We start from the raw sequence: 48,634 nt of genomic DNA, 5'->3' as shown, positions 1-48,634 counted from the left end.
CCAAGGTCAACAGCAACTTCAGGCTGGCGGGCTATTACGTGTCCGACTTGAACATGGATGGCACGACCTTGTATTCCGGCCCCAGCAATGACATCAACTTGTTGATGGGCAATGTGCTGTTGCATCCGGGTAATGCCACCTTCGCGGCTAACTATGTCGCGCAGGGTAAGTTGTATAAAAGTGCTGATGAAGATATAGACGACTAAACCAGTGGGTTAAAAACAGGGGGCGGACACCATGCCGCCCCTTTTTCATGCGCCGATAATCTGCTTTTTGTTGCCACTCACGCCCATTTACAGCGATGATTCCGTTGTTGAAAATCTGCCATGGTTACGCGAAAAATCCGGCAACCAGAATACTAATAATAATTTAGGGGAAGCTTCGCATGAAGGGTTCAAATTTCCTATTGCCACATAAACTCATCATTTACTTCACCGCAGCAATGCTGGCCTTACTAAGCGGCACTGCCTTTGCCGAAGGTACGAAACAGTGGACACCCGCAGCAAGCAACCACTCAGCACTTGCCATAGGAAATGCGGGGTACATATTTGCAGCACCCGGAGTCGCCGCAGATAACCGCCTATACATCCACATCGAAAAGCCAGACAGTGAAATTGTATACATAGGCTTATCAACGTTAGTTGATCCCACGGGCACGGATTCTGCCGGTACTTATACCTTTGAAATCAAATCACCCACGGATGCTAGTGTGCACGGCCCTTATTCGGTGGGTGGCGCTAACATCAATATATCCAGCCACGCACAAGCCGTTGCAGGCCCTGCTGCGATTGCTCCCGGTGGGTATCCTGTCTCAAACGCACAATGGGTATTTGACCCAACTGGGCTAGCAGCAGGCGATTATTATATTGAATTTACCAATGGTGCTCTCATTAAATGGTTCGATATTACAGTTGCCAATAAGGTAGCATCACCTACCGCCATTGATGGTCGGGTATGGTCGAAGGCGTGGGCAGTACGTGCCGCCAATCCGGCAACCTACAATGCTGGAAACTACTACGCAGAACCTTTTGCCGGGGCGCTATATGCCTATGACGATAAGAACTTTACCACCAAGATTGACTTTCAGGATTCTGGTTTGCGCCCCTTGCAAGGCCAGTTCTCATTCAACAATAGCGGGACAGGAACATCAGGTGACAAGGCAGCAGACCGCAAATCCGTAAATGCCGCCAACCAGACCAATCCTCAGCACAAAATATTCCTGAATCCACCCGATCCTGCCGCCTACCCGATGGGAGCGGAAGGGAAACTACAGAACCTGCCCCTTAGCATTCCAGACATCGCCGATACCAAGATTGCCGTTGATGTCACCCAGCCGGGCAATGCGGAAATCGTACTGGACTTTGGTGGGGATGGCAGCTACACCGCAGGCACTGACCGCCGCCTGTTTGCAACACTGGTGGCAGGCGTAAACAAAGTCGCTTGGGACGGCAAGGATGGGGCGGGAAAAACCGTCACGGAAAGCCAATTCCCAATCAAGACGATGGTTTCCTACACCCAAGGTGAGACCCATTTCACCGCTTATGACGTGGAAGGGCTGGATACCGGCTTCAATGTATTTACCCAAACAGCGAGTGGTACAACTGGCCCTAACCTGTTGTTCTGGGACGACTCCAACATCCCCGATCTTTCCGGCTTTGCCACCACCACTAAAGTCAACACCGACTTGGGAGCAATAATCCGTCAACCGTGGAGCAACATCAGTTACGGCGACACCAACACCATTAACACATGGTGGTTTGCATACCGTGACTACCAGACCTCATTGGTCAAGTTGGGGAACGCAACCCCAGTTATCACCAGCGATGGTGGCGGCGATACAGCTACGGTAAAAGTCAGCACCGGCAAAACTGCTGTGACCACTGTTACTGCAACCGACGCGGACAGCGATACCCTGACCTACAGCCTCAGTGGTGGCGCGGATGCTGCACTGTTCACCATTGATCTATCAACTGGCAAGCTGGACTTTAAAGCCGCATCAGTATCGGGTACTTATCAGGTAATTGTCCAAGTAGATGACGGCAAAGGCCGATCAGATACCCAAACCTTGACCGTGGTCGCAGATAAAGACACTGACGGTGACGGCATCTTCGACCTCACTGACCAAGACGATGACAACGACGGCATCCCCGACCTTGGCGAATGTAAGTTTGGTAAGCCAGTAGGTGGATTGCCCATTTCCCTTACCAATGAAAGTTTTGAGTTGCCCAAGCAACCGTCCGGGGTGTCATTCCCCATGAATGGTCAAGTACCCGGATGGATAACGTCTGCCACAGACAATTACTTTGAATATTGGGCGGACGGGGCGCTGGGTGTTTCTGCTTACCAAGGCCGACAATTTGCAGAATTGAATGCGTATCAGGTTTCCACACTGTTCCAGAAAATTGCCACCAAACCGGGCGATGTCCTGCAATGGTCGTTTGCCCATCGGGGACGGGCAGGCAATGACACCATTGCTCTGTTCATTGGTTCACCAACAGACCCGCTGGATGCGACTACCAAACAAGGGGAATACACCACAGGCAATACGGCGTGGAAGGTTTACACCGCCACTTACACCGTACCCGCTGGACAAACTATTACCCAATTTGCCTACAAATCGGTATCAGCCGCTGGGGGAGCAACAGTCGGCAACTTCCTTGATGCCATTTCCTTCTCATTACTGCCACCTTGTACCAGCGCAGACATGGATGAAGACGGCATCGCCAACATGGATGACCTCGACTCCGACAATGACGGTATCCCCGACAACATCGAAGCGCAAACCACTGCGGGCTATAAAGCACCGACAGGCACGGTCGCGGCTAACGGCATTGATACGGCTTACAGCACAGGGCTGACACCTGTTGATACTGACGGCGACTTAACCCCTGACTACGTGGACACCAATACTGAAAACAATGGTGGGGATGACGTAGCCGAAACTGGCCTGACATTAGCAAACACAGACAGTGACAATGACGGGCTGGATGATGCCGTAGACGCCAACAACGGCCTCTTTGGCCCAGCCAATGCTGACATCACTGATGTACTGAAAACTTACCCCGGCAATGGGGCGGAAGTCTTCTGGCGGGCAGTAAACATAGCGCCAATAATCACCAGCAACGGTGGCGGCGATAACGCGGCAATCACCATCGCAGAAAAAACGACAGCACTCACAACCGTGACCGCAACGGATGCGGACAAGGATACGCTGACTTACAGCGTCAGTGGTGGTGCAGATGCTGCCCTTTTCGAGCTTGACCCGACAACAAACACACTGGCCTTTAAGTCGGCGGCGGTGATTGGCACTTACACGGTCATCGTGCAGGCTGATGACGGCAAAGGCGAAGTTGATACCCAAACGTTAACTATTACCGTAGAGAAAGATACTGATGCTGACCGTATCGGCGACAGCGTTGACCTGGATCGTGACAATGATGGCATTCCGAACACCACCGAAGGTACAACCGACACCGATGGCGACGGCATCCAGAACCAGTACGACCTTGATTCCGACAACGACGGCATCCCCGATAACATCGAAGCACAAACTACCGCAGGCTATAAAGCACCTTCCGGGGTGGATGCGGACAAGAACGGCATTGATGACATTTACGGTGCGGGCTTAGTGCCAGTGAACACCGATGGCGCTGATACTGCCGATTACTTGGATACCGACTCCGATAACAGCGGTGCAAATGATACGCTGGAAGCAGGCTTGGCCTTGCGTGCCAACGATGCCGACAAGGATGGGCTGGATGATCAGGTGGATACAGATGATGCGGCCTTTGGCTCACCCAACGCTGGCATCACCAATGTGCTGACGGCTTATCCGGGCAATGGCACGAACGTTTACTGGCGCGTGGTCAATGCAGCACCTGCGATCCCGAATGCGGCTGCTATTGACTACGTGGAGAAAAGCACCACTCCTGCGGCTGATATTGCCGCGACCGATGACACCAACAGCGAAGGCAGCGGCCTGACCTATAGCCTCACGGGTGGGGCGGATGCCGCCAAGTTTGCGCTTGACCCGTTAACCGGGGTGCTGTCTTTCAAAACAGCGCCGAGCTTTGCTGCCCCAACCGATGCGGATACCAACAACACTTACTTGGTGGAAGTGGCAGTGGCGGACATTGAGGGGGTCATGACCAAGAAACTGCTGACCATTACGGTATTGAAAGACACTGACCGTGATGGCGTGGCTGACAAGAATGATGCGGACTTGGACGGTGATGGCATCCCGAATGCCACTGAAGGCACTGCCGACCCGGATGCGGATGGCATCCCTAACCAGCTTGACCTTGACTCCGACGCTGACGGCATCCCTGACAATATCGAAGCGCAAACCACCGCTGCATTCAAAGCCCCAACGGGTGTGGATGCGGACAAGAATGGTGTGGATGATGTTTACGGGGCGGGCTTGGTTCCGGTCAATACGGAAAGTACGGATAACCCGGACTACCTCGACACCAACAGCGATGGCACAGGTGAAACTGATACCAAGGAAGCAGGCTTGACCCTTGCTGGTGCGGATGCGGATAAAGATGGTTTGGATGATGCGGTAGATACCGATGACACCAACTTTGGCCCTGCCAATGCGGGCATTACCGATGTGCTGGCGGCTTACCCGAAACTTACGGCGGAGGTGAACTGGCGTATCCCTAACATGCCTCCTGTGTTTACCTCCCCGGCGGCGGCGACGTTCAGTGAGAACGGTACGGCAGCGGCATTGGATGTGCAGACTACCGACGACAAGGATGATGAGGTAAGCGGCATTGCGTATACCTTCTCCGGTGGGGTGGATGCGGCATTGTTCACTATCGACGGCAAAACCGGGGCTATCACTTTTAAAGCCAGCCCAGATTATGAGAAACCCACCGATAGCAACAAGGACAATGCTTACGTGCTGCAAGTGCAGGCGTGTGACTCGGAAACGGCTTGTACTACACAGGACGTGATCATCAATGTGATTGACGTGGATGAGGACAATGACGGGGATGGCTTGCTGGATTCGTTCGAGAAAAATGCGGGTGTGCCTAAGGACACGGATGGGGATGGCAAGCCGGATTGGTTGGATACCGATGACGATGGCGATGGCATCCTGACCAAGTACGAAGCGGCGGATGCCAATAAGGATGGCAAGCCGGATGATGCCTTGGATACCGATGGCGACAGTAAGCCCAACTATTTGGACACTGACGATGACGGCGACAAGAAGCTGACCAAGGATGAGAATGCCGACAAGAACAAGGATGGCAACCCACTGGATGCGCATGACATGGATGCGGATGGTATCCCGGATTATCTGGATGACAAGGAAGTGCCAACCGTGGTGCTGCATGTGCGTGGTTTCCTGCAAGGTTCTTATGATCCGGCAGAAAACCTGATGCAGGATGATTTGCGCCAATTGGGGCTGATCCCACTGGCACAGCCGTATTCCGACCGCATGACGGCATTCAAGTACCGGGGTAAGGAAACCACCACCCCTGCCGAACTGGCAATCACGGGCAAGGATGCGCCGGTGGATTGGGTGCTGGTGGAACTGCGTGATGCCAAGAACCCGCGTAACCGCATTACCGCACAGGCGGCTTTGCTCCAGCGCGATGGGGATGTGGTTAACCCGTTGACCAACGAGGCCAAGTTGCTCGTGCCGAATGTGCCGGAGGGCAACTATTACGTGGGCTTACGCCACCGTAACCACCTTGGTGTCATGACCAAAGACCCGATTGCCTTGTCCCCTACCCTGACGGCGACGGATTTCACCCTGCCCAGCTTTGCGGTTTACGGTGACTATGCACGCTTGGAAGCCGGTGATGTGGCAGTGATGTGGGCGGGTGAGGCCAACAACAACAATAGCCTGATCGCCAGCGGCCCCGGCAATGACACCAATGTGGTGTTGGGCACGGTGCTGATGCACCACAGCAACACCAAGGTCAACAGCAACTTCAGGCTGGCGGGCTATTACGTGTCCGACTTGAACATGGATGGCACGACCTTGTATTCCGGCCCCAGCAATGACATCAACTTGTTGATGGGCAATGTGCTGTTGCATCCCGGCAATGCTACGTTTGCGGCTAACTATGTCGCGCAAGGCAAGTTGGATAAAAGCGGGGATGAGGACTCAGACGACTAAATTCAAAAAATAATGGCAGGGGTACACCGCGTACCCTGCCATTCGTCAATATAATATTCCCATCAATCGAAAAACATTTATTATACCCATATCAATAAAACTGGGCTAAACCAACAACTAGGAGACAAGTAATGAAAATCAATAAGTCTTTCCGCCGCGCCGCGACTCTGGCAGGTGTAATCGCTCTTGCAATGGCTGCAAATGGGGCTGTAGCCAAAGAAAAAGCGGCTGACAAAGCTGCCGTAGCGGTATCTGCTGCACAAGTACTCGAATACAAACTGGCGCTGGCAGAAGACGGCAAAACCTATCAACTTGTGATGAAACCTTCCGCAGCACCAAAGCCAGACATCAGCCTGACCGGGCAAGTTACCTTGAAAGTCCCACATGACAGCGGTTTCAAAGTTACTGCCCTGAATAGCGCCGTTGAAGGTTCCAACTGGGTAGAAGCATCCCGCGTTGACGCACCGAAAGAAGATGCCAAACACGATTACATTTCGTTCTCTTTCGTTGGCCTGCAAGGCAGCAGCGCCCGCAACTATGGCTGGGAAGCCGGTAAAGAACAGGTGATTTTCAGCTTCCAAAATGAAGGCGGCTGTTTGGATGGCGTTGCCCTGATGGCAAACGATGACCCATTCAATGCCGCACCGAACTCCAGCAACACCAACCCCGGTAACCAATTCACCAACTTGGGTTGGGGTGCTGTTAGCGAAAACAATTACAAAGGCAACTACGGCGACCCGGTTGCTTGCCCTAAATAATAACAGTCTGCAAAGTAGCCAGCACCTTTACGCATGGGCTGGCTGCTCTAGCACTATTGCCTAATTATAAAAATGATTAAGAGAGTCCAACCATGCAATCCAGAAAACTTCGCAAATACCTCGGTCTGAGTGCATCGACACTGTTGCTGGTAGGCAATAGTGCGTGGGCAGCCCAGACGCTGGAATATACGATCCGGTGGAGCACCGTTGACGACAGGTATCATGTTTTCATGAAACCAAACGCAACGCCCAGCAAAGACATGAGCATGACGGGGCAGGTCACAATCCGCGTACCTCACGCTGCCGTCAGCGCTGAAAAATTTGTGGTGGATGACCCGCAAAACAGCATTTCCAACACCGTATGGTCGAACGATTCACGCGCCGATGCCCCATCAGAGGACGTGAAGGTAGATTACCTGTCCTTCACCCTGACCCCGATTAAAACCAATGCATTCGCTTGGGCAGCAGGCGTGGAAAAGGAAGTTTTCAACTTCCGTAACAGTGGCAAATGCTTAGGCCCGGTTGAGTTGATGAACAACGACACCGACCCTTTCAACAAACTGCCCAACTCAGTCAATACCAACCCCGGCAACCAATTCACCAACTTGGGTTGGGGAACGTCTTCCGACAACAACTACCTCGACAACTACGGCACATCAGCCGACTGTAGCGACAGTGTTGACACTGACGGTGACGGCCTGAAAGACGGTGTGGAAAAAACCCTCGGTACAGACCCGCTTAACACCGACACCGACGGCGACGGCATCAGTGACGGCGTGGAAGCCGCCGGTGGGGTTGCAACCGATACAGATGGCGACGGCAAAATCAATGCCCTTGACCCGGACGACGACAACGACGGCGTGCTGACCAAAAATGAAAACTACAATCTTGGCACACCCGTAGACGACGACTCCGACGGCGACAAAATTCCCGACTATTTGGATACTGACGATGATGGCGACGGCAAACTGTCGGCAGCAGAAGGCAATGACCCGAATAAAGACGGCTCACCCGCCGATGCGGTTGACACCGATGGCGACAGCAAACCGGACTATTTGGATGCCGTTGACGACCGCCCCGATGGCGATAAAGATGGTGTGAAAGATGCCGATGACCTCGACGACGACAACGATGGCATTTTGGATACTGACGAAGGTGCAGGCGTAACTGATACTGACGGCGACAAGATTCCAGACAGCTTGGACACCGACAGCGACGGTGATGGCGTACTCGACAGCATTGAAGGTAACGATGCCAACGGTGACGGTAAAGCCGACGTAGCACCGCTGGGCACTGATACCGACAAAGACGGCCTTGATGACGCTTTCGACGCCGATAACGGTGGCAAACCTGTCGTCAAACAAGACTTGGACAAAGACGGCAAGCCTGACTTCCAAGATGTTGACGATGACGGCGACGGCATCGTCACCAAAAACGAAGACCTCAACGCCGATGGCAACCTTGCCAACGACGATACCGATGCGGATGGTAAACCTAACTATCTGGACAACGATGATGACGGCGACGGCATCTTGTCCTCTGCGGAAGGTGACGACCCCAACAAAGACGGTTCACCTGCCGATGCCATTGACTCCGACGGCGACAAAATCCCTGACTACTTGGACAAGGACAACACCGACGGCCCATTAGGCGACGCCGATAAAGACGGCCTGACCAATGCGGACGAAGCGAAAATCGGTACAGACCCTAAAAACCCTGATACCGACGGCGACGGCATCTTCGACAATATCGAAGTCGGCCCAACCCCAGCAACGCCTATTGATTCCGACAAAGACGGTAAAATCGACGCTCTCGACACCGACGATGACAACGATGGCGTCCTGACCAAAAATGAAAACTATAACGCTGGCACACCACTGGATGACGACACCGATGGTGACAAGATTCCAGACTATCTGGACACCGATGATGACGGCGACGGCAAACTTTCCGCCGCAGAAAGCAATGACCCGAACAAAGACGGCTCACCGGCTGATGCAGTGGATACTGACGGCGACAAAATCCCTGACTACTTGGACAAGGACGACACTGACGGCCCATTGGCTGACCCGGACAAAGACGGCCTGACCAACGAAGAAGAAACCAAACTCGGTACAGACCCGAAAAACCCTGACACTGATGGCGATGGCATCAAAGACGGGGATGAAGTCAAACTCGGCACTGATCCGAAAAACCCAGATACTGACGGTGACGGCCTCAAAGACGGTGATGAAGTCACCAAAGGGACTGACCCGAAAAATCCAGATACTGACGGTGACGGCCTCAAAGACGGTGATGAAATTACCAAAGGGACTGATCCAAAAAATCCAGATACCGACGGTGACGGCCTCAAAGACGGTGATGAAATCAAAGCGGGTACTAACCCGTTGAACAAAGACACCGATGGTGACGGTGTGGATGACAAAACCGAAGTCGGAGCCTCCCCTGCCGCCCCCATCGACACCGATAAGGACGGCAAAATTGATGCACTGGATACTGACGATGACAACGACGGTGTTTTAACCGCAAACGAAAACTACAATGCTGGCTCACCGACCGATGACGACACTGACAAAGACGGCAAACCAGACTATCTGGACACCGACGATGACGGTGACGGCAAACTGTCTGCCGCTGAAAATAACGATCCTAATAAAGATGGCTCACCTGCCGATGCAGTTGACACTGATGGTGACGGCAAGCCGGACTATCTGGATTTGAGTGACAGTGATGGCCCCAAAGGCGATCCAGACGGTGACGGCCTGACCAATGAAGAAGAAGGTAAACTCGGCACTGACCCGAAAAACCCTGACTCCGATGGCGACGGCTTGTTGGACGGCGTGGAAAAAACCGCTGGCACTAACCCGCTGAATCCTGACTCTGACGGTGACGGCATCGGTGACAAAGTGGAAGTCGGCGCAGACCCTGCCAAGCCAGTTGACACCGATGGTGATGGTAAGGCGAACGCTGTTGACACTGACGACGACAATGACGGCGTTCTGACTAAGAACGAAAACTACAACGCTGGCACACCGCTGGATGACGACAGCGACAAAGACGGCAAACCAGACTATCTGGACACCGACGATGACGGTGACGGCATCCTGTCCGCTGCGGAAGGCAATGACCCGAACAAAGACGGTGCTCCGGCTGACGCTATCGACTCCGACTTGGATGGCATCCCAGACTACTTGGATACCAGCGTCAATGCGGTCAGGCTGCAAGTCAAAGTCATGCTGCAAGGTGCTTACAACAGCGTCAGCAAACTGATGCAAGACGACCTACGTACCAAAAACCTGTTGCCAACCAAACAGCCTTACAACATTGGTAGCATCAAGTATGCGGGTACAGAAGTGGCGACGGCTTCCCTGCTCACCGCCACTGGCAACAATGCACCTGTAGACTGGGTACTGGTTGAAGTACGTGACTCTGCTGTCTCAACCACCGTCAAAGCACGTGTTGCCGCCTTGGTACAACGTGACGGTGATGTGATGGATGCTGCAACAGGTGATGCATCACTGATGCTCACAGGTCTGCTGCCGGGTAACTACTATGTGTCTGTACGCCACCGTAACCACTTGGGTGTGATGACTGCGGCTCCTGTCAGCATTACCGCAACAGCTCCGGGTACATTGGTTGATTTCACCAATACCAGCACAGCCCTGTACGGTAAGGACTCACGCATCACCTACGGTACAACTGCGTTACTGTGGGCGGGTAATGCCAACACCGACTTGCGTGCCATTGCCAACGGCCCATCCAACGATACTGGCGTCATCCTCGGTGATGTCTTGTTGGCGGCTGGGAACACGTCAGTCAGTACCAACTTCCGCTTTAATGGTTATCAGCCAACCGACATCAATATGGATGGCGTCACCATTTTCGCAGGCCCATCCAACGATGTGAACCTGCTGTTGGGTAACGTACTGCTGCATCCGAGCAACAGCACGATCAGTGCAAACTACATCATCAACCAGCAATTGCCTTGATGATTAGTCTGGTTCAGGTTACAGGCAGTTAGCTGCCTGTAACCTGCCAGCACGGTGGGCTTACTAAGCTGACAATATAAAATTTAAAGAATCGGTATAAAAAAATGAGCAAATCGATCACTCGAACTGTTTCCCAAGGGCTTTTATTGCTGGCTGCCATGCAGGTTGGGCAATCTGCTTTCGCCGCAACAGATGGCGTCTCATACAAAATCGCATGGAGTCCCACCGATAGCCGTTACCATGTCTATCTACTCCCTGCCACTACCCCTTCCAAAGATTTAAGCACCACGGCGCAGGTAACAGTACGTGTTCCCCATGTGGCTGGTGCAGGCCAATTTACGGTCAACAAAATTTATCCCAAAACCGGGACGAACTGGACACAAAGTTCCACAGCTATCGCCGAGGAAGCGGATGGAAGTTGTTCCACCGATGGCTGCCAAACGGACGACAAAAGTGTGGACTACCTGTCCTTCACGTTCTCTCCGATTAACGTCGCAGCATTTGGTTTCAAAGCCGATACCGAAGTGGAAGCGTTCAGTTTCACCACCAACGCCGGTTCGTGCGTCGCTGGCATTGAATTGATGGATAACGCCAACGACCCGTTCAACCAGCTTCCTAACTCCGTTGGCACTAACCCCGGCAACCAGTTCACCAACTTGGGCTGGGTTTCTGCTGATGACAATAACTACCTTGGTAACTACGGTGGTGCTGTCACGTGCTCGGATACTCCGCCACCAAAACCCACTGCTGCGGTTGACAGCGCCACCACGACTTCTGATACCGCCATCAGCATTGATGTGCTGGCAAACGACACCATCCCGAGTGGCGAGACAGCGACGTTGACTGTTCCAGACACGGGTACGGGCGCGGCACAACACGGCACGACCAAAGTTGAATCCGGTAAAGTCACTTACACGCCGACAGCCAGTTACGTTGGCGCTGACAGCTTCACCTACCGTGTTACCTTGGGTAATGGGGAATACAGCGAAGCCACCGTCAGCCTTACCGTTGACAGCTCCGATACCAATACAGGCACTACGGATACCGACAAAGATGGCTTGACCGACAAGCAAGAAGCCGCCATAGGAACAGACCCGAAGCTTGCCGATACTGACGGTGATGGCATCGGCGACAAAGAAGAAGTCGGTAGCGATGTCCTAAATCCTCGGGATACCGACACTGACGGCAAAATTGACGCAAAAGACAATGATGACGACAACGATGGCATCCCAACCGCTGACGAACCGGGTGACAAAAATAACAACGGTGTAGCCGATTATTTGGAAAAAGCCAGCACCCCAGAAGCATCACGGGTAGCCGTCCCCACCCTAAGCGAGTGGGCACAAATACTGCTATCATTGCTGTTGGGTGCAGTAGGGTTGCGGCGCTATTGGCAGGCGAAGTAAATCAAGTTGGTTTATCTTTTTGTAGACAATTTAAGCGCACCAGTTTTGACTTTTATCAGGTAAATGTGCGGTATTTGTCGTAAAAAAACAACTTGCATTGAATTTTAGCGGGGCATAGGCTTATGCTCTAGCTTGAGTGAACCGCAATCTATCTTAAAGTGCGCCAGCGGAACGCATCAATTGCTGGGGTTTGCGACCCCGCAGTTGATTGTCGGACTGGACGGTTAAGAAGATACTTTACAATAAAAATACCCGTTCCGAGACGTGATTGCTGGCATTTTGTTGTGTGTATAGGGCCAACCAAAGTTGAGGGTTAATGATGAAACTGTTTAAACGGGCAATTACGCTGTCTGTCTTTCTTCTCGCGTCCATGACGTCAGTCGTTTCTGCCAATCAGGCTCCTAATTTTTCGTTCAAGGATGTTGATGGGCAACACCATCAGTTCTCCGAATACCGTGGGAAATGGGTGATTGTCAACTATTGGGCAACTTACTGCGGCCCATGCGTAGCAGAGTTGCCAGCATTAAATAGCGTTGCCAAACGCTTCAAGGACAAGGTTGTTGTACTCGGCATGGAAGCGGGTGAAACCCCTGCCAGTGAACTGAAACAGTTTGCTGAGCAGCGTAATCTTGCCTATCCCATCGTGCCAACACAGGACAGCACCATGTTCGCACTGGGTTTGATCTACGGTGTACCAACCACCTATATCATCAATCCACAAGGCCGGGTTGTTGACACCCACATGGGTGCTATTTCTGCTGCCCAATTGCAGAATTATATCCGTTCTAACAAACGTCCTTCCGTTGCTGACAAGAACGAAAACTGCTTGACTGGCGTCTGCTGATACCATCCGCCTGAAGCAAAAAAACCCGCGTGCTAGGCGGGTTTTTTTGTTTGTAGCATTTGCCGAAATTATTTCAGCCGCAAGGTTTGACCCGGTTTGATGGTGTAATCAGGCGCTTGCAGATTATTCAGACGGATAATGTCTTTCCAATAAACCCCGGTGTTACGCATGACCTGAAACACGGTGTCGCGCTGCTGGACGACATAGGTATCACCGCCTGCGTATGTGCCACCTGTACTGGCAGGTGCGGTCGTGGATGTTGTGCCACCTGTTGAACCCGTGTACCCGTAATCGTAATACGTGCCAGTGTTGCTGCCAGTTGCCGCCGTACTACCTGTCGCATTGCTGCCTGAACCGCTGTAGTCGTAGTAGTAACTGCTGCCCGTATTGGTTGCAGGTTTCGGTGTGCTGTAGCTGGAATAATCCCCGGCTGAGGTGCTGCCTGTGTAAGGGTTATTATTCGCAGGTGGGTTGTAAGCGTAGGTATTGGCGGGTGGTTGGTTGTTAACTGGCGGGGGATTGCCCGCAGCACCTGCCATACAGCCATCACCGTGATGGTGTGCCAAACCTTGCGGTGGCAATACATGCGTATGTACTTTGCCGCAATGGTTATGAGCCACTCCGCCCGCTTGTGGGGCGCTTCTTGCAACGGTAGTGCCACGATTGTAGTTATTGGCTCCGGGGTACTGCCAATAAGGGTTAGGGGCGCAAGCTGCCGTCGTCAGGCCAACCAACGCGATAGCTGTTGCCAGTTTGATTTTTCTGTCCATGATTTCACCTTATCACTGATAAATCCAAGGGGGGTGTAAAGACACTCACAATTTTTGTGCGTAAACAATTTGTTACTAACTGTAAGAAAAAGTTTCCCAATTAGCAAATATCATTCACTTGCTTTTACTGGCGATCACTCACTAAGGGCACAAACAGCACGGGTTCGTGCGCTACTGTTTCATAACTGGATTCGCCGGTACGGGTAATCACGTTCAAGACCTGCGCCTGCATCTGTTTGCCCGTGGGGATGACTAAGCGCCCACCGATTGCCAATTGTTCCAGCAAGGCGGGGGGAATGGTTTCCGGCGCGGCGGTGGCAATAATGGCATCGAAAGGGGCTTCCCGTTCCAGGCCCCAACTGCCATCGCTCAGGAAGGTGCGGATGTTGCGGTATCCCAGATCGTAAAGCAAGGCGCGGGTAGCACGGTACAGCGGCTCAATACGTTCCACCGTAAACACGTCCTTCACCAGTGCTGCCAATACGGCGGCTTGATAGCCGGAACCTGTACCCACTTCCAGTACTTTGTTTGGTGGAGGATCGCCTGCCAGCAGCAATTCCGTCATGCGGGCAACGATGTAGGGCTGGGAAATGGTTTGCCCATGCCCAATTGGCAAGGCGGTGTCTTCATAGGAACGGGTTGCCAGCGCTTCATCGACAAACAGGTGGCGCGGAATCTTGCCCATCACCGCCAGCACCGCTTCGTTTTTGATGCCCCTTTCGCGCAAACGCCCTACCAGCCGGTCACGGGTGCGCTGGGAAGTCATGCCGATGCCTTGAATATCCAACTCACGCTTTGCCATCACATCCCTCCAACCAGCGGGCGGTTTCTGCCAATGCCCGGTGGCGGGTCATGTCGGAATGGATCGGGGTAATGGAAACGTAACCCGCTGCGACCGCATGGTAATCCGTGCCCTCCCCCGCATCCGCCGCTGCACCCGGTGGGCCAATCCAGAAAATGTCGCGTCCTCGTGGGTCAACTTCACGGATTACCGCTTCCGAACGGTGACGGCTACCCAAACGGGTCACACGGAAACCTTGTATCTGTTCCCACGGTATATCCGGCACATTCACATTCAGGATCATGCTGCCCCGGTCAGGATAGGCTTGCAGGTGCGGTAATAAATGCAACACCGCCTGCACCGCACTGGCGTAATGTGTGACAGGCAAATGGGTCGAATGAAATGCTGTGAGTGAAACTGCCAACGACGGGTAGCCTAAGAAACGCCCTTCCATCGCCGCCGCGACGGTTCCCGAATACAGCACATCATCGCCCAAATTAGCCCCAGCATTGATGCCAGAAATCACAATGTCCGGGTCTTGCGCGTACAATCCTAAGCCCAGATGGACGCAATCCGTCGGTGTGCCATTGACGCTGTAAAAATTTTCCGCACGCTGGGTCATGCGCAAGGGATTGCGCAACGTCAGGGAATTGCTCGCCCCACTGCAATCCTGATCGGGTGCGACTGTGGTAACATTGGACACTTCCATCAACGCTTCGCGCAACCGATTGATACCGGGGGCAAGAAAGCCATCGTCGTTACTGAGCAATATGTTCATGAGTATTGAAGACCGTGCATTATTCCGCGAATCTTTGCAGGACGTGACGCCGTTACGCCCCATCAACCACGTTGTGCATGATACCCCAAAACCGCCCGCGATTCCGCTCAAGACATTGGCAGACGAGCAACAAGTTATCCACGACATGCTTTCTGACGAATATGACCCGACCGAATTGCAACCGGGGGATATGCTCAGTTATTGCCGCCCCGGCATCCAATACAAAGTATTTCGTAAATTGCGCAGCGGGCAATACCGCGTTGCCAGCGAGTTGGACTTGCATGGGCTGAATGCGCGGCAGGCCAAGCAGATGTTGCTGCAATTCCTGCACGGGGCGCACATCGGAATTGGCGAATGTGTGCGCATTATCCACGGCAAGGGCAACCGTTCCGACCATCGCGGCCCGGTGATTAAAACCAAGACCGACCATTGGCTAAGGCAGCATGATCGGGTGCTGGCGTTCCACTCCGCACGGGTGGTGGATGGGGGGACAGGGGCGGTTTATGTGTTGTTGCGGCGGTAAGCTGGCAAACGCTTTCGCGCCCCCAGCAACAAGGCCAACATCAAACCGAATAGGGTGAAAAGGTCGGCGCTACCGCCGCCACCACCACCGCCGCCCCCACTACTTCCACCGCCGCCACCGCTGGAAACAGGGACAGCTACAGCTACTGGGTCAACAATGGTGCCATTGGCAACACCATCAGAATCGCCAGCACCGCCATCCGTAAGTGTCAGCGTGACTTGGTTTCCTAAAATCTGTGCCCCAAGAAATTCAACATAGCCACCACCACTCGTTATTTTATAGACTTTGCTGTTGGCAGGAATAGCAGAAGGGAATGTAAGAGTGACCGTAATGGTTGCACCAAAAGGAGCCACACTCACTCTGTATTGAATCACCCCATCAGGAAACGTATAGCTCGTACTGGCAGGTTTGCCAGTGCTAGGCAAACTAGAATCCGAGTCTGGCAAAACCGTAACACCCATCAGATTACTCGGTGCAGTAATGGTTATCTTCCCTCCCTGTAAGTCAGCAGGTGTTGCCACTTTGGGATCATTGCCGGGATCATCGTTAATATCAGCTACTCCGTCACCATCTGCATCGCTGATAGGAACGGAACCTGACAGGAAATATTGCCCAATGCTTCCGTAATCGGAATATGGCGACGTTGCGTTACCAACACCTTCCACGAACAGGTAATACCTACCCGCCGCCAAAGTTGTAGCGATTTCCGCGTGAGTATCATCAGTTGGATCGACTGTACTGACCACATTGCCCAACGAATTCTTCAGGGTCAACTGAACATCCAAATTACCACCCCGCATGTTTGCACTTTCACGCAACGGGGTTGCCTTCAATGTTGTACTGCCACCGATAGTATCGAAATAAAATACATCGACATCAGTTCGAGACTGAATAATTCCCTTGTTAGATGCTTGAGAATTGCCCGCATCTGTTTCTGGCGTAGTAGAAACAATATTTCCAACATCTGTAAATGTGATCATACTTGCCCCAGAAGCGGCATCACTATGATCATCACTCCGTACCGTTAAACGGGCAGTAATATTGGCTATATCATCCTGTGATGAATTATTCGCCCCAGTATACTCCCCCTTACTCCACTGAGAAACATGCCTATCGTACCCTGTCCCCATAATAGGCCCCCAACTAACAAAACCTGATCCATGCCCATCATAATACCCCGAAGAAGACGTACCATGATGCCCTAGCGAAAGGTTATGACCTAACTCGTGGGAAGCCGCCTCTGTCACGTAGTCGCTCCGACCACCACCTAAGTTATTGTAATATACCAGTGCTGGGGAATAAGTGGCATAATTCGCCTTGCCCCATACATCGACATACGCTACTCCACCTGCCGTACTGGCAGGCATTGCCACACCACCGGCATCGGTATTTTTGGTGATGAGTATCCGCCCGGTATTAGTGGTAAAAGATGCTGGTTCTTGAGTAGTGACATCAATATCGAAAGGGGCATAATCCTCTGCCACTCGCCGCCAAATACTGGCGATACTCGCCAATTCAGCCGCGCTAAAGCTTGCCGCATTACCATTGGTGTCATACGCTAATGCGTTATAGGTTATGACTCCAGAACTGGAGTTCCAAGCAGTGCCCGTAATCACATGCCCATTAAAGTCCAAATAGACGACTTTGCTAGAGCCGGGCTTACTGTGCAAAGCGAATGCCTCAGCTTCTGTGATTTGGGCAACTGAAGGCGTTTGGGCAATAGCAGCCTCTTCGTATTGTTCCGGGACGGTAAAATGGTCTTCAATGTAAACCGCACCGGAAGCATCCACATGAAGGAAAGGAATGTCAGCACTGGAGAAAGCGACCCGCCCCAACGTATCCAGTGCCCTTTGTTGAGCTGGCGCAGGCAGCGTTTGAAGTTCAAAATTAAGTGCACTAGCGGGAAAGCTCGCAGCCTGCAAGACATCGCTCCATGCCCATTGGGGTACAAATAGCGACAAGGCAAACCCTGTACTAACTACAAATTTGGTGAGGCAGCGCGAAAACATAAAACCATCTCCTACTGAAACCATTGCTACCGTAGAGACTCTGCCCGTAACAGGGCAGAGAAAAAGAAACCGTATCACCGAAATGATACTCTCAGCAAAAGGCAGGCACAAATTCGACCACGCTAGCAGGCAAAAGTTCTACACTAGCGTCTGCACCCCACCAACTCCCGCCAAAATCAACACATCCGCCGGACGGATCGCAAACAACCCGTTAGTAACAACCCCCGGAATCTGGTTAATCAGGTTTTCCATCTCCACCGGATTCAGGATAGTCAGGTTATGCACGTCAAGAATGATATTGCCGTTGTCGGTGGTAAAACCTTCGCGCAGCACGGGTGTGCCGCCCATTGCCACCATTTTCCGCGCGACCAGTGAACGCGCCATCGGGATCACTTCGATCGGCAGGGGGAATTTGCCCAGCGTGCGTACCAGTTTGGAATCGTCAGCGATGCACACGAACTTGTCGCTTGCACCCGCCACAATTTTCTCACGGGTCAGTGCGCCGCCACCGCCTTTGATCAAATGCAGGAATTCGGTGGATTCATCCGCGCCATCCACGTACAACGACAATTGCCCCGCTTCGTTCAAATCCAGCACACGGATGCCGTGACCGCGCAGGCGATCCGCACTGGCAATGGAACTGGCAACGGTTGCGTCAATTTTGCCTTTGATTCCTGCCAGCAAGTCGATGAAATGGTTGGCGGTGGAACCCGTACCAATCCCCACGACCATGCCCGGTTCAACGAAAGCTAATGCGGCTTCTGCTGCCGCTTTTTTCATAGCATCTTGGCTCATAAATCTTTCCTGTGATGTTGCAAAAATCTTTTTCAAGCCCGAGTTTGCAATATACTAACCGCCACGTAAAGGCACAGCCGCAAAAGTTGGAATTATGAGCAAATCCCTGATCGAACGTATCCTCACCGCCCGCGTCTATGATGTGGCTATCGAAACCGCACTGGATCGGGCGCGTAGCCTGAGCACACGCTTGGGCAATGAAATCTTCCTCAAACGCGAAGATTTACAGCCAGTGTTTTCCTTCAAACTGCGCGGCGCATTCAACCGCATGTTCCTGCTCACCCCCGAAGAACGCACCCGTGGCGTGGTCGCGGCATCGGCAGGCAACCATGCGCAAGGGGTGGCATTGTCCGGTTCCAAACTCGGCATTGCCACCACCATCGTCATGCCCAAAACCACCCCGGAAATCAAAATCCGCGCAGTGGAAGCCTTCGGCGGCAAAGCGGTATTGCACGGCAGCTCCTACGATGAGGCTTACGCCCACGCCCGCGAGTTGGAAAAAGAACAGGGCATGACCTTCGTGCACCCCTTCGACGACCTCGACGTGATCGCCGGGCAAGGCACAATCGGCATGGAAATCGTGCGCCAGCACCCCGACCCAATTGACGCGATTTTCCTGTGCGTGGGCGGCGGCGGCTTGGTCGCGGGGGTTGGTAGTTACCTCAAATACCTCTATCCCGACACTAAGATCATCGGCGTGGAACACGAGGAAGCGCCCACGCTTTACACCTCGCTAGCAGCAGGCGAACGCGTACAACTGGCGCAAGTCGGCACATTCGCCGATGGCGCTGCCGTGAAACTGATTGGCGAAAAGACCTTCGAGATCGCCCGCAACATAGTCGACGAAGTGATCTTAGTCAGCACCGACGAAACCTGCGCGGCAATCAAAGACGTATTTGAAGACACCCGCACCCTGCTGGAACCCGCAGGCGCATTGTCAGTCGCGGGCATGAAAAAATACGTCGCCGAACACCAACTGCAAGGCAAACACCTGATCGCCATTGCCAGCGGCGCGAACATCAACTTCGACCGCTTACGCCACGTCGCCGAACGCGCCGAATTGGGCGAAGGCCGCGAAATGTTGCTGGCGGTAACGATCCCGGAACGCCCCGGCAGTTTCCGCGAATTCTGCCATGCCATCAGCAACCGCCCAATCACCGAGTTCAACTACCGTTACGCCGATGCCCGCGATGCGCAAGTGTTCGCCGGGGTAAAAATTTCCGGCGGACGGCAAGAACGCGAAACTCTGCTGCATAACTTACGAGCCAAAGGCTATTCAGTTACTGATCTAACCGACAATGAAGTGGCGAAAATCCATCTGCGTTACATGGTCGGCGGGCACTCCAACGGAGCACAGGATGAAGTGCTGTACCGTTTCATGTTCCCGGAGCGCCCCGGTGCGTTGCTGCATTTCCTCACTAGCATGAGTGCGGGGTGGAATATCAGCTTATTCCACTACCGTAACCACGGCTCCGATTTTGGGCGGGTATTGGTGGGGATTCAGGTGTCGCCGCAAGAACGCGGCGGGTTTAACTGCTTCCTACGTGACCTTGGGTACGAATATTGGGATGAGACGGAGAATCCGGCGTATCAGCGGTTTTTGGGATAGAACAAAAAATATTCGGCGCGTACAATAAGCCCAGTTAATCAAAAAACGAGGGAGATTGATGTATGAGTGCCATGATCCACAAGCATAAGGTGGGCAGGTCGCTGCTCATCGGTGTTCTCAGTGCGGTACTGTTATCCAGTTCCGTTACCGCTGCCCCCAATGGTCAAGGGTTCCGCCCGAAAGTGTTCAGGAGCGGGAGTGCTTTCCAACTCACCGATTTGCCGGACGGCAATTTCCGCCAACGTTTACACGGATTACCTGCCCAAGCCCAACAACGGGCGATGAACCACTTGCACCGCTTCACGTTTACTGAGCGCGACCTCCCGCATTTGCGCTCAGACAACGCGGGTGACATCTATTACGCCGATACATTCCTCCCTACACCAACACAACAAGGTGCTACCGTAGCTGCTAGCCCAAGCACCCAAGCCATTACTGCCACTGAAGCGTTTGCCCTGCACAGCAAACCCGGCTCCAGCAAAGTGGTGTACCTTGACTTTAACGGGCACGCAATCACCGGAACGGCGTGGAACAGCGGCGCAACAGCAACATTCAACGCGCTGCCTTACGATCTGGACGGGAACAGCGCATCGTTCAGCGCCGCAGAACTTTCCAGCATTGCGGAAGTGTGGCGACGGATTGCAGAAGACTACGCGCCTTTTGACGTTGATATTACTACCCAAGAACCCGTTTCTTTCACCGCCAATACCGGGCGGGTACTCATCACCAAGAACACTGATGCAAACAGTGTCGCTATGCCTGCCAGCACTGCGGGCGGCGTTGCCTATGTCAATGTCTGGGGGGCAAGCTATTACAGCTATTACTCACCCGCATTGGTTTACTACAACAACCTCGGCGGCGGACGCGCCGACTACGTAGCCGAAGCTGCCTCGCACGAATTAGGTCATAACCTTGGTTTATCCCACGATGCCACCAGCACCACTGGCTATTTCGGTGGGATGGGTTCCGGCTACATCAGTTGGGGACCAATTATGGGGACTGGCTATAACCGCAATGTGTCGCAGTGGAGCAAAGGTGAATACACCGATGCCAGTAACACCGAAGACGACGTTACCCTTATTGCCACCAAGTTGACCACCCGCGCAGATGAGCACAGCAATACCAGCAGCGGCGCGACCGCCATTGTCGCCGATGCGGCTGGCACAATTACCTCAACCACACCTGCCACCGACCCAAACAATGCTACCACGGCAAATAAAGGGGTCATCCAATCCAGCACGGATGTGGACACTTTCTATTTCGACACATCGGGTGGCAACGTAACCTTAAAAGCCACCCCTGCATGGCAAGCCAGCAACACCCGTGGGGCAGACCTTGACATTCACACCGCGTTACGCGACAGCAATGGCAGCTTAGTCATTGAAAATGACAAAACTGACGATACGGATGCGGTGATTACAACAAGCCTCTTAGCGGGGCGCTATTACCTGTCCGTGGAAGGCGTCGGCAACTTGACCACCCCTTACTCTGATTACGGTAGCTTGGGGCAATTTTTCCTCTCTGGCTCCATTCCGGTAGCTACTGCCCAAACCCAAACCATCAGTTTTGGTGCACTGGCAAGCAAAACCTTGGGTACGGCAGATTTCGCAGTCAGTGCCACCGCCAGCTCTGGATTACCTGTCAGTTTCAGCAGCCAAACCCCTAGCGTATGCAGTGTGAGCAGCAGTACGGTACATTTGGTGGCAGCGGGAACGTGTACTATCCGCGCCAGCCAAGCGGGGAACAGCACCTATAGCTCCGCGCCTAACGTCGACCAAAGCTTTACTGTCAGCCCAGTCGCTACGCCAGTAAAACTGACTGTCATTAAATCTGGTTCAGGAACCGTCAACAGCACGCCAACAGGCATCACCTGTGGTTCAGACTGCACGGAAAACTATAGCCCAGGCATAGATGTGACATTAAGTGCCACGCCAGCAGCAGGTTATGTTTTCACTGGATGGAGTGGTGCTTGCACAGGTATGAGTTGTACCGTAACAATGGATGCAGCCAAGACCGTGACGGCAAACTTCACCAAAGCTTACACGCTGACAGTCAAGAACGCAGGTAACGGCACTGTCACTAGTTTACCCACTGGAATCAGTTGTGGCTCAGATTGCACCGAAACCTACAACACTGGCACAAGCGTAACACTGACCGCCCAAGCGAACCCGAATGCACGTTTCATAAGCTGGTCGGGATGTACCATCGTTAGCAACAATGTCTGCACCGTCAGCATGACAGCAGCCAAGTCTGTTACCGCCACCTTCAAGCAGCTTTTCACACTCAATGTCAGCAAAACAGGCAATGGCTCCGGTAAAGTGACTGGCACTGGCATCACCTGTGACACGTCAGCAGCACCAGACTGCACAGAGGATTACCTCAGTGGTGCAAGTACCAAACTTACCGCCACACCGGATGCAGGCCATAAGTTTACTGGCTGGACTGGTTGCACCAGTACTACCAGTAGCTGTGCCGTCGTCATGAGTGAAGCCAAAAACGTCACTGCTAATTTCGACTACATCACCTTCAACCTTACCGCCAACAAAGTAGGTAATGGCACAGTCAGCAGCACACCAGCAGGCATCACATGCGGGGCTAACTGCACCACTGCCGCCTACGCTTACCGCACAGGAACACCTGTTACCCTCACGGCAATACCGGATGCAGGTTACAAGTTCACGGGATGGACAGGTTGCAGCAGCGTTAGTAGCAATATTTGTACCGCAAATATGACGGCGACTAAAACCGTTACCGCAACCTTCAAGCCACTGTACACACTCACTGTCAGCAAGGCAGGCAATGGTCTCGGTAAAGTGACTGGCACTGGCATCACCTGTGATACATCAGCAACCCCAGACTGTACCGAAGACTACACCAGTGGAACCACCGTAACACTTTCAGCCAAAGCCAATACGGGTTCAAGGTTTACAGGATGGTCAGGAATTTGTGCGGGAATAACGACTTGCAAAGTATCCATGTCGGCTGCACAAGCCGTAACAGCGAACTTCACTTCCCCATAGTGAATTTTTGCTGAGTTTATTGCTTCCCGACCTACATTGCGCGGTCGGGATGTAGGCGGGAACAGAAGAAGCTCACTCCCCCAATGCAGGCAACAAACGCGGGTCGCCCTTGATGTCGTCGCCTCTGCCCCACACCGTCACCGCTTCCACAAACCACTTGCGCTTGCTCGGGTGCGGCTGCAACACGTCGTATTCGGCAAAGAACGTTTCATCCGCATGGAACAGCAGCATCCCCGTCTTGTAGCCGCTGGTCGGATGCGTCCACACCCCTACCAACGAATCCAGCCCCGAAAAGGTGTCGCGTTGTAGGCTGTATTGCACATGGCTACCCAACGTCACATCGGCGCGTTCCGGCGGGAAACCCAGTTTGAGAATTTGCCGGTTGAGTTCCTGACAGATCACATCGGCTTGTGCCGCATTCTGGAGGATTTTCTCTGCCAAATGATCATTCATGCTTAACCCCAATGCTCGGCTGGCATCAGCAAACTTTCCACTGGCTTGCCACCGACCAGATGTTGCTCAATCACAGTAGAAATATCCGCTTGCGTAATGCCGCGATACATCACCCCTTCCGGGTACACCAGCACGCTGACGCCTTGGTTGCACGGCCCCATGCAGCCAGTGGACGTGACCTGCACCTTGTTGAACAACCCACGCTGATCCAGTTCCATGCTGAACGCAGCGAACACCGAAAAGGCATCCCGATCAGCACCGCATGAACCGCGAGGATGCCCCTGCGGGCGTTGCTGGGTGCAAATGAAAACGTGTTTTTCGGGTTTTGCCATGTGGCTATTCTCCAATTACCTGAGCATCAGCTAGGATTTTATTCCAAAAGCCCCAATTTCCCGGCGAGCCACTTGGTGGTCGTCGCCTGAATCAGGATCGTCATCAGAATGGCAATAAAAGTAACAGAGGCAATGATTTCCGCCCCCGGTGCTTTCATTCCCACCAACATGCCTGCCAATGCGCCCGGAATGACCCCGGTTTCACGAGTCCAGCACATGAACAACAATTCCTTCATGTCCCACTTAGCCCTACGATCAGGCAAAGCACACAAGAAAACAGTCGCAGGGCGAGCGATAAACATGAAAATCACCACCACCAACGCACCGCCAACCAGATACTGGTTCATCAGTGCGAAATCCACTTGCGCCCCCAAGAGGATGAAAATGAACATGCGCATGATCAGCGCAGTGGTCAGGATGTAATCTTCCAGCTTTTCAGCCTCACGCTCTTCCATCTGGAAACCGAAAATATCTTTGTTGCCCAGCATAATACCGAACACAAAAACCGCCATGAAACCGGAGGCATGAGCACCATCCGCCCCCATATACGCCCCGATAACCGCCATTAAACTCACAAGCGGCGCGTATTCTGAGAGGAAATTCATTTTCTCGTGCGCAATCAACAGTGCTGCCAAATAGCCCAGCACCCCGCCAACCACGATCCCCAGCACGGACTGCCACAGCAAATCACCAACTGCATGACTGAGGGAGAATTCACCCTGCCCCATTGCCACACCCAACACCGCGAAGGTCACAATTGCGCCCATCGCATCGTTGAAAGCGGATTCACTCATCACCGTTTGCGCCACCCGATCTTTGATTTTGACCTGACGGAACACCGGAACCAGCGTAGCAGGGTCAGTGGAAGCAACCGTTGCCCCTAGCAGCAAGGCCACAATCGGCGCAAGCCCCAAAATGTAGTACGCCGCCACGCCGGTAATCGCCGCCGTGATCAGTACCCCGACCGTGGCAATCACCACCAGCGTGATCCACACTTCTTTCAATACCTTGAGGCGGATCGAAGCACCACCATCAAACAGGATGTAGCACGAACCGAAAATCAAGATAAGCTGGTTCAGGGTTGAATCGGCCTTGATGTCCACCAGACCCAGCATTGCAGGCCCCATACACATCCCCACCAACAGAAACACGACCACATCAGGCACTTTCAACTTGTTGGCAACAATACTGAAAAATGTCCCAACCCCCAGTATCAAACCAAACGACAACAGGATATGTTTGGCGAGTTCAATCGCCGATGATGATTCCATAATATTTCCACCAAAGTTTAAATCGAGCGGTTACACCAACCGAGCAATACAAAAATATTCACCACATTAATCACTGTCATCTGCCCTGTCCCTCCGTTCCACCGTTTCCGGGTCGGCGGTAATCGCACGATAGATTTCCACCCGGTCGCCCTCTCCCACCTTGGCATCCAGCTTGGTGATCTTGCCAAAAATACCCACTGCCTGATTTTCCAAGTCCACATCCGGGAACTGTTTCAGTAAGCCAGAAAACTCAATGGCTTCCTGCACCGTGCTGCCATCCGGCACTTCCAGTTTCAGCCACGTTTGTTTGAATTTATCGGCGTAAGCGATACCCACGTTCATGCTTTCCTCCTGTCCCATACCCGCTTGCTTGCCAGCAGGAAACCCAGCGCAATAAACCCGCCCGGCGGCAAAATCATCAACAAGAACCCTTTGTAACCGGGGATAATGGTCAGTTCCATGAAGGAAAACGCCTTGCCCAGCAGCAACGAAGCACTGGCAAACAGCGTGCCGCTGCCTAGCACTTCGCGCACCCCGCCAAGGATCACCAAGGCCAGCGTAAACCCCAGCCCCATCATCAACCCGTCAAACATCGACGGCAACGGCGTATTTTTGGAAGCAAACGATTCCGCCCGTCCCAAAATCGCGCAGTTGACCACGATCAGTGCGATGAACAAGCCCAACACCTTGTAAAGCTCATGCACCCACGCATTCAGCGCCATATCCACCAGCGTCACCAGCGTGGCAATCAGAGTGATGTAAACCGGAATCCGCACTGCCGGACTGACGATATTGCGTACCGATGACACCAGCAGGTTGGAAACCACCAAAACGGCAGTGGTTGCCAGCCCCATCCCCAAGCCATTGGTGGCTGTACTGGTAACAGCCAGCGTCGGGCACAGTGCCAGCCCTTGCGCAAACACCACGTTGTTGTCCCACAAGCCATCGCTGGCAAGCCGTTTATAGTCAGTACTCATGGTTTCATCTCCAGCATCTCGGCTTTGTGCGCCGCGAAAAATTGCAGGGCTTCGCGCAAACTCTTCACCACCCCACGCGGGGTAATGGTTGCACCGCTGAACTGATCAAATTGGCCACCATCCTTTTTCACCTTCCACTGGTCTTCGGGCGGATTGCCCAAGGAGAGACCCGTGAATTTGGTAATCCAGTCGGTCTTGGCGGCTTCGATCTTGTCGCCCAAGCCCGGTGTTTCCTTGTGCGACAACACCCGCGTACCAAGGATTTTTCCGTCCGGGTCGAGCGCGATAATGGTGCGGATTTCCCCGGCGTAGCCGAAGCCGACGGTTTCCCACACCAGCGCGGTGACTTTGCCCACCTTCGTACCTTGGTAAACCTTGAGTGGTTTGCCATCCGCGCCTGTCAGCAACAACGGCTTTGCTACCATATTGTTGTCGTGCAGCTCATTCGGTACGACTTGCGCCAGTGACACTTGCAGGTCTTCCATCTTGCGTTGGGCAATTGGTTCGCGGGTGGCATTATCCACCCCCAGCAACAGGCCAGCGGCAATCGCGGCGCATACACCCAGCAGAATGGTCTGATAAGGGACGCGCTCCAGCAATGGCGTTTTGGTTTCAGTCGTCATTATTTGCCCTCCTCGCTGGCGTAGTTGAGCGGTTCGCCCTTGCGGTCACGTCCGTAAATGCGCGGGCGGAAATAGTGGTCAATCAGCGGCGTGAGCGCATTCATCAGCAACACCGCAAACGCCATGCCTTCCGGGTAGCCTGCCCACGTGCGGATCACGTACACCAGCAGCCCGCAGCCCGCGCCGAACACCAGTTGCCCAGTGGGTGAAACGGGTGACGTAACCAGATCGGTAGCGATGAAAAATGCGCCCAGCAAGGTTGCGCCCGCCAGTAGATGTACTTCCATGCCGGGATAAACTTCCGGGCTAATTGCGTGCATGATCCCCGCCAGCAACAGTAACGTGCCAATCATCGAGACCGGGATATGCCAAGTAATGATGTGTTTCCACAGCAGGAACAAACCGCCGAGCAACAGCAATACCGCCGAGGTTTCGCCCATGCTGCCGCCGATCATCCCCAGCCCCATGTCGCTGACACTGGGCAAACTGTCGGCAAGGCTCGACAAGGTATGCCCCTGCCCGGTTTCAGTACGGATATGCCCCAAGGGGGTTGCGCCACTCACACCATCGGCTGTCACCCAAGTAGTCATTTCCAGCGGGAAGGAAATCAGCAACGCCACCCGCGCCACCATTGCCGGGTTGAACAGGTTTTGCCCGATGCCGCCGAACACTTGCTTACCGACAATGATCGCCAGAAACGCACCGAGTACCCCGATCCACCACGGGGCGGACGGCGGCAAACTCATTGCCAGCAACCAGCCAGTGAGGATGGCGGAACCGTCAAACAGGTATTTGCCAATCGGTTTACCCATGATTTTCAGCGCAATGGCTTCCGCCAGCAGGCAGGACAAAACGGTAATTAGGAACAGGCTGATGGCAGGCCAGCCAAACAGGTACAGGCCAAAAACCGTGGCGGGGGCAAGTGCGAGCATCACCCAGAGCATGGTGAGTTGTACGCTCTTGCCGGAATGGGTGTGCGGGCTGCTGATCATGCTCATGCGTTGGCCTCCTGTGCTTGTTTGGCGGCTGCGGCGGCCTTTTTGGCGGCGGCCTCACGTTTACGGCGTTCCATCATTTCCTTTTTCGCCCGTTCGAGTGCTTCCATGCGGGCGGCACGTTGTTCAATCAGGCGTTTGGTTTCGTCCTGCTTGTGCTTGGCGCGTTGGCGGTTAGCAAGTTCGCCCTTGGCGTAGTTGAAATATTGCACCAACGGGATGTGCGCGGGGCAAACGTAGGAACACGAACCGCAAGCGATGCAGTCCATCAACCCCAGCTTCGTTACCGCATCGAGGTTGCCAGCGCGGGCATTGGCTGCCATTTCCAGCGGTAACAACCCGCAGGGGCAGGCTTGCACACAACTGGCGCAGCGGATGCAGGGCGATTCCTGATTTTCGGAAACTTCTTTGGTGGTGAGGGCAAGGATGCCATTGCAACCCTTGACGGTCGGCACGCGGGTATCGGGCAGTACATTGCCCATCATCGGGCCGCCGCTAATCAAACGGGTGGGTTCGACATTGAAACCTTCGCAATAGTCGATCACGTCCTGCACTTTGGTTCCCAGCAGTACCCGCAGGTTGCGCGGTTTGTGGATTGCCCCACCGGAAACCGTCATCACGCGGGATACCAGCGGCTTACCTTCGCGCAAGGCATCGCGCACTGCCAACGCGGTTGCCGGGTTATGCACCACGATGCCGATGTCAGCGGTAAGGCCACGCGCCGGGGTTTCCTTGCCGGTGAGGGTTTGCACCAGATGCTTTTCCGAACCCATCGGGTAGCGCATCGGTAAGCCGACCACTTGGATATTGGGGAAAGCGGTAGCAGCTTCGCGCATCGCGGCTTGCGCTTCGGGCTTGTTGTTTTCGATACCGATGACGATATTTTCCACCCCCAGCGCGTAGGCCATGATGCGGATGCCGTCGATGGTATTCGCGGAATATTCGCGCATCAGGCGGTCATCGCAAGTCAGGTAGGGTTCGCATTCCGCGCCATTGATCACCAGCGTGTGTAGCTTGTAGCGGTTGCGCAGGTTAAGTTTGACGGCGGAGGGGAAGGTTGCGCCGCCTAACCCAACGATGCCAGCGGCGGCTACACGGGTGGCGATTTCGGCAGGGTCGAGGGTGAACGGGTCAGCGGGTGGATTGAGAGCTATCCACTCATCTTTGCCGTCGGGTTGCAGGGTGATGGTGTGTACCGACAGGCCGGAAGCGTGGTGCGCGGGGTAATGCCCTACCCCGACCACGCGCCCGGAAGTCGGGGCATGGACAGGTGCGGAAATCATCCCTTGGCTGTTGGCAAGCAATTGACCTTTGAGGACGTGATCGCCGCGCTGCACCGCCGGTTTCGCTGCCGCACCGATGTGCTGTTGCAGCGGGATGTGCAGCAGTGCAGGCATCGGCAGGTCTTCAATCGCCTGATTCGCGCTCAGGGTCTTGCAATCGTGCGGGTGTACGCCGCCCCGGATACGGAACAGCTTGGTGATCTTGTGGGTGGAGAGGTATCCCATGACATTTTCCCGGAAATGACTATGGGATGGGTAATGCAGGGAATGTGCCAGCTTGCGCACACTTACCTATGTGCATGAATCAGTTGGCTTTTGACAAATTCTCTTATTGGTTTCGTTTGCAACAAAGCAGAGGGCATGTAAGGTTTACTACATATCCCTACCCAACCGTTCAGCGATAAGGCTTTCCCTATTTGTCACTCGTGCTTTGCTATACTTGCTTAAAATCACATCTCAACTGGGCTATCTTCGAGGTACAGTATGTCCAACATCCGTTTTATTGTCCAAGGCTCGCCAGACACCGCAGCCGATACCGCTTATGAACTTCAGCAATACCTAGAAACTGCATGGCAAGTGCAGGTAGAGGCGACACCTGCCAATACATCAGCCTTGAATGCCACCGATGCGAACAGTAGAGGTATCGAATTTAGTTCTGATTTCAGCCAAATTCTATTGATGCTCTCTGGTATCAAACTAGCAATAGATTCTGCTCATGGCTTGCTCGAGACCAGAAAGAAATTGGAAGAGTTAGTTGCTTGGGCAACATCTATCCTGACTCGTGATCACGAATACATCTGGCTGGAAGTCAACGGCATCCCCTATCCGGTCAAAGCCGAAAATCTGGATGACATCATCAAAGCCATGCAAGTACAGGAATAATCCCCATGAAAACCACATCAAGCGCGGAGCTACGTTTAACCTTCTCCAATCCGCGCTTGATGGTGCGGGATGACAACACCGAACGGGTAGCGGCTGATACCCAAATGGTGTTTACCTTAAATGGTATGGCAGTCGCCCAAAGTGAGCATTTTCCGTTTATTGCTCCCATCGGTTTACTGGAAGCGGATGACATCAAGTGGTATCTGGAAAGCTACTACATCTGGCCTGTCGGCTTATTCAAAGAACGGGCAGAACGGATTGAACGGTATTTTCCGCAATGGGGCGACAAACTGCTGACAGCGATAACGGCCTCACCTTCAGCACAACCCGTGTTCCAACAATGGCTTGACGCATCATCAAACCATGAACCTGTCTTCAGCCTGTATGTGCAAGTGAGTGATACACCTGAATCCAAAACAGCCGCCAGCCGTTTGTTAGGGTTTCCGTGGGAACTGTTGCGCTACCATGACCAATACTTGCTTACGCATAATCCACCTGTGCGAATTCGGCGTAATCTGCCAAGGTTAGATACATCCTCCGTTACTCCATGCGCTCAAAACCAGACGGTTCTTCGTGTCTTGGCAGTGAGTCCGCGCCCTTCTCAAGCCGGTTACATTGACCACCGCGCCAGTATCAAACCCTTGGTAGAGGCAGTAGAAAGTTTGGGTAAACGGGTGGAACTGGTGCGTGTGAACCCACCGACATTTGAGCAACTAAAAACTGAACTTCGTCAGGCACAAGCAACGGGCAATCCCTTTCATGTGCTGCATTTTGATGGGCATGGGGTATTTGATACCAAGACAGGCAGGGGCGCATTGTGTTTTGAACATCCACTGGACAATAAGAAATTACTGCCTGAGTTTGTGAAGCGGATTTACGCCGATGATTTGGCAGCACTACTAACCGAATATCCTCTGCCATTGGTATTTCTGGAAGCCTGCCAAACCGGGCAAAGTGAAGCAGAGAAACAAGAGCATACCGACCCCAACGCATCGGTAGCGGCAGCCTTGTTGCAAGCGGGTGTGGCCTCTGTCATTGCCATGAGCCATAGCGTATTGGTGGAAACAGCACGGCGGTTTGTCAGCACGTTTTACCAACAACTGGCAGAAGGGCAACGGATTGGATCAGCCGTATTAGCGGGTAGACAAGCCCTGATGCAATCCACTGACCGTATCAATATTGCCGGGGCAGGAACGTTACACATGCAGGACTGGTTTGTGCCAGTGCTGTATCAACGGGAAGATGACCCACGCTTATTCAGCCATGCGCTACAACTGCCCGATGAAACAGAACCGAAATTGTTGCTTGGTGATTTACCAGAAACGCCCAAACACACCTTCATTGGGCGTAGCCGTGACCTGCTAAAACTCGAACGCCTATTGGACAGGCAGCCTTATGCTGTCATCCGGGGTATGGGAGGTATCGGTAAAACAGCCGTTGCGGTAGAACTGGCTCGCTGGTTGGTACAATGCCGCCGTTTTGAGCGTTGCGCATTTGTGAGTGTGGAAACTTACACCCATGAACGTACCATTGTGGACATTCTCGGCAAACAGTTAGTGGATGAAAAATACAGCGTAGCGGAATACGGCAATGATCTGGATGCAGCTTTGCAACCTATCATCCAAGTGTTGCAAACCCAGCGTACCCTGCTAGTCATCGACAACATGGAATCGTTGCTAGCAGATGTGGGCAATACTGAGCCTGTGTTGGCTCTAGCTGATAAGCTGCTGAAGTCATCCCTCAAAATTCGATTACTATTCACAACCCGCGAAACGCTTCCCGCTCCATTCAACCACAAAGCCTACGATATTGAACTCGGCACATTAAGCCTAGATGATGCCAAAAAGTTGGTAATGCAAGTTATGAACAACAAAGGCTTGAGCTTACATGGTGATAATCAGAACAATACGCTAGAGGAAGTGGATGCACTCGTCAATTCAGTGGGATGCCATGCAAGAGCACTAGTATTATTAGCGCAAGAATTGGTTCAAACTGGGGTAAGTGCCACCACCGAAAATGTGCAGCATATAATGATCAAACTAGCAAAGAAGCATCCTAGAAATCGAGAAAACTCATTGTTTGCTAGTGTAGAACTGTCGTTACGAAGGTTATCATCTCCAGAGGTTAGAGAAAAAATCAAAGGATTAGCTGTCTTTCATGATGGTGGACGACCAGAAGAAATAAGCGATGTTCTGGAAATAGACAGAGAAAATTCTCTCAACTTATTAAACGATCTCGTTCATATTGGCTTAGCTCAGAATGTTGGATATGATTTCTTTCGATTTGACCCAAGCCTTCCATTATATCTGCGCCAAAATATTTCTCAAAAGAAATTATATAAAACCAAGCTCTCCTGGATAAGAACCAATGTAAAGCTAGTTGCATTTATTAGTAGCAATGCATCTATAGATACTTCCAAAATGCGTCAATTAACAATATTGCAACGCAATAATTTGATGGCTTTACTTGACAACTTAGAGCTTGGAATTAAAAATAAAGTTTTTGGTTATGGCGAGGCGACTGGAATTGCAAGCTTTATTGAGCAAGCATTTGAGCCAACCACCTTGGAAGTTTGCTATCAAAAAGCAAGAAAAATCAGAAGGGCACTAACAATGCACATAAAAGAATGGAATGCATTTACATTTCAATCAAAAAAACTGGACATTGAATACCTTCTTAAAAAGAATAAATCACAAGCAGCTTACGATGCCGCAATTAGACTACATGATTTAAGCAAGCAGAAGTCTAAATATAAAAGTGCAAAATATGATATTGCCATTACGTATTTGCTTATTGGAAGATCATTAAAGGAGCTAAATAAATACACATTGGCTTTAGAACCTTTACAGAAAGCATATGAGTGCTTTAGTGACATTGATATGGATAAAGAAGTCGCGTCTATGAAGCTAACATCTCTTACTGATCAAGCAGGTTGCTTTATAAATACTGGAGAATATGAAAAAGCCGCATTAATCTATATAAAATCCATTGAGATAAATAAAAAAATTCTTAGTATTCGCGGGGTCGCCACAGCAGCTTTTCAACTCTCTATTGTTAGGCTTCTACAAGATCGCACTGATGATGCACTAAGTGGTTTTAGTACAGTTTTAGGCTTATTTGAAAAACTTAAGGAACCACAATCCATTATGAAAACACTCCACCAGATAGGAATGACATATAGAAAACAAAAAATATATATCAAATCAGAAGATGCTTACAGAAAAGCACTCCCTATTGCATCAAGTCAAGGAACACTTATGGATGAAGCAGATATTTCAGCCGAGCTAGGACTTTTATATAAAGAATGGGGAAAACATGAGCAGGCAATCAAATTTTACAAACAAGCTATAAGCATTGCCGTCAAGTATTCAAGTGCATTCAAAGAGTATAGATGGAGGACAAATTTGGCAAGTTCTCTTATTAGTCTAAAAAAGTATGATGAGGCAAAACATGAATTATCAATTTCCACAATTGCTTGCTCAAATTATTCCCACGAAATTGAACCTTGGAAAATATGGCATACGGCATATCGTTTGCATATGGAGGAAAAAGATTTATCAGCAGCTCACGATGCAAGAAAAAATGCCATTGCCGCATTTTTGGAATATAGAAGGAAAGGAGGCGAAAACTATGAAAAATCAGGCATATTATTTAAGGAAGTATTCCATGCAATCAAACAAAACGTAGCTTCCGATGTTAGTAATCAAATAATAACTTCCGATGAACCACACCAACTGATGAGTATAATAAAATCCATCCTTGCGGGCGAGCGCAATATCATGTCAATAAGCGATAAAGATTTACCATATGATATAGCCACTGAGATTATAATTTTGTTGGATAAGCTAAATGAGGAAAATATTTAAACTAATAAACTCCCACAATCTGAAGTGAGAAATTACACCAACATATCCCACACCAACCGTTCAAACCCCAACGCCACCACCGCCAAACACCGTAACCGCTGCGGCTCACGGTACTTTTCCACCAGCACCACCCGGTATTGCTGCAATTGCTGCGTAGCATCCTGCAATGCCATCACCACCAGCGGAAGCTGTTGCAGCTCTGCCCGCGACATCCCCCGAACCTGTTCCGCACTCAGCCCCAACTCCTTCAGCCCAAGGTATTTAAACTCCAGCACCATATCCAGCAACGCCGGATACTGGCGCATATTCGGGCGCACAATCAGGGTCAAGTCGGAATAACGCCGCTGCAAAGCCGTTTCCGAATCCATGATGTAATAGGTGTCGTTGAACAGCAGCGTCAGGAACGCCGTCTTGATGGTGAGTTCATTGCTCCAACGGTAATCACGGTTGTTGAACACCGCGAAGTATTTGCTTTCCATGAAATCCACCAGCGGCTGCAAATCTGCCGATTGGTAGAACGCCCCCGCCAGATGCCGCACCGTGTCTGTATCCTGCGGGGCTGGCAAAGCGCGTTTGCGCAATTCCTCCAGATACAAACGACGGATCACCAGATTAGGCACGCCGAACGCCAGTTCACCAATCGCCCCGCGCCCGGTAATGGTCAGCACCCCGAAGAAATACAGCAGCGAAATCATGAAGCGTTCGCCTTGCTGGAGAGTTTGCAAGGTTTCCACCCCAAACTTTTCTTCTAACGTATCCACCAGCAAAACGTGTTGCTCATCCAATGCCCGCTGGATAACTGCATCACCACCGGGTTGGGAGGCAATGTAATGGATTTTCCCGGCATCCATCGCCAGATTGCCATCCAGAATTTGCTCCGGTGGCTGGCAATTTTTCTGAAAATGGCGCAAAAAGTAGAAACAGAGTGTGGGGTTATAAACCCGCTCCCGCGTGGTGTCGTAGCAAAAACGGTAGCCGTTATAAAACACCCGCATGGTTTCCAGCATGGTGGCGGCAGTTGTAGCGGGTTGTTGGCATTGCGCCGTCACCGTTTCCACCAAACCCTGCAATTCGCTGGTGGTCAACCCGCACAGACTATTGAATTCATTGTCCAGATAAATGCTGGTGGCGACGTTATAGCCACTGGTCATGTCGCTCATCACCACGGGCGACACACCAGTGATAAATACCCGCCCAACTTTGCCTTCGGAAGCACCGCCCTTGATGGCTTTGAACAGGGTTTTCAAAATGCCTTCGCCATGCAGCAAGGTTTTGTAACGCGCCTCGTCAGGGCGGGTCTGCATCAACACTTCGTTGGCAAAGTTATCGTATTCGTCGATCAGCAAATACAACTGCTGACCGCTGTTTTTGACGCTATTCCCCAAGGACTCGAACGAGGCAATGGCATTTTCCGCGTGGATTGTGACTGGAAATTTCAGGCGTTCCTGATAACGCTGCAAGAACCCTTCAATGGAGGCATTGACGTGATCGAACAGATTTTGGGTAATCGTGCCGACATCACCTTGCGCCGATACTTTGGAAAAATCCCATTGCAGAATCAAATACTGGTTATGTTCCGGCGTAGGGTTAGCACCCACGGCAAGATCACCAAACAGCCGCGCAAATTCGTCAGCCTTGCCGATGTCGTAGTAATTCGCCAACGTCGACAACAACAGGGATTTCCCAAAACGGCGTGGGCGCAGGAACAATAACTGCTGCCCCGCTGTCTCCAGCACAGGAATGCAGGCAGTACGATCCACATACAACATGCCTTTGCTGCGGATATGGTTGAAATCGCTGATACCGTAGGGAAATGTGATCATTCACTCAAGCCTCAATCTGGCGGATACGTCTTGCCAGATTGTAGCATGGCTCAGGCGATGCCACCCACCGCCGGACTCGGCCAATACCACGTCTGCACCGTCGGCGTCAGCGGGCGCATTTCAATGCATTCCGTCGGGCAAACCTCAAAACACTTTTCACAGCCGGTGCAAGCATCGGCAAACACCGCATGAATCTGCTTCGAGCCGCCCACAATCGCATCCGTCGGGCAACGTTTGAAGCATTTGGTACAACCGATGCACAAGTTCTCATGCACATACGCAATCATTGGGCCCTTGTCCGCTACGCCGGAAAGGTCGATGCTGACCCCCAGCTTTGCTGCCAGCGTTTCTGCCAAGGCTTTGCCGCCGGGCGGGCAAGCAGTTACGGGTGCTGTACCGTTGGCAATCGCTTCCGCAGCGGGGGAACAGCCGGGGTAGCCACATTGCCCGCATTGCGAACCGGGCATTAGTGCTTCGACCTCGGCCTGCAAGGGGTTGCCTTCCACTTTCAGGTAGCGGGCAGCTATACCCAACATCCCGCCGAGCGCCATACCTAAGAGCAACAGTGCGAATATTGCAGTCATCGCTTATCTCCTTGTTAGTGGGTCAGACCCGCAAAGCCCATAAACGCCAGTGACAACAGCCCGGCAACCACGAATGCAATCGGTAAACCGCTGAAGGCGGCGGGTGTCTGCGTCAGTGCCAGCCGTTCGCGCAACCCAGCAAAGATCACCATGACCAAGGTGAAACCCACGGCAGAACCAAAGCCATACAACACACTTTGCAGGAAATTGTGTTCTTCCTGCACATTCAGCAGCGCAATCCCCAGCACCGCGCAGTTGGTGGTAATCAACGGCAGGAAAATACCCAATGCCTGATACAACACCGGGGACATTTTCTTAATCACCATTTCGGTAAACTGCACCACGGCGGCAATGACCAAAATAAAAGCGAGGATGCGCAGGAAACCCAGCCCAAACGGTTGCAAGAGCAAATGTTCCAACATCCAGCCAGCCGCCGAAGCCAAGGTAATCACGAACGTAGTCGCCAAGCCCATGCCGATTGCCGAGTCGATTTTGTTGGAAACGCCCATGAAAGAGCACAAGCCCAAAAACTTGACCAGAATGACGTTATTGACCAGTACCGTGCCGAGTAGGAGCAGAAAGTATTCCATTGCGCTTCACCTGAAAATAGCAGTGGAAACGCTAATGCAGGGACTGTGCCATCCGGCTGTAAGCCTTATGTGTCATGGGTTTAGGGCAGATTTTATAGCGTGTGGTTTGTGACAAAAGTGGGTAATTGTCGGATCTGCGACATGAAGAACCCCCTCACCCCCTAGCCCCCTCTCCCTCAAGGGGCGAGGGGGAACAAGAATAAATAACCTCTTAGCCCCTCTCCCCTTGAGGGAGAGGGGTTGGGGTGAGGGGGTTCTTCATGCTGGCACGGCTATTGCAACGTAATAAGCAAACAATCGCGGGAACCGTCATGCATAAGCCAAGTAAGACATTTTCAGAACAATATACCGACATCTCTAGCATCGCCGGGTTCGAGCATGTTGCCCCCGGCCTATCGCTGCAAGCCATCCTCGAAACCGTGGAACAAGCGCCGGTCGCCATTTCCATCACCGACGCCCGCGCCAACATCCTGTACGTCAACGCCGCGTTTGAGGAACTGACCGGCTATTTGCGCGACGAAATCTGTGGGCAAAACGAATCGGTGCTGTCCTGCAAAAACACCCCGATTGAAGTTTACCGCGACCTGTGGCGTATCATCCAAAGCGGCAAACCGTGGCGCGGCACGCTGGTCAACCGCACCAAATCCGGCACACGTTATCTGGCGGAACTCAATATTGCCCCGGTACTGGACGCTAACCGCCGTATCACCAGTTTTTTGGGGATGCACCGCGACATTTCCACCCTGCATCAGCTTGAGCAGCAACTCAAACACCAAAAAGCCTTGTCGGAAACCATGCTCGACCTCGCGCCCGCGATTGTGGTGCTGCTCGACAGCGAGCATCGCGTGCTGATGGATAACCAAGCCTACAAGCAACTCAAGGCCGAATTCGGCACGATTGAGCCTGTCCACCTGTTCCTTGATGCCCTCAACGACCGACTGGATCAGGTGGAAAGCGCCCCCTACGGCAAATTCCAAGACATCCAAGTGCGTTTCGATGCGCCCAATGGCGACGAATGCTGGTTCGCGCTGTCCGGCATCCATGTCGAAGAACTCGATCACGCCGCGCAAAACTACTTCAAACCCAGCAGTGAAGGTGGGCGTTACCTGCTGCTGGTTGCTACCGACATCACCACCCGCAAGGCCGAAGTCGAGCGTTCGCGCATCCAGCACCTCAAAGTGCAAATGGCAGAACAAGAACTCACCAGCAGCATCCGCGAAACCCTTGCCGGAGCGATTTTCCAATTGGAAACCCCGCTCAATGTGATCCAAGCCGCGCTGGATATGCAGCACGCCTCACCGGATGCGCTCTACCCCATCCTGCGGCAAGTGTTGGAATCTTCGCACAGCGCCATCAACGCCATGCGCATGGCACTGCCCAAAGCCGAACAGGGGCGCAATTTCCTCGTCAACATCAACCAAATCCTCAAAGATTTGCTGATCATTTCCACCGACCGGATGCTGGCGGAAGGCGTGGTCATCGACTGGAAACCCGAACCCGTACTGCCCGCGCTGATGGGCAACGAAGCATCATTACGCCGCATGTTCCACTACCTGATCGACAACGCGCTGCTGTCGTTAGAAGAAACCGGGCGCGTGCAGCGTGAACTGCGCATTCATACTTACCTCAAGGAAGGAGCCATCTGGGTGGAAATCACCGACAATGGCATTGGCATCCCCAGCAAACAGCGCCTAAAAGTGTTCGAGCCGTTCCAAAGCGGCTGGAAGCGTGGCAGCGGCAAAGCCGGAATGGGCTTATGCATGGCACAAGAAATCGTCAACAGCCACGGCGGCGGCATCCGTATCGACCCGGATTACACCGGCGGTTGCCGCATCCACATCAACCTGCCACTCAAACACGGCAACGGGGGGATGGAATGAGCAACACGCATGACACCGCCCAACTCACCCAAACCTTAAACCTGCTGGAAGACGAACTGGCCTGTATTTACGCCGTCAGCAAAGTCCTCAGCCGCTCGCTCAACCTCAAGGAAACCTTGCGCGAAGTGCTGCGCGTCTTGCACGAGCAAGGGCAACTCGAATACGGCATGGTCAGTCTGCTGGATGGCGAAAGCGGCGACCTGCTGCTGTTTGAATTGCACACCCAAGACAAGCAAACGGTGGAAAACATCCGTTACCGCGCGGGCGAAGGCATCATGGGTTTGGTCATTGAAATGGACAAACCGCTGATCATCCGCAAGCTCGCCGATGAACCGCGCTTCCTCGACAAACTCGGCGTTTACAACCCGGTGTTACCATTCATTGCCGTGCCAATCCGCGCCCGTGGTGATGAAATTGTCGGTGTGCTCGCTGCGCAACCCCCGGCAGAACTGCATGTGCTCGGCGAACGGCGGCGTTTCCTCGAAATGGTCGGCAACCTGATCGGGCAAAACGTAGTACTCGCCCGCCAAGTCGCCAGCGACAAACAGGAACTGCAAAAGGAACGCGATTCGCTGCGCCGCAAGGTCAAAGGCGAATCCGGTTTCGCCAACCTGATCGGGCACACCCGCTGTATGCAAGTGGTGTTCGACCAAGCGCGGCAAGTGGCAAAATGGAACACCACGGTGCTGATCCGGGGCGAATCCGGCACGGGCAAAGAGCTGATCGCCAACGCCATCCATTACCATTCGCCCCGCGCCAACAACGCTTTCATCAAACTCAACTGCGCCGCATTACCGGACAATTTGTTGGAATCCGAACTGTTCGGGCACGAAAAAGGGGCATTTACCGGCGCGGTCAGCCAACGCAAAGGGCGTTTCGAGCAAGCCGATGGCGGCACGCTATTTTTGGATGAAATCGGTGAAATTACCCCAGCATTCCAAGCCAAGCTGTTGCGGGTATTGCAGGAAGGCGAATTCGAGCGCGTCGGTGGCACGAAAACCTTACACGTCGACGTGCGTGTGATCGCCGCCACCAACCGCAATCTGGAACAGGAAGTGCGGGCTGGCGAGTTCCGCGAAGACCTCTATTACCGCCTCAACGTCATGCCGATCATCATGCCGCCGCTGCGGGAACGCTTGGAAGACATCCCCGACCTTGCCCGCTTTCTGGTCAACAAGATCAGTAACAAGCAAGGGCGACCGCTGGACATTGGCGATAGCGCCATCCGCATCCTCATGCACCACGGCTGGCCGGGCAATGTGCGCGAGCTGGAAAACTGCATGGAACGCGCTGCGATCCTCAGCGCTGACGGGCATATCGACCAGCAAGTGATCCGCCTCACCGGGTTGGAAAGCCATTTGCCGGTGGAAATCGCCCCAGCCAGCCACAAGCCCAAAGTTGACCTAGACTCCCCCGACCTTGACGAACGCGAGCGCGTGATTGCCGCACTCGAAGAAGCCGGTTGGGTGCAAGCCAAGGCGGCACGTTTACTCAACATGACACCACGACAAATTGCCTACCGTATCCAAATACTCAATATTCAAGTACGGCAAATCTGATACCGAATAAAGCGCGACTCCTCTGCGGTATCTTTTCCCCTCAGCGCGGCCTCCGGGCCGCTTTTTTTATGCTCGGATAACCGCCGACACGGTATCCAGTTGCCCCAACGGCGTATAGAAATGCGGCGACAACCGTACCCCACCACCACGCGGTGCACAGAACACCCCAGCTTCCTGCAAACGCCTGAACAAACTGTCATTATCCAGCACCTGTGAGCGGAAGGTCACAATCCCGGAACGGCGTTCCTCGCGGGTGTCACTCAGCACTTCGATACCGGGTATGGCCTGCAAGCCGTCCAGCAGGTATTGCACCCGTGTGCAAAGTTGCGCCCACACCTGTTCCATGCCCGTTTCCAGCAACAAGCCGAGGCTGGCATTGAGGGCGTGGATGCTGAGCATGTTGGGGCTGCCGCATTCAAAACGGCGGGCAGTAGCAGCGGGCTGGAAATCTTGCGCGGTGTAATCAATCATGCCTTCCGTCATGTGCCAACCGTATTGGGTCAGCTTGAGTTGCGGCTGTACTTCGCGGCGCACGTAGAACAGCGCCAAGCCTTCTGGCCCCAGCATCCATTTGTGCCCGTCAGCAACCACGAAATCGGCTTGGATGTGCTGCACATCAAACGGAATTGCCCCCAATTGTTGGATGGCATCGACGCAAAACAGGATGCCCTTAGCGCGGCAAAATGCGCCCAGTTCCGCCAGTTTCATGCGCAAACCGTTGGTGTATTGCACCGCGCTGACACTGAGCACGCGGGTACACCCGTCACACAAGGCCATCAATGCCTGTTCCGGTTCGTCGGGGTAAGCTTCCAAATCCAGTTGGCGGAATTCCACGCCCTGCCCCGCCAGCGATTGCCACGGGAAGCGGTTGGAGGGGAATTCCTGACGGATGCCAACCACATTATCACCCGTCTGCCAGTCCAGCCCGTAGGCGACAAACGACAAACCTTCCGAGGTGTTTTTCACCAAGGCAATGTCTGCTGCGTCGGGGGCATTCATCAGGAGACGTGCTTTTTCGCGCAAGGCTTGTTCCACCGCCAGCCAGCGGGGATAGTCCAGCGAACCTTGGCGGGCGTTTTCGGTAGCGAAAGCGTGGACAGCATCCGCCGTCACTTGAGGCCAAGGCGCAACGGCGGCGTGGTTGAGGTGGATGCAGCTCAACGTGGGAAAAGCGGAGTGTGGGTTATTCATTTACCAAGCATTCCCGTCCAACACAAAAACCTCGTAGGTTTGGGTCGCGCCTTCGATGATGTCTGGCCCGGCAATGGTGGTGTGGTTGGTGGTGCGCACAGCAAAGGTTTTCAGCATGACCGAACGCATATCGGCTGGCCTGTTGGCGGTGGGGAGTGCCAGCGACAACACCACGGTGCGTAAATCGGGAATCGCCTCCATCATCACAGAAACCATCAACCCGATGGGCGTTTCTTGCTGGGAAATCTCCTTCCCGGAAAACTTACGTTCGCCTTGCGCATCGTTGTAAGTCAGCTCCAGCGCGGCGGGATCATCCCCAAGGAAATACAGGGTGATGCCGTCACCTTCGACATGATAGGTTTTCACCTGCACCAGTTCGTTGCTCATAATGTCACCTCTTATCTTTATAGTGTTTGTACGCCTTGAGTATAGTCCGGGGCGCAGTGTCCACGCCCGTTCTTTGGACGGAAGCGTTTCAGTGGCGGGAATGCTGGCGGATCAAGGAGATTTCTTCATCACCAATGCCCAGCGATTCCAGAAAATCCTGATGGGCTTCGGGGGAACGCTGCTCGAATTCACTGTGCCATTTACGCATCCCGGCATCATCCAGCCCGGCGGCACGTAGCACTTCTACCCAGCGTTGCTTGCTCATGGTGCGGCTGTCCTTGAGGGCGGAAGCGGAATCCAGCAGGCGCACGATCACTTGCTGTTGCTGGCGCAGGCGGCTGATGTCGCTATTGAGTTCCTGAAGGTGGCGTTCCAGCACGGCGGTGGGTGCGTCCGTGCCGGAAGCCAGCAGGGTGCGGATGGTTTCCAGCGGTAAACCGGCATCACGGAAGGTCTGGATGTGCGTCATGCGCTGCACGGCCTGTTCTGTATACAGACGGTAGCCGCTGGCGCTGCGCGTCGAGGCAGGCAGCAAGCCAATCGCGTCGTAATACAGCAGGGTGCTGCGTGACAGGCCGAAACGTTTCGCCAGTTGACCGATGGTGTACATCCGCAGCCTCCCTTATCAGCGTGAATGTTGGCGGATTTGCGCGACCTCCTCCGCCGGGATTTGCAGCCATTCCAGAAACGCCTGATGCTGCGCCGGGTGACGTTGCTCAAACAAGCGATGCCACTGGCGCATGGTCGCCTCGTCCAAGCCAGTTTCACGGAACAGCTCGACCCACTGGGTTTTGGTCATGTTGGTGTTTGGCATAATGCACTCCTGTTGTTGATGGGAACAGGGGTAGGCTAAAGGGTGAAGTGGTAGACGGGTCAAGGAATTAAACGAAGCTCATGCACTAATCTGTTCACGTCTTTGTCGCTCAAATCGGTAACACGCCCATTATCGCTGTTTCAGGGCAAGGTGCTGCCGTAATTGACGGCAACAGCCACTGGTGGCATAGACGAGTGTCGGCAAATTTGCTATTAGTCTTGGGGTATACAGCAAGCGCGTAACCTCATGACAGATATTCCATCTCCCCCAACACCCTGCCACCCGTTTGGCGAGGCGTTCACGGCCTTGACCGAAGTTATCAGCGACTTAGGTTTTGACGGTGTGCTGTACTCTTTTTACCCTAAGCCCATGTACATGAGCAAGGAAGTGCAACCTGTGCTGCACTATTCCGAGAGCTTCACCCCTTTCGTAGCCCATTACATCGAGAATAACTACGGCAACCACGACTTCGTGCTACGTTTGGCACTACAAGACTGGAAAAGGGCTATTGACTGGTGGGAAGAAATTTATGCAGGTCACGTTACCCATGAAGAAAGGGCTGTTACCGAAGATGCCCGGAAAAATTTCGGCATACAGTACGGCCTTTCCGTGCCAGCACTGCGGAGCACATTTGCCATCGCGGGAATCTCTGTCATTAGCAAAAACGACAGTTTGAGTCACTTCCAGAATCTGAAAAAGTCGCACCTTGCACAACTATTCACGCTTGCCAGCGAATACCACGCAACTGTGATTAATTCAAAAGAATCGGTACGTTTTTTCATCCAACCGTTGTTGGAAAGCCTCAATGCCACGCAAAAAGCGGTACTCAAACACATCCTGACGGGCAAGCCGATGAAAAGCATTCCAGATACTTGCGGCATCACCCCCAAATATGCAGAAAACGTATTGGCCAATATCCGCCAAGAATTTGGCAAAATCACGACTAACGAACTCATTTACATCCTCGGCATGGCTAACATGCACGAGTATTTATGAATAGGAAGAACAGCACATGCCGGAAATGACAGCGGATAAGCGCACGTCCTAAATTCGGGGGAAACTGCGCTCAAAACTCAGGCAGCCACCTGCTGCTGTTCAGCCTTTATTTCTTCACGAATGACACGGCGTAAGATCGTTTCCAGTGGTTCGCCCTGCTGCTTGATGTGTGCCTTCAATGCTTCGTTGATCAGGCTTTGGTAATTGCCACCACCTTCCACCTGTTTCCGAAACCAGTCAACCACGTCAGGATCAAGCCGGATAGTGATTTTTTCCTTGGTGGTCTTATCGTACTGTTCTTTCATGTGCTACCTGCAAATTGCGTGCGTTCGTTGTTCATAATGTCACCGCTTATCTTTATAGTTCAAGGGATCAAACGCAGCTCATGCACCAATCTGTTCACGTCTTCATCGGTCAGATCGGCAGTACGCGGGTTGTCTGCATGACGCTTGCAGTAGTTTTCATACCAAGCGGCGGCATTCTTGTCCTGTAAACCTTGCGAATCTTTCATCAACTTGTCGAACTGATTTTGTACTTCTGATGAGATCACCTTGGGCATGTTTGTCTCCTAGCAAACAGGTAACACGCCTATTATAGCTGCTTTAGGAATTCGGGTTTTACTACTGCACTTTCTACATCGGTTGTGGGTGTGAGCAGGTGGTTTTCTGTGTTTGCATTTTGTAGCCCACAGCAACATACTTGCTGGACGACTCTCCCCTAGGTGTCCGCACTTGATGCGTTCACTCTGGGGCGGAAAGACCGCCTTCGGGCGGTTTTTTGATTTCTTCACGGATGACACAGCTCAAAACGGTCTCCAATAAGAAGAAGCACCGTAGACATGTCTTTTTTTGCTTTAGTCGCTTTTCAAATTTTATATACACCGTCATTAGCACTGAGCTATAATTAATCAAATTATTGACTTAATGGTGGGCTGAAAATGTCAGAAACTGCTCAAATTGCTCAAATGGCTGTCCAACTTGCAAAATCTATCTCACGATTTGCTGGTTAGGAGCAGGTTGGCCCAAACGACATAGATTGGCACTGTGTGCAACCTCACCACAACAAGAAGACACACCCTGCGGATGCAGTCTATACTTATCATGACCCCTATGACGGAAAACTTACCCAAGTGCTTTTTGACTTTAAAAGCCTTGCTGCTAAAAGTATTTCTGTTGGAGGCATAGTATCTGCACTTAAAAGTTTAGCATTATCATTAGATTGCGCAATGGTAAGCGATTCTTTTACTGAACACTTTCCAGTTCCTCATGACGAAGACAAAAAGGTTATTGCTTGTCTTTTCGTATATAACCATGATCATGCTTACACAAAGAACTTGAATAATCAAATTGCCAATAATATCAAGGAAGATTGGCCAAAACTTAAAAGCCATAGTGAAATAATAATTTTAGACCCAGAAACTCTAATATATTTAAACAGCATACAAATTGATTATTGGGCTACAAAAGGTCAAAAAAATATTCCCGACAATGCTGTTGGCTTTTTTCAACCAGATCATCAATTACAATATCATCGGCGATCTTGCAGCAATAGATATGGTTCTCCTCTTATGTTAGAACAACTTGTTGCTCCATTTCATGTTATTCGTTTTGGAATAGATCAAGCAGGAAAAGAAGGATATATCTTATATTATCGAGGAAAGGGTGAGAGCAGTGACGAATTTATCCATTTGATTGATTACTTATTCACTTATCAAGTAATGGACAGTGCCAGCACGATTACTTTCAAACTTCCAAATGCAACAAACATATCCCACCCAAATTTTCAAAAGTCAAAGAAAGAGTATGCCGAAATGGTTGCTCCAAATTCATCTGTGGCAAAAATGATTTTAGAGCGACTTAGCATCATTGACATGATGTCAATTTCAATTATAAAGCCACAATTCTTTGAATCTGAACTTGGAATGCGCTCATGATCAATACTGATTCTGTTTTTATATATGCCCAACCAAATGATATATATGATGCATTAATCGCAAGCAAGCAAAAACTCACACTATGGCAATTAAGAAAATATGCTCTTGACCATGGATTTATTGTACCGGAAGACATTGAAAGAGAAGCTTTATGTTTAAGAATAGCGAGCATCCCATTTGATCATCTAATGCTACAAGAGCTATCAGAACTACTGAAAACAGAAAGTAGACCGCCCAAAACCAGCAGTCAAAAAGTAGATGGAGAAATTTCATCAGACACATTGAGAGACTTGCTACCTGACTTAAAAGATAAAAGACAGCGAGATAATATAAGCATTAGTCTCAAAGCTGATGGAAGCCCTGTTATTCGTGTAGCATATACAGATATAGATCATAATATTACACGTCTAAAACAACGAAAACCTAAAGAAGCCATTATTGAAATTAACACAACAAATGATGGAAAGACAACACTTCGCTATCCATCTGATGAGCGTGTTAAAGAAATTGTTAATTGCATACTAGATACAATTGATGAACAAGAAAACACATCCCGAAATAGATTTTCTTTAAATTTATCTGAGTTTTTACCCGCACAAACAAATGACTTTTTCTTTCGCCTAATCAACAATATAGAGGACTTACCTTTAGGTCATGTCGTAAAAATTGGCATACATAAAAGCAAATCATCAGAAGATGAGGATGATAATGAAGAAGAAAATGATGAGGTTTCACAATCTTTAGTCTCTCAAATTAACAAAGCCAGTATGTCTGGAAATGATCTCCTTGCGTCCAGAGAGATACAGGAATTCTTGCGCGAAGGGAGATATTATATTCATACTATCCGATGGCAAACACAAATCATGAGTCTAAGAGATAATCAGGATCAACCCATAGAAGGAGCAGTTCGACTTGAGGCTCAGTGTAGTCCCCCTGACAAAATGACTCATTTATCTTATGAGGCTGTTAACTACCTTAAATATGTAGCCGAGAAAAGTAACTTTAATTCAACGCCAGCACAACTATCACGATTATTAAGCAAAAACTATGTGTCCATGATAGAAGAAGCAGCTTATAAATGTTTCACTGAAATAAAGGAAAACTCATGCGGTATCAATGGGTCGATGCAGTCTGGAGACTAGATTACAGTGAGCTGAAAAATGCTCTTCTCAAGCATCCTTATACGGAAGAAGCTGGTTCTGGCTTCATCCTTGATGAGGCTTATCGCAATAATAAACTTTCTGGTCGTTACATTCAGAAAGAAGTAAAAACAATTGAGTCTCGCTCACCTCTAGGCTACATCGAAACTTATTTTCAAACAATCTATCAAAACCATTCTTTCCAAATTGACATGGATTCGCCCTATTCTTTACTATTAATTGATCCACCAAAATCATCCATTCCACTCACATCAGCATTAGGCAGAGCAACATCTTTCAAAATATCTATTCAATCCCCATCCATCAACCTAGTTACATGGCTTGATCTTATTCGGTTGAATTTAAAAAAATACTCTCTACAAAAACTAGATATTGCCCAAGTAAAATTATCAAATAACATTCTAGGAAATCTTAGTTTAAAAGGTGACGGTGATTTACTTGAAGAACTTAAAAAAATCCCCAATAACACTTCAGGAAAAATAATACGTGCCGAATTTTATTTTTCCACTGAAGATGGGGAAGGCAGAGCTACTATTACATATCAAGGAGTTGCAAAAGTACACAACACATCAATCAATAGATATTTTATCCAAATATTAAAAAACACATTAAATGATGTCGCAAAAACGAGAGTAATTAATAACTAGCTCAATAACTCTATATTATTAGACAAATACTCAATAGCCGACTTGGTAAGCCGCAAGCATTTAACTGGACCATCCTGCGTTGGACACTTCACAATACTTATATATCCACTTGATTCAATCTTACTAATCTTCAGACTAATCACACTCGGTTTTTCAACAAGTGATGAAGCAACAAGCTCTAAAGCAAAATCATAATTCATCAATTCATCTCTTGTTTTCTCATAAATCACGCCGAGTATTTTTAATGCACTATAAACCTCACTCATCTTACAGGAATCTATATTTTCAGCAGCAACTTTACTTTCAACATTGATCACTGATGAAGTCGTTGTTTCTTTTTTTTCAATAGCGCCTATTTTTTTTGCTTGACCCCTAACCTTATTACAAAAATCACCAGTTGCGGCTTGATAGTTACCATCATCTCGACCAACCTCATATTCACCTTTACTAACGCCAAGCAAATCAGAAGCTATGCGAATACCACTACCACCTGGAATAGCAAAAAATGCTCTATCCCTGCCTAATTTTCCTGTAAAAAGACCCAATTCAAATAAAACATTATCTCTTGCAGCCATAGTTTCATTGCCACGTATTTTAATCTCATCATCAGGAGAAAATACAAATACGGCAAAATCAGTATTATCTAAGCGCTTTACTAATGTCTCAATATATGATGAGGATAACTCAAATACATTTTGATCCCAAACAGTACATTCAAAATCATTTTTCAAATTAGATTGAATGGCGTATGCAATATCTCTTCCTTCAGTAGATGAACCTATGAAAAGTTTTAGCTTCATTAAATGTCACACCTATATTCATAAATATAGTCAAAATCAAGTTAAACGAGTCTGTCAAATAAACTGTGTAACAAATTTTCATAGGGCGGAGAGCGGGACGCGCTCTTCGCCGAACATGAGTAAAAAGGTCTGCAAAGCAGGCTTCCAGTGGTGGATAACCGACCACTTTTGCG

The 48,634-nt window shown here is 51.5% G+C and carries 40 protein-coding genes; 17 read left to right on the top strand and 23 right to left on the bottom strand.

Going from position 1 to position 48,634, the window contains the following annotated elements:
• From PHE17_RS19000 to PHE17_RS18975, 6 genes are all read left to right on the top strand, one after another.
• The coding region (locus PHE17_RS19000) for a hypothetical protein (protein WP_301017493.1) at nucleotides 1–206 on the top strand (206 nt) is incomplete at its 5' end.
• Nucleotides 207–385: 179 nt separating this feature from the next.
• Nucleotides 386–6,133 (top strand): cadherin repeat domain-containing protein, encoded by a 5,748-nt coding sequence (locus PHE17_RS18995; RefSeq protein ID WP_301017492.1) that lies wholly within the window; start codon nucleotides 386–388, stop codon nucleotides 6,131–6,133.
• 131 nt (nucleotides 6,134–6,264) lie between these two features.
• The gene (locus PHE17_RS18990) at nucleotides 6,265–6,891 is read left to right on the top strand and encodes a cadherin (protein ID WP_301017491.1); all 627 of its coding nucleotides are present in this window, start codon (nucleotides 6,265–6,267) and stop codon (nucleotides 6,889–6,891) included.
• Nucleotides 6,892–6,983: 92 nt separating this feature from the next.
• Nucleotides 6,984–10,880, top strand: a complete 3,897-nt coding sequence (locus tag PHE17_RS18985; RefSeq protein WP_301017490.1) for a hypothetical protein — start codon at nucleotides 6,984–6,986, stop codon at nucleotides 10,878–10,880.
• A gap of 104 nt (nucleotides 10,881–10,984) precedes the next feature.
• Nucleotides 10,985–12,286 carry an IPTL-CTERM sorting domain-containing protein gene (locus PHE17_RS18980; protein ID WP_301017489.1) on the top strand — a complete coding sequence of 434 codons (1,302 nt, stop codon included), beginning with the start codon at nucleotides 10,985–10,987 and terminating at the stop codon, nucleotides 12,284–12,286.
• A 319-nt stretch (nucleotides 12,287–12,605) separates the two neighbouring features.
• A complete protein-coding gene (locus PHE17_RS18975; RefSeq protein ID WP_301017488.1) occupies nucleotides 12,606–13,130 on the top strand; it encodes a TlpA disulfide reductase family protein in 525 nt (174 codons plus the stop codon).
• Nucleotides 13,131–13,198: 68 nt separating this feature from the next.
• On the opposite strand, the gene PHE17_RS18970 is transcribed toward PHE17_RS18975, so the two are convergent.
• From PHE17_RS18970 to surE, 3 genes are all read right to left on the bottom strand, one after another.
• Nucleotides 13,199–13,900, bottom strand: a complete 702-nt coding sequence (locus tag PHE17_RS18970; protein ID WP_301017487.1) for a LysM peptidoglycan-binding domain-containing protein — start codon at nucleotides 13,898–13,900, stop codon at nucleotides 13,199–13,201.
• Between the two features lie 124 nt (nucleotides 13,901–14,024).
• On the bottom strand, nucleotides 14,025–14,702 hold the full coding sequence (locus PHE17_RS18965; RefSeq protein ID WP_301017486.1) for a protein-L-isoaspartate(D-aspartate) O-methyltransferase: 678 nt from the start codon (nucleotides 14,700–14,702) through the stop codon (nucleotides 14,025–14,027).
• A complete protein-coding gene (gene surE, locus PHE17_RS18960; RefSeq protein WP_301017485.1) occupies nucleotides 14,689–15,459 on the bottom strand; it encodes a 5'/3'-nucleotidase SurE in 771 nt (256 codons plus the stop codon). The genes PHE17_RS18965 and surE overlap by 14 nt, the downstream gene beginning before the upstream one ends.
• Here surE and PHE17_RS18955 point away from each other — a divergent pair.
• Complete coding sequence (locus PHE17_RS18955; RefSeq protein WP_301017484.1) at nucleotides 15,458–15,982, top strand: Smr/MutS family protein; 525 nt, start codon at nucleotides 15,458–15,460, stop codon at nucleotides 15,980–15,982. The genes surE and PHE17_RS18955 overlap by 2 nt on opposite strands.
• Here PHE17_RS18955 and PHE17_RS18950 read toward each other — a convergent pair.
• Nucleotides 15,961–18,015, bottom strand: a complete 2,055-nt coding sequence (locus PHE17_RS18950) for a choice-of-anchor U domain-containing protein (protein WP_301017483.1) — start codon at nucleotides 18,013–18,015, stop codon at nucleotides 15,961–15,963. The two genes, PHE17_RS18955 and PHE17_RS18950, sit on opposite strands and share 22 nt — an antisense overlap.
• 114 nt (nucleotides 18,016–18,129) lie before the next feature.
• Complete coding sequence (gene rpiA, locus PHE17_RS18945) at nucleotides 18,130–18,786, bottom strand: ribose-5-phosphate isomerase RpiA (RefSeq protein ID WP_301017482.1); 657 nt, start codon at nucleotides 18,784–18,786, stop codon at nucleotides 18,130–18,132.
• Between the two features lie 94 nt (nucleotides 18,787–18,880).
• Between rpiA and ilvA the strand changes: the two genes are divergently transcribed.
• Together ilvA and PHE17_RS18935 are read left to right on the top strand one after the other, a co-directional pair.
• Nucleotides 18,881–20,395 (top strand): threonine ammonia-lyase, biosynthetic, encoded by a 1,515-nt coding sequence (gene ilvA, locus PHE17_RS18940; protein ID WP_301017481.1) that lies wholly within the window; start codon nucleotides 18,881–18,883, stop codon nucleotides 20,393–20,395.
• A gap of 62 nt (nucleotides 20,396–20,457) precedes the next feature.
• The gene (locus PHE17_RS18935) at nucleotides 20,458–23,415 is read left to right on the top strand and encodes a zinc-dependent metalloprotease family protein (RefSeq protein ID WP_301017480.1); all 2,958 of its coding nucleotides are present in this window, start codon (nucleotides 20,458–20,460) and stop codon (nucleotides 23,413–23,415) included.
• A gap of 72 nt (nucleotides 23,416–23,487) precedes the next feature.
• On the opposite strand, the gene PHE17_RS18930 is transcribed toward PHE17_RS18935, so the two are convergent.
• The 8 genes from PHE17_RS18930 to rsxC all read right to left on the bottom strand — a co-directional run bounded on the left by PHE17_RS18930 (nucleotide 23,488) and on the right by rsxC (nucleotide 29,574).
• Nucleotides 23,488–23,868 (bottom strand): hypothetical protein, encoded by a 381-nt coding sequence (locus tag PHE17_RS18930; protein WP_301017479.1) that lies wholly within the window; start codon nucleotides 23,866–23,868, stop codon nucleotides 23,488–23,490.
• 2 nt (nucleotides 23,869–23,870) lie between these two features.
• The gene (locus PHE17_RS18925; protein WP_301017478.1) at nucleotides 23,871–24,200 is read right to left on the bottom strand and encodes a (2Fe-2S) ferredoxin domain-containing protein; all 330 of its coding nucleotides are present in this window, start codon (nucleotides 24,198–24,200) and stop codon (nucleotides 23,871–23,873) included.
• Nucleotides 24,201–24,238: 38 nt separating this feature from the next.
• Complete coding sequence (locus tag PHE17_RS18920; protein WP_301017477.1) at nucleotides 24,239–25,471, bottom strand: cation:proton antiporter; 1,233 nt, start codon at nucleotides 25,469–25,471, stop codon at nucleotides 24,239–24,241.
• 66 nt (nucleotides 25,472–25,537) lie between these two features.
• Nucleotides 25,538–25,813 (bottom strand): RnfH family protein, encoded by a 276-nt coding sequence (locus tag PHE17_RS18915; RefSeq protein ID WP_301017476.1) that lies wholly within the window; start codon nucleotides 25,811–25,813, stop codon nucleotides 25,538–25,540.
• Nucleotides 25,810–26,448, bottom strand: a complete 639-nt coding sequence (locus PHE17_RS18910) for an electron transport complex subunit E (protein ID WP_301017475.1) — start codon at nucleotides 26,446–26,448, stop codon at nucleotides 25,810–25,812. The genes PHE17_RS18915 and PHE17_RS18910 overlap by 4 nt, the downstream gene beginning before the upstream one ends.
• Nucleotides 26,445–27,071 carry an electron transport complex subunit RsxG gene (gene rsxG / locus PHE17_RS18905; protein WP_301017474.1) on the bottom strand — a complete coding sequence of 209 codons (627 nt, stop codon included), beginning with the start codon at nucleotides 27,069–27,071 and terminating at the stop codon, nucleotides 26,445–26,447. Before rsxG ends, PHE17_RS18910 begins: the two co-directional genes overlap by 4 nt.
• A complete protein-coding gene (locus PHE17_RS18900; RefSeq protein WP_301017473.1) occupies nucleotides 27,071–28,069 on the bottom strand; it encodes an RnfABCDGE type electron transport complex subunit D in 999 nt (332 codons plus the stop codon). Before PHE17_RS18900 ends, rsxG begins: the two co-directional genes overlap by 1 nt.
• Nucleotides 28,066–29,574, bottom strand: coding sequence for an electron transport complex subunit RsxC (gene rsxC / locus PHE17_RS18895; RefSeq protein ID WP_301017472.1), 1,509 nt, complete (start codon nucleotides 29,572–29,574; stop codon nucleotides 28,066–28,068). The genes PHE17_RS18900 and rsxC overlap by 4 nt, the downstream gene beginning before the upstream one ends.
• Nucleotides 29,575–29,832: 258 nt before the next feature.
• On the opposite strand from rsxC, the gene PHE17_RS18890 reads away from it, so the two are divergent.
• Together PHE17_RS18890 and PHE17_RS18885 are read left to right on the top strand one after the other, a co-directional pair.
• A complete protein-coding gene (locus tag PHE17_RS18890) occupies nucleotides 29,833–30,231 on the top strand; it encodes a hypothetical protein (protein ID WP_301017471.1) in 399 nt (132 codons plus the stop codon).
• 5 nt (nucleotides 30,232–30,236) lie between these two features.
• The gene (locus tag PHE17_RS18885; RefSeq protein WP_301017470.1) at nucleotides 30,237–34,097 is read left to right on the top strand and encodes a CHAT domain-containing protein; all 3,861 of its coding nucleotides are present in this window, start codon (nucleotides 30,237–30,239) and stop codon (nucleotides 34,095–34,097) included.
• 32 nt (nucleotides 34,098–34,129) lie between these two features.
• Here the strand turns inward: PHE17_RS18885 and PHE17_RS18880 are convergent, their stop codons facing one another.
• Genes PHE17_RS18880 through rsxA form a run of 3 tightly spaced genes read right to left on the bottom strand, consistent with a single transcriptional unit; the run spans nucleotide 34,130 to nucleotide 37,094 of the window.
• On the bottom strand, nucleotides 34,130–35,920 hold the full coding sequence (locus PHE17_RS18880) for an AAA family ATPase (protein WP_301017469.1): 1,791 nt from the start codon (nucleotides 35,918–35,920) through the stop codon (nucleotides 34,130–34,132).
• A gap of 50 nt (nucleotides 35,921–35,970) precedes the next feature.
• The gene (gene rsxB / locus PHE17_RS18875; RefSeq protein WP_301017468.1) at nucleotides 35,971–36,504 is read right to left on the bottom strand and encodes an electron transport complex subunit RsxB; all 534 of its coding nucleotides are present in this window, start codon (nucleotides 36,502–36,504) and stop codon (nucleotides 35,971–35,973) included.
• A 14-nt stretch (nucleotides 36,505–36,518) separates the two neighbouring features.
• Entirely contained in the window at nucleotides 36,519–37,094 is a 576-nt protein-coding gene (gene rsxA, locus PHE17_RS18870; RefSeq protein WP_301017467.1) for an electron transport complex subunit RsxA, read from the bottom strand.
• A gap of 311 nt (nucleotides 37,095–37,405) precedes the next feature.
• Between rsxA and nifL the strand changes: the two genes are divergently transcribed.
• Nucleotides 37,406–38,974, top strand: a complete 1,569-nt coding sequence (gene nifL, locus PHE17_RS18865; RefSeq protein WP_301017466.1) for a nitrogen fixation negative regulator NifL — start codon at nucleotides 37,406–37,408, stop codon at nucleotides 38,972–38,974.
• The gene (nifA, locus tag PHE17_RS18860) at nucleotides 38,971–40,533 is read left to right on the top strand and encodes a nif-specific transcriptional activator NifA (protein ID WP_301017465.1); all 1,563 of its coding nucleotides are present in this window, start codon (nucleotides 38,971–38,973) and stop codon (nucleotides 40,531–40,533) included. Before nifL ends, nifA begins: the two co-directional genes overlap by 4 nt.
• A 66-nt stretch (nucleotides 40,534–40,599) precedes the next feature.
• Here nifA and PHE17_RS18855 read toward each other — a convergent pair whose 3' ends face one another.
• The 4 genes from PHE17_RS18855 to PHE17_RS18840 all read right to left on the bottom strand — a co-directional run bounded on the left by PHE17_RS18855 (nucleotide 40,600) and on the right by PHE17_RS18840 (nucleotide 42,925).
• Nucleotides 40,600–41,724 (bottom strand): aminotransferase class V-fold PLP-dependent enzyme, encoded by a 1,125-nt coding sequence (locus PHE17_RS18855; RefSeq protein WP_301017464.1) that lies wholly within the window; start codon nucleotides 41,722–41,724, stop codon nucleotides 40,600–40,602.
• Entirely contained in the window at nucleotides 41,725–42,111 is a 387-nt protein-coding gene (locus PHE17_RS18850; protein WP_301017463.1) for a hypothetical protein, read from the bottom strand.
• Nucleotides 42,112–42,199: 88 nt separating this feature from the next.
• Nucleotides 42,200–42,721, bottom strand: a complete 522-nt coding sequence (locus PHE17_RS18845; RefSeq protein WP_301017462.1) for a MerR family transcriptional regulator — start codon at nucleotides 42,719–42,721, stop codon at nucleotides 42,200–42,202.
• A gap of 15 nt (nucleotides 42,722–42,736) precedes the next feature.
• Nucleotides 42,737–42,925, bottom strand: coding sequence for a hypothetical protein (locus PHE17_RS18840; RefSeq protein WP_093067983.1), 189 nt, complete (start codon nucleotides 42,923–42,925; stop codon nucleotides 42,737–42,739).
• Between the two features lie 246 nt (nucleotides 42,926–43,171).
• On the opposite strand from PHE17_RS18840, the gene PHE17_RS18835 reads away from it, so the two are divergent.
• On the top strand, nucleotides 43,172–43,921 hold the full coding sequence (locus tag PHE17_RS18835; RefSeq protein ID WP_301017461.1) for an autoinducer binding domain-containing protein: 750 nt from the start codon (nucleotides 43,172–43,174) through the stop codon (nucleotides 43,919–43,921).
• Nucleotides 43,922–43,998: 77 nt separating this feature from the next.
• Here PHE17_RS18835 and PHE17_RS18830 read toward each other — a convergent pair whose 3' ends face one another.
• Together PHE17_RS18830 and PHE17_RS18825 are read right to left on the bottom strand one after the other, a co-directional pair.
• Entirely contained in the window at nucleotides 43,999–44,226 is a 228-nt protein-coding gene (locus tag PHE17_RS18830; RefSeq protein WP_301017460.1) for a BrnA antitoxin family protein, read from the bottom strand.
• Between the two features lie 59 nt (nucleotides 44,227–44,285).
• Nucleotides 44,286–44,480 carry a hypothetical protein gene (locus PHE17_RS18825; protein WP_301017459.1) on the bottom strand — a complete coding sequence of 65 codons (195 nt, stop codon included), beginning with the start codon at nucleotides 44,478–44,480 and terminating at the stop codon, nucleotides 44,286–44,288.
• 486 nt (nucleotides 44,481–44,966) lie between these two features.
• On the opposite strand from PHE17_RS18825, the gene PHE17_RS18820 reads away from it, so the two are divergent.
• From PHE17_RS18820 to PHE17_RS18810, 3 genes are read left to right on the top strand one after another with little or no spacing between them, the layout of a single operon-like run.
• On the top strand, nucleotides 44,967–45,854 hold the full coding sequence (locus PHE17_RS18820; RefSeq protein WP_301017458.1) for a hypothetical protein: 888 nt from the start codon (nucleotides 44,967–44,969) through the stop codon (nucleotides 45,852–45,854).
• The gene (locus tag PHE17_RS18815; protein WP_301017457.1) at nucleotides 45,851–46,996 is read left to right on the top strand and encodes a hypothetical protein; all 1,146 of its coding nucleotides are present in this window, start codon (nucleotides 45,851–45,853) and stop codon (nucleotides 46,994–46,996) included. The genes PHE17_RS18820 and PHE17_RS18815 overlap by 4 nt, the downstream gene beginning before the upstream one ends.
• Nucleotides 46,960–47,661, top strand: coding sequence for a hypothetical protein (locus PHE17_RS18810; RefSeq protein ID WP_301017456.1), 702 nt, complete (start codon nucleotides 46,960–46,962; stop codon nucleotides 47,659–47,661). The genes PHE17_RS18815 and PHE17_RS18810 overlap by 37 nt, the downstream gene beginning before the upstream one ends.
• On the opposite strand, the gene PHE17_RS18805 is transcribed toward PHE17_RS18810, so the two are convergent.
• Nucleotides 47,658–48,461 (bottom strand): nucleotide-binding protein, encoded by an 804-nt coding sequence (locus tag PHE17_RS18805; protein ID WP_301017455.1) that lies wholly within the window; start codon nucleotides 48,459–48,461, stop codon nucleotides 47,658–47,660. The two genes, PHE17_RS18810 and PHE17_RS18805, sit on opposite strands and share 4 nt — an antisense overlap.
• Nucleotides 48,462–48,634: the final 173 nt, after the last annotated feature.

This window comes from Thiothrix sp. (assembly GCF_028714775.1).
In the GTDB taxonomy this organism is placed as follows: domain Bacteria; phylum Pseudomonadota; class Gammaproteobacteria; order Thiotrichales; family Thiotrichaceae; genus Thiothrix.
Note: the sequence above shows the minus strand (reverse complement) of the source record. Positions and strands in the feature narration are given on the sequence as shown.

Excerpts from the sequence above, each read along its gene's own strand:
- PHE17_RS18995 (WP_301017492.1), top strand. The coding sequence starts at position 386 with ATGAAGGGTTCAAATTTCCTATTGCCACATAAACTCATCATTTACTTC.
- PHE17_RS18990 (WP_301017491.1), top strand. The coding sequence starts at position 6,265 with ATGAAAATCAATAAGTCTTTCCGCCGCGCCGCGACTCTGGCAGGTGTA.
- PHE17_RS18985 (WP_301017490.1), top strand. The coding sequence starts at position 6,984 with ATGCAATCCAGAAAACTTCGCAAATACCTCGGTCTGAGTGCATCGACA.
- PHE17_RS18980 (WP_301017489.1), top strand. The coding sequence starts at position 10,985 with ATGAGCAAATCGATCACTCGAACTGTTTCCCAAGGGCTTTTATTGCTG.
- PHE17_RS18975 (WP_301017488.1), top strand. The coding sequence starts at position 12,606 with ATGAAACTGTTTAAACGGGCAATTACGCTGTCTGTCTTTCTTCTCGCG.
- PHE17_RS18970 (WP_301017487.1), bottom strand. The coding sequence starts at position 13,900 with ATGGACAGAAAAATCAAACTGGCAACAGCTATCGCGTTGGTTGGCCTG.
- PHE17_RS18965 (WP_301017486.1), bottom strand. The coding sequence starts at position 14,702 with ATGGCAAAGCGTGAGTTGGATATTCAAGGCATCGGCATGACTTCCCAG.
- PHE17_RS18955 (WP_301017484.1), top strand. The coding sequence starts at position 15,458 with ATGAGTATTGAAGACCGTGCATTATTCCGCGAATCTTTGCAGGACGTG.
- surE (WP_301017485.1), bottom strand. The coding sequence starts at position 15,459 with ATGAACATATTGCTCAGTAACGACGATGGCTTTCTTGCCCCCGGTATC.
- PHE17_RS18950 (WP_301017483.1), bottom strand. The coding sequence starts at position 18,015 with ATGGTTTCAGTAGGAGATGGTTTTATGTTTTCGCGCTGCCTCACCAAA.
- rpiA (WP_301017482.1), bottom strand. The coding sequence starts at position 18,786 with ATGAGCCAAGATGCTATGAAAAAAGCGGCAGCAGAAGCCGCATTAGCT.
- ilvA (WP_301017481.1), top strand. The coding sequence starts at position 18,881 with ATGAGCAAATCCCTGATCGAACGTATCCTCACCGCCCGCGTCTATGAT.
- PHE17_RS18935 (WP_301017480.1), top strand. The coding sequence starts at position 20,458 with ATGAGTGCCATGATCCACAAGCATAAGGTGGGCAGGTCGCTGCTCATC.
- PHE17_RS18930 (WP_301017479.1), bottom strand. The coding sequence starts at position 23,868 with ATGAATGATCATTTGGCAGAGAAAATCCTCCAGAATGCGGCACAAGCC.
- PHE17_RS18925 (WP_301017478.1), bottom strand. The coding sequence starts at position 24,200 with ATGGCAAAACCCGAAAAACACGTTTTCATTTGCACCCAGCAACGCCCG.
- PHE17_RS18920 (WP_301017477.1), bottom strand. The coding sequence starts at position 25,471 with ATGGAATCATCATCGGCGATTGAACTCGCCAAACATATCCTGTTGTCG.
- PHE17_RS18915 (WP_301017476.1), bottom strand. The coding sequence starts at position 25,813 with ATGAACGTGGGTATCGCTTACGCCGATAAATTCAAACAAACGTGGCTG.
- PHE17_RS18910 (WP_301017475.1), bottom strand. The coding sequence starts at position 26,448 with ATGAGTACTGACTATAAACGGCTTGCCAGCGATGGCTTGTGGGACAAC.
- rsxG (WP_301017474.1), bottom strand. The coding sequence starts at position 27,071 with ATGACGACTGAAACCAAAACGCCATTGCTGGAGCGCGTCCCTTATCAG.
- PHE17_RS18900 (WP_301017473.1), bottom strand. The coding sequence starts at position 28,069 with ATGAGCATGATCAGCAGCCCGCACACCCATTCCGGCAAGAGCGTACAA.
- rsxC (WP_301017472.1), bottom strand. The coding sequence starts at position 29,574 with ATGGGATACCTCTCCACCCACAAGATCACCAAGCTGTTCCGTATCCGG.
- PHE17_RS18890 (WP_301017471.1), top strand. The coding sequence starts at position 29,833 with ATGTCCAACATCCGTTTTATTGTCCAAGGCTCGCCAGACACCGCAGCC.
- PHE17_RS18885 (WP_301017470.1), top strand. The coding sequence starts at position 30,237 with ATGAAAACCACATCAAGCGCGGAGCTACGTTTAACCTTCTCCAATCCG.
- PHE17_RS18880 (WP_301017469.1), bottom strand. The coding sequence starts at position 35,920 with ATGATCACATTTCCCTACGGTATCAGCGATTTCAACCATATCCGCAGC.
- rsxB (WP_301017468.1), bottom strand. The coding sequence starts at position 36,504 with ATGACTGCAATATTCGCACTGTTGCTCTTAGGTATGGCGCTCGGCGGG.
- rsxA (WP_301017467.1), bottom strand. The coding sequence starts at position 37,094 with ATGGAATACTTTCTGCTCCTACTCGGCACGGTACTGGTCAATAACGTC.
- nifL (WP_301017466.1), top strand. The coding sequence starts at position 37,406 with ATGCATAAGCCAAGTAAGACATTTTCAGAACAATATACCGACATCTCT.
- nifA (WP_301017465.1), top strand. The coding sequence starts at position 38,971 with ATGAGCAACACGCATGACACCGCCCAACTCACCCAAACCTTAAACCTG.
- PHE17_RS18855 (WP_301017464.1), bottom strand. The coding sequence starts at position 41,724 with ATGAATAACCCACACTCCGCTTTTCCCACGTTGAGCTGCATCCACCTC.
- PHE17_RS18850 (WP_301017463.1), bottom strand. The coding sequence starts at position 42,111 with ATGAGCAACGAACTGGTGCAGGTGAAAACCTATCATGTCGAAGGTGAC.
- PHE17_RS18845 (WP_301017462.1), bottom strand. The coding sequence starts at position 42,721 with ATGTACACCATCGGTCAACTGGCGAAACGTTTCGGCCTGTCACGCAGC.
- PHE17_RS18840 (WP_093067983.1), bottom strand. The coding sequence starts at position 42,925 with ATGCCAAACACCAACATGACCAAAACCCAGTGGGTCGAGCTGTTCCGT.
- PHE17_RS18835 (WP_301017461.1), top strand. The coding sequence starts at position 43,172 with ATGACAGATATTCCATCTCCCCCAACACCCTGCCACCCGTTTGGCGAG.
- PHE17_RS18830 (WP_301017460.1), bottom strand. The coding sequence starts at position 44,226 with ATGAAAGAACAGTACGATAAGACCACCAAGGAAAAAATCACTATCCGG.
- PHE17_RS18825 (WP_301017459.1), bottom strand. The coding sequence starts at position 44,480 with ATGCCCAAGGTGATCTCATCAGAAGTACAAAATCAGTTCGACAAGTTG.
- PHE17_RS18815 (WP_301017457.1), top strand. The coding sequence starts at position 45,851 with ATGATCAATACTGATTCTGTTTTTATATATGCCCAACCAAATGATATA.
- PHE17_RS18810 (WP_301017456.1), top strand. The coding sequence starts at position 46,960 with ATGCGGTATCAATGGGTCGATGCAGTCTGGAGACTAGATTACAGTGAG.
- PHE17_RS18805 (WP_301017455.1), bottom strand. The coding sequence starts at position 48,461 with ATGAAGCTAAAACTTTTCATAGGTTCATCTACTGAAGGAAGAGATATT.